Source organism: Spiroplasma floricola 23-6 (assembly GCF_002813555.1).
Classification (GTDB): domain Bacteria; phylum Bacillota_I; class Bacilli_A; order Mycoplasmatales; family Mycoplasmataceae; genus Spiroplasma_A; species Spiroplasma_A floricola.
The window spans coordinates 692,055-749,725 of sequence record NZ_CP025057.1; the positions used below are offsets into that span (position 1 = coordinate 692,055).

A 57,671-nucleotide genomic window follows, 5' to 3' on the forward strand; every position below is an offset into this window, starting at 1 on the left:
AATTCACAAATCAATTTGATTTCTTGACAAATCAGGTTTTTTAAAGTTATTTTCAAATTCCTCATTTGTTGGAATTTTGTCGATATTCATCATAACAAATCTTGAAGCATTTCAAATTTTATTAATAAAATTTCAAGTACTTGTCAATTTCTCTTCACTGTATCTTAAATCCTGTCCTGGAGATGAATTTGTCAATAAGAAGTAACGCAATGAATCAGCTCCATATTTTTCAATTACATCCATTGGATCAACACCATTGCCAAGAGATTTTGACATTTTTGCTCCTTCTGAATCACGAACAAGTCCATGAATTAAAACATCTTTAAATGGTTTTGATTTTGTAAATTCCAAGCTTTGGAAAACCATTCTAGCTACTCAAAAGAAAATAATGTCATAACCTGTCACCATTGTTGAAACAGGAAAATATCTTTTCATCATTTCTGACTCTTTTTTTTCATTTCAATCCATTGTTGCAAATGGTCAAAAAGCACTTGAAAATCAAGTATCTAAAACATCTGAATCTCTTGTTCAATTGCTTTCATCTTTTGGTGGATTAACTCCTACATAAACTTCTTTTGTTTGATTGTGATATCAAGCAGGTATTTGATGTCCTCATCATAATTGACGTGAAATTGTTCAATCATAAGTATTTTGCATTCATTTATTTAATGTTTCATTAAATCTATTAGGATAAAAGTTAATTGCTTCTTTTGAATTTTGTAATTCTAATACTTGATTTGCTAAATAATCCATTTTAACAAACCATTGATCTGAGATAAAAGGTTCAACAATAACATTACTTCTTTCAGAATAGCCAACTTGATGAGTTATTTCTTCTTTTTTGATGAATGTACCTTCTTTTGTTAATTTTTCAACAATTTTTTCTCTTGCAACAAATCTATCTAAACCATTAAATTCTAATGCTTTTTCATTCATTGTTGCATCATCGTTCATAACAACAATTTGTTCTAAATTATGTTTTAAACCAAGTTCAAAATCATTGATATCATGAGCTGGAGTGCATTTCATAATTCCTGTTCCAAAGTCAATTTCTACATATTCATCCCCTATAACAGGTATTAGAGCTTGATTTGAGGGGTTTATAACAGTTTTTCCAATATACTTGCTATATCTTTCATCTTTTGGATTAACAACCAAACAAACGTCTCCAAACATAGTTTCTGGACGTGTTGTTGCAACTTGTAAAAATTGTGATTTATTATCATTTAAAATATATTTAAAATGATACATTGCCCCTTTTGTTTCTTTATAAATAACTTCAATATTTGAAATAGCTGTTTTTTGCTTTGGATCTCAATTTATAATTCTTTTACCTTTATAAATTAATCCCTTTTCATACATGTTAACAAAAACATAATTAACAATTTCATTTAATTGATCTGAGTATGTAAATTTTTCTTTTGAATAATCTAAACTAAGTCCTAGTTTTGCTCATTGACTTCTAATAGTTTTGGCATACTCTTCTTTTCATTCTCAAACTTTTTCAATAAACTTTTCTCTACCTAAATCATGTCTTGAAATACCTTGTTCTCTTAAACGTTGCTCAACTTTAACTTGAGTTGCAATTCCAGCATGATCCATTCCTGGAATTCAAACAGTATCAAAACCATTTAATTTCTTAAATCTAATTAATATATCTTGTAAAGCTCCATCTCAAGCATGTCCTAAATGTAATTTACCTGTAACATTTGGAGGAGGAATTACTATTGAATATGGTTGCTTTTTTTTGTCAAATTCAGCTTTAAATAATTCTTGATCTAATCAAAATTCATATTTGTCTTTTTCAACTTCTAAATGATTATATTTTTTTTCTAATTCTTTCATTTTTTTGCTCCCTTTTAAATAAAAAAATTCCTATTTTTTAATGAATTAAAAAATAGGAACGAATTGTTTAACAATACGCGGTACCATCCTAATTGACTTTAAAATAAAGTCCACTCAGTATCTTAAATTTTTTACTTATACAACCTTCAACAGTGATAAATTCTAGTTCACACCAAACACTAGATCTCTGAAAAATATCTGCTGTTTACTCCTTATAAGCTATTTACTAAATTATTATATCAAATCAAACAAAAAAAATAGCATTTTTATGCTATTTTAATCTTAAAGGTTCCGACATCCTTAAGATATATTATTTTCTATTTTTTGCAAGTTTTTTAAAGTATCTACACTTGTTTTTAACTAAGTAAATTATTATATTCCCAAGTTAAAGTTTGGAGGTGTAGTTGACTTCTTAACTTCATTTAAGAAATCTGAGTACTTTTTATTTAAAACTGTATATAAAATCGAGTCTCTTTCATTTTGCATTGTTTTTGTTTTATTTTCTTTTTCTTGAACCATTTGAATAAAGTTTTCTTCCATTATATCTTTATTTTCCATATTTAAACTAGTTGAAAGTCTATTGAATTGTTTATTAATTTTTTTAAAATAATTATTCATTGATATTTTATAAATAGCATAAATAATAACCATTAAAAATGATGAGAAAATCATTCCAATTATAAATAATGAAAATACAAATGATATTTTTCGATTATTATTTAATAATTTTTCAAAAAATAAAGTTATAAAAGATTTTGATACTTCTTCAGCAAATTCAGTTATACCAGGATAAATTGCTGCTCCATCATAATAATAAATATTATCATTATATTCAACTGAAATTTTATTATTTAAATTTAAACCTTGAAAAATTGCTAGTAATAAAAATGGTGTTATAGATAAAGTTGTTTTTCAAAAAGCTTTTAAATTCTTTCTTCTTAAAGCTCATTTTAAAGAAACAACGTTATTTTTATTGATATCTATAGTTGTTATAAACTCTGTATATCCCTTGATATACTTTGTCAAAATTACTACAACTCCTATCATACCAATTAATAATTTAATTGTAATTAAAATAACTGAATTGTAAAATTTTGAATTTATAAAATTAATTGATGGAAGTATGAAAAAAATTGCAAATAATAGAAAAATTGCACTATAAATTATTCAATTTGTTCAATCTTTTTTCATAACCCTTAGTTTCATTTTTTTATCCTCGTTATCTATATTATAAAACAATAAAAATATTTTGCAAACTTTTTATATTATTGTTCCAAATTAATTAGAGACTTTTTTGCAAAATTCTTATTATTTATGCTTTTTAATGATATTTCCTTTTTTTTTTTTTTTTTCAAAAAAAAAAAAAAAAGACAATAATTAATATCAATTATTGTCCCTTTAAACTTGTTGATTTAGTGCAAAATTGCACTTATTTTTATTATTTAAGAATTTTTTATATAAATTATTAAAAATAGTCTTTTTAAAATCTATATAAATTTTTTTATGGATTCTTTACTACATTTAAGTAGTTATTTATGAAATAATTACATGATAAAATACTTTTTAAAGAGTATTTTATATTTATTTGCTATTCACTGATATAGTTTAATTTCTATAAAATTAGACAGTATTTATTGTTCTACAATAATATTAATTGTAAAAACTTAAGTGTTTATTTTATTTTCCACTAATTTTTAAAGTATATTTTTTAACTTTTGAAATTAAAGAATATACTATAATTATTATTTTCTTACTTTAAATTGTTGCTGTTAACTTCATCTGCAACTTGATCTTTAATAGTAGAAATTTATTAGATCATTTGATGAGTAACATTGGTTCCTCCATTTAAATTAGGAGTAATTTCAACTTATTTATTGTTCAAAATTATATCAGCTTTTTTAAGCTGTTTTTGCTTTAACATTAACTGTAAATGCTTTATCATTTATATTTGTTCCTTTAATTGTTAAATTGTAATTTTGAACAGTGGCATCTTGAGATACTGTAACTGTAATTTTTTTATTACTAATTGTTGTTGTTACTTTATTTGCTACTTGACCTTCAATAGTCATACCTGTTAAATCATTTGTTGAAGTAATATTAACTTCACCTGTTTGACCTTGAGTAATTTCAACTGTGTTTTTATCTAAAGTTACATCAGTTTTTCCAACTGTCTTTTCTTTAACTTTAACTGTAAATTCTTTTTCATTTATATTAGTTCCACTAATTATTAAAGTATAGTCTTTAATTTCAGCAGTTTCAGATACTGTAATTGTTATTTTTTTAGTCTCGATTTTTGCTGTTACTTTATCTGCAACTTGACCCTTAATAATCACATATGTTAGATCATTTGTTGAAGTAATATTAACTTCACCTGTTTGACCTTGAATAATTTCAACTGAATCTTTATCTAAAGTTACATCTTTTTGTACAGATCCTTTTTCTTTAACTTTAACTGTAAATGCTTTATCATGTATTTTAGTTCCAGTAATTTCTAAAATATAATCTTTAACTTCTGCAGTTTCAGAAACTTTAATTGTTATTTTTTTACCTTCAATTTCTGTTGTTACTTTGTTTTCAACTTGACCTGTAATTTTAATACCTGTCAAATCGCTATCTGATGTAATTAATATTTCACCAGTTGAACCTTGTTCAATATCTATTGAACTTTTATTCAAAGATATATTTGAACGATTTTCTTGTCCACATGCAACAACTGTTGCACTTGTAGTTGCAACTAATCCTGTAGCTGCTAGTAAACTCAATAATTTCTTCATTTTTCTCCTTTTAAGTATTCTTTAAAAGCGCAAATAAGTGAACTCTTTTTGTTGAAAAACTCATTATTATTTTAAGTATATTTTCCATAAAACTTTTATTTTTATAAATAAAAAAACTAGTTTTATAACTAGTTATATAAATAATATTTAATTTTAATTTTATTTTTAAAAACAATTTATAAAATATATTTTTAAATATTGAAAAAATCTAAGAATATATGATCATATATTCTTTCAATTCAAAATAAATTTCTAACTTTACCTTTTGAGAATTCTAACATTGAACTTTCCTCTAATAAATCATAATAGTTTTCTCAATTTTTTTTATATACTTCCAATATTTTTTCATTTACTTTTTTAATTTGTGATATTTCTGAATCACTTAAATCTTTTTTATTTGTGAATATAAACAATCCATTTTTAGAAGTTAAATCGTTTTTTGAAAAACTTACATTTAAATAGTGATCTGAAAATTTTGCATCTTCAAATAAAGATTGATTTGAAAAATATTGTGTTTTAATTAAATTTTTATAATTTGATTCTATTTCTACATTAGATTGTGCTAATTTTTGAAAAGAATTTAAAAATGAAGGTATTAATAAAACATTTAACATTGAAGTAACTAAGGCATTCATTACTGGTGTATTAGATAAAGAACTATTTAATTCATAGTTAATAAAAATAACTGTAGTAAAATTTACACAAATTATATAAATTCAAAATCAAATTGGTATAAATTCAATAGCTCTTTTTGCTCTAAATTTATGATTTTGTAATTTTATTGTGTAATCAAAAACATCAATACATCTAAAAAATTTATTTTTTGCAAACCAGTTTGTATAAGTAAATTTTAAGAGTAAATAAATACTTCCCCCAATAATTATATATGATATAGAATTTATTTGATTTTTTAATACTAGATTTAAGATAAATAATATAAAAGTTGCACCAAAAATAATTTGATCAATTAAGAACATAGTTAAAACAAAATAATTAGTCTTAAAAAAAGTACTTATTATTTTATTGTGTTTTTTAAGTAAACTACCACTATTTTGTTTGTTCTGATTTTTTTTCTTCATTTTTTCTTTCTCCTTTATTTCTCATATTATTTGTTTTTTGTCCAATAAATAAATAAAGACTTCCTAAACCTATAATAATTCCAATTATTGTTATTATTGCAATAAAGAATCATGCTAAACCATTATTTATAAAACTTTCATTTCTTAAACCTAGAACGTTTTTATTATGTATTTCTAAGAAAAAATACGGATAGGCTTTATGTTTTCCAGCTAATGCTGCATTTGATCCATAACTTCTATAAATTAATTCTCCACGAATTAAAATATAAACTAAATAAGCAAATGGATAAATTGCTATTCTTCAAAAATCTTTTTTAATAAATTTTTTAAAGTTAAATTCTATATCTTGTTTCATAAAAAATAAAAAGTAGATAATTGCAGCAATTGGTCCTAATGTGTGAACTATTATTTGCTCTACTCATAAAATTGCTTTAAAATTATTATTTGATGATGCTAATACTTTTGGCAATAGCATAAAGTTAAAAATCATAGCAGTAACTGTTATATAAGTTATGACACTTAAAGAAAATGTTTTTTGCAAGATTTTTATTTGCCCCTCTTTATTATGATTAAAAAAACCAACTAATAGTCATACAACAATTAATATATTTGATTGAATAGTAAAGTAACTAAAACGGTTGATTACATAACCAAAATAATCATAGCCAATTACATTTCCATCTTTTGATCATATAGTTCAAATACTTGGTTGATTTTTAGAAGTTTGACTACTTATATTAAGTAAACCTCTTATAAGCATTTCAACTATAAAAGTCAAAATTAATAATGCAACTACTAACTTATATCAAAGTTTTCAATCTTTTAAATTTTGCTTTGTAATAAACATTATTTTTTCCCCTTTTTCTATAAAAAAATTATAGACCTTTTTAGTCTATAATTCATTATTTTCTATTTGCTTTTTATGTTCAATATCAGAAAGTTTATCAATTTTAGATGAAAATACAAAATAAAATAATCCTCAATCAAGAGCTGATTTCTTTTGTACCTTTTGCAATTCTTTTCAATTCTTGTTAGCTTTTAAAAAGATAAAACCTCCAATCATAGAAAAAAGTGCAAAGATTGCAATAACACCTGTTACAACAGCAAGGCCTAATCATAATCATGACATTTGTATTTTTAAAGTATGTATTACAAGTAAAGTTACAAAAATGCTAGTTAAAACTAATGAGATAATAAATAAAATCATTGAAGAAACAGCTACTTTAAATATGCCCTGTTTTAACTTTTCAGTTTTTTTGTTCATATTTTTCTCCTATTTTTATTAATAGTATTATTATAAACTAATTATTTTAATTAAAGAAAATAATTTATACTAGGTTTTTTGAAAAAAATGAAATTTTTTTCAAAAAAGAGCAAATTATTATTTTTTAATAAATATAGTAGTTTATTAAAAAATAATAAAAAGTACTGTAATATAATATTAATTATATTTTTTATTAACTTTTATAAAATATCTTTTTTGTTTATAATCTATGATTTTTGGGACTATAAAAAACATAAGTAATCCAAATAGTGTTGAAAACTCAACATCAGTTCACCAATGTGTCATTGCAATAACTAAAGAAAATTTCATATTAAATAAAATTAATGAAAATCAAATTCAGATAATTGAAATTTTTTTATTTGTTAATTTTCTATTTTTTTTATTATTTATAAATAAAAACATAATTGAAATAACACAAAATGATGATATTGTATGTCCAGATGGAAAATCTTGATTAATTCACCCATTTGTTTGATTTAAATGTGCTGTACTACTAAATCAATATTTTAAATTTTTTCAAAAATCATTTATTTCTCATCAATTTTTATATTGAACATTTTCAGTTCCATCAATTCCAGCACCTCAAAAATATTTGCTACTATCATAATTTCAATTTTCTGGAAGATAACTATTTAAAATATCATTAAAAATAACTGAATAATAATAAGGTCTTCCAAACAATGGTTTAAAAATTAAAATCATAAAGTAACATAAAAAAATAAAAAGAATACCTTTAATAGAATCAATTCAATACTCTTGAATAAAAATGTCTTTTCTTTTAGAAAATTTAAATCTTATATAATATGCAGATAATAAAATAATTAAAGTAGTAAAAAAAATTACAATAATTGAAATATTAATTCTGTATTTCATTGGTAAAAGTAGTAACGCATCATTATTTATCCCAAAACCTTCGTCTTTTTTATATAAATTATTTACAAAAGTAAAACAAAAATAAGATCATAATATTAAAAACAAAAAATAAAAAAGGAATAGAATTAAATAATATTCTTTTTTTCTTTTTATTTTTATAAAAAGAAAAAAAGTTTCTATTAATATTGCTAAAAAAATAAATAGTACTGGAAAAAATTGAAAATTCCCAAATACATCAAAAAAAATTATTCAAATTTTTATACTAAAAAAATGAAATCCTTTAGAAAGAAATTCTTCAATTTCAAAATCATAAATGCTACCTAAAATAAAACTAATAAAACTCAAAACAAAAAACACTGTTCCAGGAATAAAAATAAATTTAAATTCTTTAGTTTTCATAATTAATTTCCTTTCATTTATCTAAAAAATACCTTTTAAGGTGAAAAATTCGGTTTAATAAAGGCTTTAATTTTTTTTGAAATCTTTTTATAACTTCTGTTAAATTATTTGCTAATGTAATGCTAATTTCACTAAGTTTTCCTTGAAAACTTCAATTAATTACTTATTCAAAGTTACATTTATCTTTTTTGTTTCCTATCTGCATAAAATAAATGCTGCACTTGTAGTTACAATAAATTTATTTTTTATTCATTGTACTTTCTTAAGTAATTTTTAAAAAAATTAAAAATGAACAATTTTTTTAAAAATTTATAGTCATTATATATAAAAAAAAAAAAAAAAAGTCAAGAGTTTTTTTATTATTTTTTGTGAATAGTTCTAAAGAAATTTTTATAAAATTGTTACCTATATAAATAAAATAAAAAAACTACGTAAGAGTCTAGTTATATAAAGATAAAATTCAATTTTAAATATAATTTATAATATACTTCTATTAAATATTAAAAAAATCTAAGAATATATGATCATATATTCTTTCAATTCAAAATAAATTTCTAATACTTCCTTTTGAAAATTCTAGCACTGAACTTGAATCTAATAAGTCATAGTAGTTTTCTCAATTTTTTTTATATATTTGTAATATTTTTTCATTTACCTTTTTAATTTCCAATATTTCAGATTCATTTAAATCTTTTTTATTTGTAAATATAAACAATCCATTTTTAGAAGTTAGATCATTTTTTGAGAATTTTACATTTAAATAGTAATCTGAGAATTTTGCATCTTCAAATAAAGATTGATTTGAAAAATATTGTGTTTTAATTAAATTTTTATAGTTTGATTCTATTTCTACATTAGATTGTGCTAATTTCTGAAAAGAATTTAAAAATGAAGGGATTAAAAGAACATTTAACATTGAAGTAACTATAGCTTTCATTATAGGCGTATTAGATAAAACATTATTTAATTCATAGTTAATAAAAATAACAGTAGTAAAATTTACACAAATTATATAAATTCAGAATCAAATTGGTATAAATTCAATAGCTCTTTTAGCTCTAAAATTATTATTTTCTAATTTTATTGTGTAATCAAAGACATCAATACATTTAAAAAACTTATTCTTTGCAAATCAGTTTGTATAGGTAAATTTTAAAAGCAAATAAATGCTGCCCCCAACAATTGAGTATGAAATTCAATTTATTTGACTTTTTAATACTAAGTTTAAAATGAATAAAACAAGAGTTGTTCCAAAAATAGTTTGATCAATTAAAAATGTGATTAAACCAAAATAGTTAGTCCTAAAAAACTTACTTATTATTTTATTGTGTTTTTTAAGAAGATTGCCACTATTTTGCTTGTTATGATTTTTTTTCATTGTTTTTATTTTTTCAACTTTCTCTTATATTACTTGTTTTTGAACCAATAAATAAGTAAAGACTTCCTAAGCCTATAATAATTCCAACAATTGTTATTATGGCAATAAACAATCATGTTAAACCATTATTCATAAAACTTTCATTTCCTAAACCTAGAGCATTTTTATTATGTATTTCTAAGAAAAAATATGGATAAGCTTGATGCTTATGTGCTAAACTTGCATCTGATCCATAACTTCTATAAATTAGCTCTCCACGACTTAAAGTATAAACTAAATAAGCAACTGGATAGATTGCTATTATTCAAAAATCTTTTTTAATAAATTTTTTAAAGTTAAATTCTAAATTTTGTTTCATAAAAAATAAGAAATAAACAACTGCAGCAATTGGGCCAAATGTATGAACTATCATTTGTTCTACTCATCAAAGTGCTCCAAAATTATTGTCTCCTGATGCCAATACTTGTGGCAATAACATAAAGTTAAAAATCATTGCAGTAATTGTTATATAAGTTATAACACTTAGAGAAAATGATTTTTGCAATATTTTTATTTCTCCCTCTTTATTGTGATTGAAAAAACCAACCAATAATCATACAACTATTAATATATTCGATTGAATAGTAAAGAAACTAAAAAAATTAATTACATAACCATAATAATCATATCCAATAATCTTTCCAGCTTCATCTTTTGATCATATAGTTCAAATACTTGGTTGATTTTTAGAAGAATCATTACCTATATTAACTAGACCTTTTATAAGCATTTCAAATATAAAAGTTAAAATTAATAAAGCTACTATTAACTTATATCATAATCTTCAATCTTTTAAGTTGTTCTTTGTAATAAACATTTTTATCTCCCTTTTTCTATAAAAAAATTATAAACTAAAAAAGTCTATAATTTTTTATTTTAATTTGATTTTCATGTTCAATATCAGAAAGTTTATTAATTTTGCTGCAAATACAAAATAAAATAATTTTCAATCAAGAGCTGATTTTTTTCTAACTTTTTGCATTTCTTTTCAATTCTTGTTAGCTTTTAAAAAGATAAAACCCTGAATCATAGAAAAAAGTACAAAGACTGCAATAACACCTGTTACAACAGCAAGACCTAACCATAATCATGACATTTGTATTTTTAAAGTATGTATTATAAGTAATCTTACAAAAATACTAGTTAAAACTAATGAAATAATAAATAAAATCATTGAAGAAACAGTTACTTTAAATATGCCTGTTTTAACTTTTCAGTTTTATTGTTCTTATTTTTTGTCCCATTTTAATTAAAACTAATATTTTATACAAAGTTTTTTAAAAAATATTAAAATTTTTGTTTAAATATAATTTACTTTATACAATTAAATAAGCATTTTTATTATTAAAAACAAAACTTATATTGTTTTATTTTGATATAGTTTTCAACTAATTATTTGTTTATTTTTCCAGCTTCATATAAATTTTTAAAATGTCCTGGTTTTTTAATTAATTCATTAAATGTTCCCTCTTGAACAATCCCTCCACCATTTGCACCAAGTACAATAATATGATCAACGTTTTTAATGGTTGAAAGTTTATGAGCAATAGTAACACTTGTTCTACCTTTCATTAATTGATTCAATTTTGATTGAATTTCTTTTTCAACAATATTGTCCAAAGCACTTGTTGCTTCATCAAGAATTAACAATTCTGGATCTTTTAAAAACATTCTTGCTATAATTAAACGTTGTTTTTGCCCTCCAGATAGCATAAATCCACGTTCTCCTAAAATTGTTTTATAACCTTCAGGTCAACTCATTACTAATGCATGCAATTCTGCTTTTTTACATGCCTCAATTGCATCATCATCAGTTGCATCAAAACACCCATATTTAATATTATCTAAAACAGTTCCAAATAAAATTTGAGGCTCTTGTTCAACATATCCAACATGATTTAAATATGTAGATAAATTAAGCTCTTTTAAATCTTCTTTATTATTAATCAAAATTTGTCCTTCTGTTGGATCATAGAAACGAAGTAAAAGTTTAGCAATTGTTGATTTTCCACTTCCAGTTTCTCCAACAAAAGCATATGATTTACCATATTGTAGTGTAAAGTTAAAGTTTGGTAAAATTAAATTTTCTGGTTTTTCAGGGTATCTAAAATTAATATTTTTAAAAACAATATCACCTTTTAAATCCTTAATTTCAATTCCTTCATGATAGTGGAAATCTAAAATAGATTCTGCATTTAAAGTTCTCAAAATCCTAGCTGATGAAACTCCTGCCATAGCAGCTCCTCCTGAAATTACAAATAATGTAATAATAGGTCCTGTTAACATTCCTTGTGCCATTACAAATGAAGGAAACAATTGAAAGAAAGCTTCCATTTTACTAGTGTCTGCACTTCCTCCAAAAAAGACTGCAGCAAACATTGGAGCTGTAAATAATAATAAGAAATCTCCTGCAAAAACAATCATTGAAAAAATACTTAATCATTTTCCAATTGGCTTAGCTTGTTTATAATAATCTATATGTTTTTCTTTAAAATGCTCTGTTTCATAATCTTCTGTTCCAGTTGATTTAATCAATCTAATAGAAATAACTCTATCAATTACATTACCATTAGTTTTTTCCATTGTTAATCTTACTTTTTCATATTTTGCCACTAAAACTGCATAACTTACAAAGAATGAAATTAAAATAAACATAAAAATAACAAAACCAACTAAAGCAATTCTTCATTCAAGTATAAAAGTTAATGATAAACCAATTATAGCTTGAGAAAATGCACTTGCAACGTTCATTGGAATATCAACAGCTTGATTTCCAACAATTTGTGAATCAGAAATTACATTAGTTAATAGTTCTCCTATTTTTTTATCTGAATAATATGAAATATCTTGTCTTACTAGTTTTTCAAGAATTTCATTTCTCAATTTAGTTTCAATTTGTTTTGCAAATGTATTTGATCATCAATTAAATAAAAACGAGTTAATTAAATTCAAAAATAAAAGTACGACTGAAATAATTATTAATTGAATTGTTGAAAGTCCTCAATAATCAAGTAATCAAAAACCATGATTTACAGTTTGATGTGTTAAAGATAAATTAATTTGATTAGTTAATAAAGGAGCTAAAAATAACATGAAAGCTCAAAATAGAAAATTAGGAATTATTCATCAATTTTTTTTGAAATCTTGTTTGTAGTATTTAAAAAATAAAAACAAAAAAGCTCTATTATTTGATATTTCTTTTTTCTTTTTCATAAATTTCTTCTCCTTACTAATTGTTTTGTTCTAATAGTCCAGCTTCATATAAGTTTTTAAAATGACCTTCAACTTTGATTAAGTCAGCAAAAGTTCCTTGTTGTACTATTCCTTGTGCATTTCCCCCAAGCACAATAATGTGATCAACATTTTTAATTGTTGAAAGTCTATGAGCAATAGTAAAACTTGTTCTACCTCTCATTAATTCATTTAATTTACTTTGGATTTCTTTTTCAACAATATTGTCCAAAGCACTTGTTGCTTCATCTAAAATTAAAACCTCAGGGTTTTTTAAAAACATTCTTGCAATAACAAGTCTTTGTTTTTGTCCCCCACTTAGCATAAATCCACGTTCTCCCAAAATAGTTTTATAACCTTCTGGTCATGATGAAATTAAATTGTGAATCTCTGCTTTTTTACATGCTTCAATAACTTCTTCATTTGTTGCTTCAAATCTTCCGTATTTGACATTTTCAAATACATCACCAAACAGAATTTGAGGTTCTTGTTCAACATAACCAATATGTTTTAAATAACTTGCTAGATTCAAATCTTTTAAATCTTGATTTTTATTAATTATAATTTGTCCATTACTTGGATCATAGAATCGCAATAATAAACGTGCGATTGTTGATTTTCCACTACCAGTTTCTCCAACAAATGCATATGATTTACCTTCTTCAAAAGTAAAATTAAATTTAGGCAATATTAATTTTTCTGGTTTTTCAGGGTATCTAAATTCAATATCTTTAAATACAATATTTCCTCTAATATTGTCAACTACAATTCCACTATTGTAATGTGGATCTAACCTTGTTTCTGCATTTAAAAGTTCAGAAACATGAGTACTGGCAACTCCAGACATAGCTAAAGAGAATGTAATTCCCATTAAACTATTAAATGTTGATATTAAACTTGCTTGATTAATCATATAAGCAGGAAATGTAATTGCAAAAAATAATGTAGCTGCTTGAGGATCACCTTTAATTGAATAAATAATACCTGCAATAATTGGAATAGCAAATTGCAAAATCATTGATCCAGCATAAACTGTTGTTATTAAAAAAGATAAATTTAAGATAGCAGGTTTATGAGCTTTATAGTTTATTTGTTGTTGTTCTTCAAAATAAGCTTTCTCATAATCTTCTGTTCCTGATGATTTAATTAATCTAATAGTTGCAACTCTATCAGTTACATTACCATTTACTTCTTCGTAAATATCTCTAACTACTTCATATTTTTTAACTGTTTTTGAATAAAATACAAAATATAAAATTAATAGTGCAAAATAAATAATTGATCCAAAGATAGCAATTTGTCAAGATAAAATAAATGTCATTGTAAATGCAACAACAAATTGAGAGATTGCAATTCCCATGTTTGTTGGAATTCTAACAGCACCCTCACCTAAATTTTGTGTATCTGCAACAACACTTGTTAAAATTTCTCCTATTTTTTTATCTGAATAATATGAAATATCTTGTCTTACTAGTTTTTCAAGAATCTTATTTCTTAAATCAACTTCAATTTTTCTACCTAAAATTCAAGAAAAATAGTTAAATACATATGTTCCAATTGCATCAATTAAAATCATACAAACACCAATTATTATATTTGCTTTTGAACTTCACCCTCATCAAATAGCTTGTTCATTTTCACTAATTATATTATTTTCACTTTTAATAGATAATGTTATTTGTTGTGTCAACAGAGGAATTGAAGCTCTTGTTAAACAAAATGACAAAATTGTTATAGTCAAAATTAAAGTAATTCATCAATATTTTACATAATATCTTGAAATTATCTTAAAAAATTCCATACTTTTAGATTTGGTTTTTTTAGTTTTCATAAGTCCTCCTTAAGTGCAATATATTTATAATATCATTTTGTTTTAATAAGTATTAAGAATTATTTTATTATATTTTCCAAGTTATTTTTTTAGTTAAAAAAATAAAATAAAACTTTCTACTTTTGAAAAATTTAGAAAGTTTATTTTATATTTATAATTATACGATTTTTTTTAGTATTTTTTTATTTTTTTTAAATTTATCTTAAAAATAAAAAACAAAAGATATGTGTTTTATAACATATCTTTTTAAAAAAAATATATACTAATTAAGATATTTATTTTCTGTTTAATAATAGAGATATATTTTTTAGTATTTTTATTTTTATTTGTGAAATTTTGTGAAGTATTACTCACTAATTCAAAATTATTAATTTAATACTTTTTTATTAATTGGCAGAAATTGTTTTTCCTGATAAAAGAAATAGAGGATTCATTTCTAATAGAAAAACAACTATAAGAGTTTAAGGCCAATTACATAATTAATAATCATTGAATTAGTTTTATTATTTTTACATTAAATTTATAAGAATTTTTTTTACTAGTTGCACATTGAATTAAAATATACACTTACTATATTTTGACTGTTTATTATTATTTTTTAATCCTAAATCATCTTTAAAATTTTATTAGCATAATTAGCAATATTATTTAATGATACTAGAGATATTGATAATGGAGTTTAACCTAGTAAATTTATTCCAAGTAGTTTTAGTAAAAAGTTTATTATTTTTACCCTTTCTTTCAACAATCCCACCCTACCGACCAAAAATTAAATATTCATTTACTTACAAATTTATCTTATTTAAATCTCTAAAAAATTAGCATAAAAAAATAAAGAAAAGTCTTTATTTTTTGAAAGTTTTCTTTATTTTTATCATTTTTGTAGTCTTTTATATAATTTGTTAATTTTAAATTTTTAAATTAAGTTAATTTCTGAAATAAGTAATTTTGTATTGTTCTTGTTATAAGTTAACTTAATATTAAATACATATTCAACATTTCCATCTGTTACATTATATTGGAAATCATTTATTGAATTTTTCTTTGTTGTTACTTTTAAAGTTTTTAATAAATCACTAGCTTCTTTTTCAAATTGTTTTTCTAATTGATCACTGTTTTTTATTCAAGATTTAATTACTGAATTTGCTCCTCCAATAATTTCTTTAATATCTCCTAAAATTTTAAATAATTGTTCCAATACTGATCCTTGTTTTATAGTTCCATTACTGTTATATCCAAGAATTTCAAACATTTTATCTAAGTTATTTAAAGCTTTTTCAAGAGTGTTGTCTTTACTTAATCTTGCAACTAATTCTCCAAAATCACTGAAGTTAATTTTAGCATTTGTAGTTATATCAAAAGCAGTGTTAAATTCATTTACAATATCTTTAATTGATTTTTTATTTAAATAATCTAATAAACCTGCTCTTGATTGATTGAATTTATTATTTGATTTTGAAGATGCTCCTCCAAATAAACTTGAAAGATTAATTTCATTGATAGGTGTTGACATTAAATTTTTAATTGAGAAATTTAAAAGTTTATTTGAGTTATTTCATAAATATCCCATTCAATCTGCAGAAAATTTGTCACTATCATTATTTTTTACAATTTTTTCCATAAATTCTTTTATTGGACTTGGTAACATATCTGTCATTTGAGTTGCAGCCATTAAAAATATTGTAAATAAATCTCCACCATACTCTTCTGCTAAACCTCCATTAATAATTGATCTAATTAAAGCATTTATATATATTTTCATTTTTCCTATAAAAGGAGCATCAACTTCTATAAATTCTTTTCCCATTGCTTTTTGAGCAACTTTAGAAACTAATCCCATTAGTCCATCATTTTTATTATTTTCAAAATCTTTGTCTAAACTAAAACTATTTGAATTTGTAGCAAATAAAACTCCTATAAAGTTTTTAAATGAAACTCCTGTTTCATCTTTGTTAACCATAAAACTTAATTTTTTAAATAATTGTTTTAAGTCAATTGTGTTTGATTGAACTTTGGCAGTTCTTTTTGCTTCAATTTGTTCTAAAGTTAATACGTTTGAAGTCATTTCATCATAACTAAATTGTTCTATATAAATTAACAGTGTTCTTACAAATCTAATAATTTCAGCTATTGAATCAATATTTTCTATATAGTCAATATTTAATGATTTTTCTCCTAAAATTAATGATTTAATATTTGTTCCTAATTTTTCTTTTGCTGCTTCTTTATTAGAATCAACTTCACTTTGATTAGAATATTTTAATTTTTGAACGTTTTTTCCATTTAAAATTTTATCTAAAGCATTTGAAAGACCAATTACACTTGAATCAAGTGATGTTTGATAACTCATATCTTTGTAAATATCATTGCTAAATGCATTTTCAAGATATTTTAAATTTTCTTGGTTTATTACTTTTCCTAAAGTTTTTAGAATTTCAGGAGTAATTATTCCTGAAATAGCTCCTGGATCGTTTGCAACTAATCCTAACATATCTTTAAGTCCTTCTGGATTTGATAAAAAATCCAAAATTGTTGGTAACATACTTTTAATTTTTCCTAGGATACCTTCAGTGCTTTTACTTGGATCAACTACATAACCTTGATAAACGTTATCAGATAATTTTAAATTATCTGATAAAAGATTTGTATCAAAATATTTTTTAGCAACTGTATCATATTTAGTGTTACTTTCAACTTCTTCTGATTTATCAAAATCAGTTAAACCTAAAGTAGATAAATATTCATATTTAACTTTATTTTCCATTGTATATTGTGAACTAAAATGTGATTTACCATCAGATAAAGTTTTTTGATTTATATAAAGTGTTTTTGAATATTGAGACAATAACTTAGATATTGTATCTTGTTTGACATCATTTTCAGTTCCTTTATTTGTTGAATTCTTACCACATGCAACAACAACACTTGCAGTTGAAGTAGTCATTGTAAGAGCTCCCATTATGCTTAATAATTTTTTCATTTTATATTTCCTCTTTTCTTATTTTTTAATTCATTTTTTTTCAATTTCTTTAAAGATAAAATCTTTTGCGAATTCATGACCAACTTTTGTTGGATGAACAAAATCTATAAAAAAGAAATCATCTTCTTTACCTTTATTACCAGATTTAACTGTTGCTTTAACTTCTAAGTTATCAAATTCCACATCAGATAAATTTGGCATTGTTGAATCACACAATTCATCACTAATATTTTTTGATGAGTTTAAAGATTTAAACTCATTTAGCATTTCTTCAAATCTGCCATATAAATCAAAATGAAGAATTGAGTTATTATAATTTTTATTTGCATTAATAATCATTTTTGTAATCTCATAATTAAAATCATCTCCGATAAATTTAATTATGTCTTTATCTGATTGTGATTTTTTATTGTATTTTGGAATAAGTGTCATGTCTGGAGGTGAAAGAAAAATTATATTTCTAGCACCATTGTTTAATAATGTATATAATGCATTTTTAATATTTTCCAACGCACCTTGCATTATCTCTTCTCTTTTTTTAGAATCATTTACATTATCTAAAATAGCAAACATGTCATTTCCCCCTATCTCTACTAGAAATAAATCATCTGAATGAATTATTTGTTGTTCGATAAGTGCTTGAGCTTGTTTATAAATTCCAGTATTACCCATTAATAATGAAGCAAGTCCACCTTGTTCATAAGCAGTTGCTCCCCCAATTGAGTAATTTTTACCTCAAACTTTTTGATTATTGTGATCAATATCTGCTTTATGAATTAAGTTTGATGAGCCAAATTCTTTAGTTGAGAAATTTAGTTTATTGTTTATCAATGCTGCGGTAGTTGGCCCATTGCTAAAGCCACCTTTATATTCACCTGACATTTTAACATTCACATTTAACTCATCTTTAGCAATTGTAACTAGTCCACCTTGATCACTTAATGAGTCACCAAGTGTAAAAAAGTTTGAAAAACCCATGTGTTTATTTTTATCATCGCTTGTATCTTTTGCATTTCTTTTGTCAAATTGAGTTCCTATGTTTTTATCAAAATTAAAATTGATCTCATCAGATTGAGGAATACACGAGACAACAGCAGATGCAGTTGTTGTTATAAAACTGAGTGAAGCAATTATAGATAATAATTTTTTCATTATTTATTAGCTCCTTTCTTTCAATTTATAATTCATAAAGTTAAAAAAGTTAAAAATGTTGGAAGTATAACTATTAGAAAAATAAAGAATAATATTACACCTGCTCTAAAAACTTCTAAAGTATTTGTTAAGAAAGGATAAGATAATTCTTCTTTGGTTACATTTTTCTTAGTCATATTTGATTCATTTAAATCTTTATTTTTAAATATGCTGTGTCCTAAAATATTAAAACCAAATTTAATATTTTCGATTTGTTTATTTAAAAATCAAGTTTTATTATTAATAATCATTGTTCCTAATGATTTGTCTATACTTATTCCTTCTAAGCCTGGACCTTTAGATTTCATTCATGAATCATAAACATCTTGATCAATAATTGTTTGATCTCTTTTAACTTGTTTATAGAAACTTGAAGAAAATGCTTCTTTAAGTCCTCCACTTTGAAACATTCATTGAATTCCACTATGTACATAAGCATAGCTTAAAAATTCAGTTGCCACTGCTTTGTCAAAATTTATTAAGTCCAAACCTAAATCATAAAGATCTACATCTTTTTTGTTCTTAATATCTTCACTTCACCTTTTTTCAAATCATTTTTCTGCAAATTGACTATACTTTTCTTTTTTCTCAACTAAATCTTTATCTTCATAACTATTTAATGTTGAAAGCGCATCAGTTGTATAGGCACTTTTGATAGCAGAGTTCATAACTTCTTCAAAAACAATATCTTGACCATCTATTACATACATACCCTTGGGCATAATCTGCTTAATTTGCTTTTCAATACTATTTATAAATTTTTGTGATTCTAAACCAATTCCTGGAGTTATCATTAAAAAACTTAATAGAAATAGAAATGAAGTACTTATTGAAGCTATAATTATTTTCATTTTTAATTTCTGTTCAAAGAAATTTTTAAATTTCAATTTCATATTTTCATCCTTTTGTTAAATATTTATTACAATTTTATTTAGAATCTAACACTTAAAGTATTAAACTCGATAAAGGAAAGTTACATTTTTTGTAACTACTTCTCACTTAATGATTTTTAAAAATATTTTTAAAAATATTTTTAAAATAATATTAAGCTTATATAGAATATATTCCTTTCTTTTTTTCATATCAATAAATTAAATAATATGTAAAAACTTGACTTTTTCTTTTTTTCTTTACTTAAAAAATAATAATTTTTGATTATAACTAAAAAACACCTATTTTACTGTCTTTTTTAAAGAGTTTATTAATAAGTAAATTGTAAAAAAAAAAAAAAAAACTATAAAGAATAGTAAAAATATAAAAAATAATATATTTTAGATTAAAAAAACACTATTAATGGGGTTTTTTAATGAGAATTTATTAAAATATAAAATATTTTTAAAATATAAAATGTTTTTACAATTTCATATCTTAACAAGATATATCTGAATTATTTTTTTCAAGTAAACTAAAACTATAAAAAATATTTATTTGAAATGTATTAATATTATTTTTATTATTAATTATTGAGTTTTAATTTTTTCTTTTATTTAATGTTTAAAAAATAAAAACATCTAAAATAAAATTAATAATATTTTTTACTATTAGTTTTATTTTAGATGTTCAATTATAAAAATAATAATATTTTTTATAGAGTTTATATTTTAAAATTAACTATAAAAAATTTGAAAATATTTTAATTGGATAATTAATAAGTCATGAGTCATGTATTTCTTTAATTATTTAAAAGATACTGAATAGTTTTTATTTTTTTTAAATATTTTGAGAAAGTAAAATAAAATTAAAAATATATTGACATAATGAAAAAAGAAAGTTAATTTTTTTGACTTTCTTAGTTAAATATAAATATTTTAATTTTTTAAAGCTTTTTGGATAGATTCAATATTAATAGGTAATCTTACAATATTTTTTAATGGTAGTTTATTTTTTACTAAATATAAAAATAAGAAATTAATCTGCTGATAAGTATCAAAAGCAACAATAATTGAGTTTTCAAATTCATCATACTTAAATATTTTTATATTTTTTTCTTTTAAAAATACTTTAAAAGTTTCTAGATCAAAAGTATTTTTAATATAAACTTTATATTTTTCATAAATATTTAAACTAGATTTTTTACCATTAAAAACACATTCACCATTATCTATTATTATTAAATCATCAACAATATCAACAATTTCATCAATATTGTGAACTGTAATTATGACAGTTTTCTTATTTTTTTTGCATTCCATTAAAAGTGTTTTAATTTTATTTCTTCATAAAGAATCAAGATTAGCTCCAGGTTCATCTAAAATTAAAATGTCAGGATCTTTTATGAAACACAAAATTAAATTAACTCTATTTTTCATTCCTCATGAAAAAGATTTAATTTTTTTATCTTTTGATTCTCAAAGTTCAAAATATTTTAATCAGTGCTCAATTCTTTGAATTGAATCTTTTTTGCTTATTCCCATAGTAATGCAAATATCAAATAAAAATTTATAGCAACTTATTTCATATAATGAAAAATCCATTTGTGTATAGTATCCTATTTTTCTGTTAATAGTATAATAATTTCCCTTTTTACGACTAATATTATCAATTGAAATATCACCACTAAATCTTTTTATAATTCCTAAAATAGAATTTAAAATAACAGATTTTCCACTACCCGATGGTCCTAAAATAGCTGTAATTTTTGATCGCTCTATGGAACAGTTTACAGGTCCTATTTTTTTGGCTTTAAATTTTTTAACAAAGTTTTTAAATATAATTAAATCATTCATATTCTCACCTCTAACCATTTAGATCCATTCTTTTAAATTTTAAACAAGCAACCAAATTATTTATTAAACCTAAAATAATTTGTGCTATTGCATAATAATATGGAGGAACAAAATTATTATATGTATCTCCAACAATTTTATTATTTGTATCTAATTTAAATTTATAGCCTGGCTTTGTAATAAATAAATTATCTTGTTTATTAAAAAATATTTTATTTCTTGATTCAGGTTCAAATCAAATATCATCATAACTTTCTCCACCAAAGTATCTATAGTTTTGTAAAACGTTTGCTGTAAAGTTTACATTTAATAAAAGATTATAAAGATTTCTTGATTTTTCATACTCTTCTCATGTTTCATCACCTGTTGCAATTGTTGAATCTTCAAGTACTGTTAGATTATCTGTATAATTTAAAAAATAATTTTCTAATAAGTGCATTGATAACATAGTTTTAAAAAATAGACTATTTTCTATTAAATCTTTTGAGTTATCTATATCTAAACCAAGTTTATGATCTGCAGGTGAATAATGATATTGATAAATGTCTGCAAGATATTTTGCTTGAAATAAAACTTTTTGGTTTGTGCTTTTATTTTCAATTCAATTTATATCCTTATTATCTTTATCATCAAAGAAAATAAAATGCTCAAATAAATTACTTGTAAATGATTTAAAGTCAGTTTTATATTTAAAAATATAGTTTGTATATTCTACAAATTGAGTTAACACTTTTTTAGTTTTTACATCTTCTGTTCTATTTATTTTTTCTTGTATTTCTTCGATTGATAAAAATTTATATTTCAAATTAAATTTAAAAGTCACATTATTATTTTTTCAATCTGATATTTCTTCAAAATTTTTATTCATTGAAACTATTCTTGTTGGTTGATCTAATGAAAAAGAAGATGACTTTTCTTCAATTACACCAATTGTTTTTCAAAAATTAATTCTTTTTTCAATACTTTTTGAAGTTTCAAAACTTGTTGAAGATCTTGTATCAGTTAAATATTTATTCTCAATAAAGTTATTAAAGATTTCTAAACTTAAATCTGGGAATCTTATTTGTCCATTTAAAACATGCTTTTTTAAATCATATGAGTCATAAATCATATTTACTTTTTTTGATAACGTTACTGGAAATCCTTCATTTTGATAATTTAACTTTAACAATTTATGATCTTCTCCTTGCTTTAAAAATAAATAAGGTAGATTACTGATAAAAGTAATAGACATAATTAAAGTAGCCATAATTGTTGAAACTTGTATATTTGAAAACAATGTTATCATTGAGAAAAAACCAATAAAACACAAGCAACTTGCAAATGAATAAGCAAAAAAAGTTAAACTTATTTTAAAAATAAATCAAGAGAATTTTAAAGAAGATAAATAATTAATAGAATTCAAAAGTATAAATGGAATTAAACAAATAATAAAAGTTAATAAAATAAATGTAAAATAGTTATATAAAAATAATTTTCTTCTAGAAATTTGTTGAACAACTTGAATGTTTAAAGTTTTGTCATTTACTTTTGAAATATAAAAAAACTGAACAAGTCTTAAACAAATAAGAAATAAATTTACAAATACACCAATTAATAAATAGTAGTCATAAAATTTTAAAAAGAAAGCATTATTTTTTTCAATAGCTGAAAAAATACTAATAAATAATGTAAAAATTAAGAAAATTAGATTTAAAACTATAAAAGATTTTTCTTTAAATATCATTCTCAAATTAAATTTGATAATTCATGTTAAAGGTATTCTTTTCTTTAATTCTTTCATAATAACACAAACCTTCTATTTTTTAAGTTTAGAAACACTAAAATATTTTACTAAATTATGAAATTTAATAAAATATTTTAAAGGAAACATAAAATTATTTTTATAAAATAAAATTATTTTTATAACTTTTGAAAAAAAAGTCATAAAGTGACTTTTCATTATTATAGATTACATTACTTATTTAAGCTTTATTTTTTCTAGAATTATAAAGAAAAGGAGCTTCTTTATATCTTGATTTAAAAAAATAAATATTAATATATTTTCCTCTAAATTATTTTTTCATGTATTTTTATAATTTTACTATTGCTTTTTTACATTAGAATTTTACTTATTTAAAAATATTTCTCAACCCACCCACCCACTTTAATATATTTATATTTTATTTATAAATATAAATAAAATATTTTTCATTTGTGAGTGTAAAACATTTTAACTAAAAATAAAAAAAAGAAAAAATGTTTTCTTTATTTTTTCTTAGTTTTTCTTTTTTGTTTTTCCTTTTGAATATCTAATTCAACTAATTCTTGAGCTAGAATTCTGTTTCTTCTTCATGGATCTGGTTTATAGTGATAGACTGTAAATACAATTCCATCTAAAGTTAACATACATAATACAGGTATCATTGAAATTGCCAACGCTCCTGGAATTAAGTATCAGTTTGTTGAATTATAACTGCTTAAATTATTTAAGTTTAATATTTTTTCATTAAGTCCAGGAATACAAATTGAAATTAAATTTAAAGCTATTGCTAGCATACTTGCAATTCAAAGTGGTTTATTAGTAACTATATTTAATTTTTTTTGAACTTTTCAATTTGATAATTTTATAAAGTTTGCATACAAACATGGAGCACAAGTTATTACAATAAACATTGCAGTTCTACCATAATCTCCTATTTCAATTTTATTTGCAACTGAAATATCTTTATTTCTTAAAGCTTGATATCAATTTGTATAACCGTGATTTTCTCCTAGAATTCTGTTTAATTCATTTTGATTTACAAACATCATTCCAAAGCAATAAGCTCCAATTGAAGCTAATGTTGTAAATAAAATTATTTTAAATAGAGTATATCCCAATCCTTTAAATAATGAATTTTTACCTTTAACTGGTTTTATTTTCATTAGAGTTGAATCGTTTGAACCCATTCCCATTGCAAGAGCAATTATTGACTCAACAATTAAATTCATTCATAAAATATTTGTAGCTTCTAATGGAGAAACTGAGTTTATAGTTGATAGAATAAAAATTGATAAAACGTTTGCTAAATTCACACCAATAACAAAAGCAATTGCTCTTTTAATTTTTTGATAAACGTTTCTTCCTTCATTAACACCTTTTATAATTGTTTCGAAGTTATCATCAGTTAAAATAATATCACTAGCTTGTTTTGCAACATCAGTTCCTGTTATACCCATTGCAACACCAATATCTGCTTTACTTAAACTTGGAGCATCATTTACTCCATCCCCTGTCATTGAAGTAATGTTACCCTTCTGTTTTAAAGCATCAACAATTCGCACCTTATGTTCTGGATTAACTCTTGCAAATACTTTAATTTGTTCAATAACTCTTAACAGTTGCTTGTCATCTAAACTATTTAAAGTTTCACTACTCATAACTTCATATTCTGAGTGCGCTAAGTCTAAATCTTTTGCAATCGCAAGAGCAGTTACAGCATGATCTCCTGTAATCATAACAACTTCGATTCCAGCATCATGTGCTAATTGAACAGCATTAACTGCAGTTTCTCTAACTGGGTCAATCATACCTACTGCACCTAAAAATACTAAATCATGTTCTAAGTCATCTTTATCTTCTAAACTATCATAGTTTAAGTGATATGCAAATGCCAAAACTCTTAAAGCATCTTTTGAAAGTTCATCTGACATTTCAAGCAGTAACTTTTTGTCTTCATCTGTAATGTCTCTTAAGACATTATCTACCATTATTTTTGTACATCTTTGAAGTAATTGATCTATTGCACCTTTTGTGAAAGTAGTATTAACTTTGTTAATTTCATTAACAGTTGTCATCATTTTTCTTTCACTGTCGAAAGGCATTTCATCAATTCTTTTTCAAATATCTCTTGAATCTTGTTCATCATAGCCAATTATTTCAGCATAATCAACAAGAGCCAATTCTGTAGGATCTCCAATTCTTTCAGTTCCTTCAGTAACAGAGTCATTACATAAAACTAATGCTTTTAAAAATAAATCCATATGATTGTCATTTTTTTCTTGTGCATATTCAGTTGAAGTAATAATTTTATTGTCCATTATCATTTTTTTAACAGTCATTTTATTTTGAGTTAATGTTCCAGTTTTATCTGTACAAATAAAATTAACATTTCCTAAAGTTTCAACTGCTTGAAGTTTTTTAATAATAACGTGTTGCTTTACCATTTTTTTGGTACTAATACTTAATGTTATTGATACAACTGCAGCTAAACATTCAGGAATAACACCAATTGCTAAAGTAATTGCAACCATTAAGTAGTTTGCTCAAGCTTTTTGATCTCCACTAAAGAATAATGTAGTAAAGATTAAAATTGCTAAAATAAAGCTCAATCCACTTATTCAGTAAGTAAATGAGTTTAATTTTTTTTCTAATGGAGTTGATTCTTCTTCACTTTCGTTAATTGATTTTGCAATTTTTCCAATTTCAGTTTCTTGACCTGTTTTAATTACAACTCCAATTGCTCTTCCTGAAGTAATAAAAGTAGACATAAATGCTATATTTTTCATTTCAGCCAATATTGTTGTTGTTTCTTTTAAAGGTAAATGAGTTTTTTCAACAGGCAATGATTCTCCTGTTAAATTTGCCTCATCAATTGTTAAGTCACTTGATTCAACAATTCTTAGCTCTGCAGGAATATATTTTCCAGCTTCTAAAACAACAATATCTCCAGGAACAAGTTCTGAAGCATCAATCTCTTGTTGCATATCATTTCTAATAACAACAGCTCTTGGTTTAGAAAGTGATTTTAAAGCATCCATTGATTTTCGTGCTTTAATAGTTTGTACAGTTTCTAAAATAGCATCAATTAAAACTATTGAAAGAATAACTGCTGCATCTATAAATTCAGATGCTTGAATATGACCACCATTTGAAATAATTGGAGCAACTATCGATACAACTGCAGCTCCCATTAGTACTAATAAAATTGGCTCTACTAGTGTTTTTAGAAATATCAAATATCAAGGAGTTACTTTTCCTTGAGGTAGTTCATTTAATCCATATTTAGCCTTTTTTGATTCAACTTGTTCAGTTGTTAAACCTTCTTTGATATTTGTTTCTAATTTTTGTTCAAGTTCCGTTTCAGAACTTAAGAGATTTTCGTCCATATTTGATTCCATTTCTTTGTTTTTAAATATAATAAAATTATAACAAAAATATTTATTCTGAGTAAAAAAATTATATAAAAAAACACTTTAAAAAGTGTTTTACTTTAGAATTATTCTCATAATTTAATTCCATTAGAATCACTAATTTCTTTAAATCATTTCCCTGAGTTTTTAATTCTTCTTTCCCCAGAACCTGTTCCAAAGTTATCTAAATCTACATATATAAAACCATAATTCTATTAATTTGTGTAAACTTATTCTAATATTTTTATAATTGATATAGATTATTGCTTCATTTTAGTAAGAGAACTAAATGCTTGAATAAAAGAAGTACTTCAGATGGTCATTTTAAAATCTTTATAAAAATGGTAAATTTGTTTTTTTATAATTGAACCCATTTTATATCAAAAAATGATTGGTCCTAAAAAAGGAATAAAAATTATAATTACTAAGTTTCTTTTGTTTATAGCAGTTATAACTTCATTTTCTTTATAAAAACTTATTATTTTATACATTGTTACTCTTTCCAATATTGGATATATTAACCAAATAATCATTGCAATTATAAATGCTATACTTCATGGATTTTGAAATCCTCTCTTTTCAATACTGTTAATTGCAACAGAATAGATTATTGGCATAATAACCAATTTAAAAATACTTAGATAAAAGTTTTTTTAAATACTAATAAAGTACTTAATTTATTGTTAAAACCTATCTCTTGTTTTTCGTTCTCTAAAATCATATTATTACTCCTTTCATACAGGATCATGCAATTTGTTACAACAAAAGCATAAACTATAAAAAACTTTATTTCCTATCTCAATATATACATTTCTAAGTCAACTTAATTATATTACCTTACTAATATGTAGAACACTTTGCTGACTACTAATAAAAGAATTTTTAAAAAAAAATATTTCTTTAGGAAATATTTTTTACATCTTATTTTTTTATTTAAAAGTATATTCCTAGAATTTAATTTTAAATTTTGACTAAAGTTCTTTTGTTTTCATAAAGTTTTTAAATCAATCAAATGATTTTTTCTTAAATCTATCTCCACTGCCTTTGTGATAATCATCATAATCTACAAAGATTAATCCATAACGTTTTGACATTTCATTTGTTGATAAGCTTACAACATCGATTGGAGTTCACATAGTATAGCCAAATACATCAATTCCATCAAGAATTGCTTCATTAATTTGTTCAAAATGTTGTGATAAGTACTCTATTCTATAATCATCTTCAACAGTATTTTTCTCATTTAACTTTTCAACAACACCAATTCCATTTTCTGATATGAATAAAGGTATTTCATATCTATCTCAAAGTTCATTTAAAGTAACTCTCAATCCTATTGGATCAATTTGTCATCCTCATTCAGTTGCTTGTAAGAAAGGATTTTTTCCTCCCATTAACAGATTTCCTCCAGCTGAATCAATTAATTCTTTTGAAATAGTTGAAGTCATATAGTAACTGAAAGTTATATATTCAACTGGATTTTTGGCAATTACTTCTAACTCTTCTGGTGTAGTTTCAAACTTAATATTGTGTTGTTCAAAATATCTTTTTGAATAAGTTGGATATTTTCCTTTAATCATTACATCATAATAGAAGTATCTTTCCATTTGTTGAAATTGTAAATTTTGCATTACATTAACTGGATTACAATCAGCATAGTAAGTTGTAATATTTGCAACCATGCACCCCATTTTAATATCTTTTGAAATAGTTTTTGCAATTTCAATAACTTTAGCTTGAGCATAAAATTGATTGTGCAATCCTTGATATGATGCATTTCTAAATTCTTCTTCACTTTTAAAATCTTCTCTAAAAATTCCTAATCCTGTAACAGGAGATAATGGTGCAACATTAATTTCATTAAATGGCAATCAGTATTTAACTAAATCTTTATATTCGTTCATAATTACTGTTGCAAATTTGATATATAAATCAATTACTTTTTTGTTAACTCATCCTCCATAATTTTTAGCAATTGGATAAGGAACATCATAGTGTTGAATAGTTAACATTACTTCCATTCCTGATTTTTTACATTCTTTAAAAACATCTCTGTAAAATTCTAATCCTTGCTTATTTGGTTGTGCTTCATCTCCATTTGGAAATATTCTACTTCATGCAATTGACATTCTATAAATATTCATTCCTGCTTCTTTGAATAAAGCTATATCTTCTTTATATCTGTGGTATTGATCAATACCATATCTTTTTGGATAATGTAATCCTTCCTTATTTTCAATTGCTTTTTCATAATCTTGTTTAGTATAAGCACTCAATTCAGTTACACTTTTACGATCTAAATTTGGGTTAAAAGGTCTCATTTCTGAAATAGTTAATGATTTACCATTTTCATCATATGCACCTTCTACTTGTGTAGCTGATGTTGCTTCCCCTCACAAGAAATCTTTTTTTACAAATTTCATAATTTGCCTCCTTAGTTAATAGTTAATAAATTTTGTTTTTCTTGTTTTGTAAAGTAAATTTTTTTCTTTTCTTCAAAACCATAGCCTACTTCAACTGCATTAATTGCATTTCAGTATAAATTTTTATATTGTAATAATTCAACTTTATCTGTTTCTTTTGAAATTTCTTCTACAAATTTCTCTGAAAGAGTTTCCAATTCTTTAATTGTTTTTTGATATTTCTTAACAAGTAATTCATTTTCCTTAATTAAGTTATCTTTTTCTAAATTTATAGGATTAATTTTTTCTGATAAATTATATGAATTATATTTTTCAACAATTATATCTATTTTTTCTTGATCAAGTTTTTCATTTTTTTGAGCTTTAATTGCTTTTTTATAAAGTGATGTTTTATGTTTTTCTTCAGCACCATTTAATCTTGCAAGTTTAGCTTCTAATTTTAAAAGTTTTTGAATATACTTTTCATAATCTTTAATAACTTGTTCTTGTTCTTTGATATCTAAGCTTAATTTTTTAGCTCTTTGATCAAATGAAGTCATGTTCTCAAATTTTATTTTTCTCAAAATATTTTTCATTTTATTTGAGATTTTAACTGAGTATTTATATTCATTTTTTCTTTCTTTATAGAATATAAATGTTAACAATATTCCAACTCCAATTGCAATAACAAATGAAAGTAACAAGAAAACTTTATCTAAGGTTTTATCATAACTTAATAACGCCAATATTCCTTGTGGACCAACAGTATTTTGTACAACTCCTGTTGCTCCACACAATAGTGCTCCAGCAAATGATGCTACACAACCAATTAAGAAAGGTTTAATTTTTGGTAAATTAACTCCATAAATTACTGGTTCTGTTATTCCAAATACACCTGCAGGAATACTACTTAATGCAAGTTGCTTTAAGTTTCCATTTTTTGAAAAAATTGCAATACCAATACATGCACCAAGTTGTCCCATAACAGCTATAGGCACTGCAGGTAACATTTCTGATGGAACAGGACTTTGAGATATCATTGGTAACATTAAAGTCATAGCAACAGCAACGTGAACTCCTGTTAAAACTAATGGTTGTCACATTAACGCAAATAGAGCTACTCCAAGTCCTCATGGTAATTTTTGTCCAATTAATGTTACAAATTGAGCCATTAAGAATTCTAACAATGATAAGATTGGTCCTGCAATAAACATAACTGGAATTATAGTAAGAATTATAACTAATGCACTTCTAAAGACAATATCAATTGCAGAAGGCATTCAAGTTTTAATTCATTTATCTGCATAGAAACAAATGAAACCAGATAAAATAAATGGCAAGACACTTCCTTCATATGCTTTTACAACAATTGGATAATTTCCAATTTTAAATAAGAATCATCCTGTAATACCATAGTTAGATTCTGACATTAATTCTCCAAATTTTCATTCATCTGAAGAACTGACTCCAACACTTGCAAACAAGAATCTTGATGTTAGAATCAAACCTATTAATATTGCAACTATTGTACTTCCACCTAAATATTTAACAGTGTTATAAATAAAAAACACACCAATTAAATTTAAAGATACTTTAGATAAAATATACATTAGTACTGAAAAAATATCAGCATTTGCAAAACCAGCTTCAGGATTTACAATTGCATTTGATTGTAACAATATTGCATACAATGCTCCAAATATACCAGCTGCCATCAATACAGGAATAATTGGAACCATTATTCCAGCAATGCCTTCAACAACAATAGTGCCAAGAGATTTTTTAACTTTCTCTTTTACTTCTTGAGTTGATCCTGAATAGTTTTCTTCTTTTTCTATTTCTTCTCTAACTTTGTAACATTCCCCCCCCCCGATAATAATTTGTAATTCATCACCTGTTCAATTAATTCCTTTTACAAGCTCATTAGTTTTAATTTTTGCTTCATCTACTTTAGTTTTATCATTAATATTAAATCTAAGTCTTGTCATGCAATTATAAACTCTTGAGAAATTTTTTCTTCCTCCAACTGCATTTACAAATAATTCACTAGCTATTTGATACTTGGATTTAAACTCTTTTAACTGAGTGTCTTTTTTTTGTGCTACAAGAGGTTTATAACTAATTTTACAAATTAATTCACCCTTTTTATATTTTCCTTCTTTTAAGTTAATAACTTTTATATCTTGTGCACTAGTTGGATCAAAAACTATTGGTGTTTCACTTGTTATGTTATTCTCTTTTAAAATTTCTAAATCTACTTCAAATATTGGATCATTTAACTTTAAGTTTTGCTCAAGCTTAACTTTTTGAGTAAAAGGTTTTCCATTTAGTTTAACAGTATCAATACCACAATGAATTAGTACTTCTATTTCATTGTTAATTTTAAAACCATAAGCGTGTTTAGTATCAAAAGTCATTTTGCACTTGGCTTTATCAAATGGTAATACAAATCTGCCATTATCAGGTACAATAACTATTCCATCACCCAGCATTTTTTGTGAGAAAACTTCATCACTACATTTAGTAATACTTTTAACTTCACAATCAACTGGAGCATATAAATTTATTTCCACTTTTATTCCTCCTTATAGTAATATTTTCCATAATATAATAAAAAAAAGAATAGATTTTTCTATTCCTTCAAGTACTTTACTAATTGCATAGTTTTTAAAGTTTATTAAATATTGTAAAAAAAAGTACATTTAAAGCAATTACTCTAGTGCTTACTTGAGAATTGTCTAAACTATAATCTATTAAAATTTTATTGGTAAAATTAAATTCTAACTTATCAGCTTGTTTTTCAGTTGCTATTAAAAAATTTGTATCTCTTTCATTGTAACTTTTTGAAAAATTATCAATTAAAGTATCATTATCTCTTCCTGTTAAAATAATTAAATTAAAACTTTTTTCATCAGTTTGTCTCGGTTTAAATCTAAATTCATTATTTAAAAGAACTACATTTTTTCCATAATCAATTAATAAGTTTGCAAAATATTTTGAGCAATCATAAGATTGATAAGATGAATAAATATTTATTATATTAAAATTTTTAATTTCTTCACAAATATTATTAATAAAATTTTCATTTCTATTTATTCAAGTTTGAATAGATTCAAATATCTCTCCTGTATCTACTTTTTTTTGTCTATCTCAGTTATATTTTGATCATTCAGTTTTCATAACAAAAATAAATTCTCGATAACTTGAAAAACCTAGTTTTTTTGAGAACTTTGTCAATGTTGAAATTGATACAAAAGTTTGATTTGCTAATTCCTCTTGATTATAAAATTTTCCATTTTTAGTATTCTCTATTATTTTTTTAGCTATTATTTTAAAAGTGGTATCTTCAAAATCTTTGCTCATTATCTCCAACTTTTCAAATACAGATGTCATTATTTTTACCTCTTAACTAATTATAAATTTTTTTTCTTTTAATTAAGAAAAAAAAAAAAAAAACCTTTTTTTATTTCAAAATAAAAAAGATTTTTTATAAATAATTAAAATTCTTTGTTTTTCATAAAATTTTTAAATCAATGATAAGATTTTTTTAAATATCTATTTCCACTACCATTGTGGTAATCATCATAATCTACAAAAATTAATCCATAGCGTTTTGACATTTCACATGTTGAAGCTGAAACTACATCAATTGGTGTTCACATAGTATAGCCAAATACGTCAACTCCATCAAGTATAGCTTCATTTATTTGCTCAATATGATCTTCTAAATACTTAATTCTATAATCATCTTCTACTGTTTGATTTTTATCTAAAGTTTCTACAACACCAATTCCATTTTCTGATATGAATAATGGTACTTGATATCTATCTCATAATTCATTTAAAGTAATTCTTAATCCAACTGGATCAATTTGCCATCCTCACTCAGTTGCTTGTAAGAAAGGATTTACACCAACATTATGAAGATTAGCATTAGCTTTTTTAATTTCATCTTTTGAAATAGTTCCTGTCATATAATAACTAAAAGTTATATACTCAACTGTATTATTTTTTATCACTTCAAGTTCTTCAAAAGTTACATCCAACTTAATATTATTTTCTTCAAAAAATCTTTTTGAGTAAGTTGGATATTCTCCTCTTACCATTACATCATAATAAAATCATCTTGAGAATTGTTGCATTTTTAAATTTTGCATAACATTTGTAGGATTACAATCAATTGAATAGGTAGTTGAATTTGCAACCATACATCCCATTTTAAATTTAGAAGATATTTTTTTAGCCATTTCAATTGTTTTTGCTTGAGCTACAAATTGATTGTGTAAACCTTGATAACTTGCTTGAACAAGTTCTTCTTTTTTTCCTTGATAATCAGAATTAAAAATTCCAAGTCCAGTTTCTGGAGCTCAAATTGCAATATCAATTTCATTAAATGGAAGTCAATAAGTTACATAATCTTTATATTCATTCATAACAGTTTGTGCATATTTTAAATATAAATCAATCACTTTTTTATTAACTCATCCTCCATAGTTTAACATTATAGATAATGGTACATCAAAATGTTGAATAGTTACCATTATTTCCATTTCATTTTTTTTACACTCTTCAAATACTTTTTTATAAAATTCTAAACCCTCTTTATTTGGTTGTGCTTCATCTCCATTTGGAAATATTCTACTTCATGCAATTGACATTCGATAAATGTTCATTCCTGCATCTTTAAATAATTTTATATCTTCTTTATATCTATTATAAAAGTCAATTCCAAATCTTTTTGGATAATGATTATTTTCATTACTCTCAAGAGCTTGTAAATATTGCTCTTTTGTTTTTGAAGAAAAAAGCATTTCTTTTCTATTAATTTCTTTATTGTAAGGTGTTAACTCTAATAAGGTTGGTAATTTCCCCCCTACATTTCATGCTCCTTCAATTTGTCCAGCACTTGTTGCTCCTCCTCACAAGAAATCTTCTTTAATAAATTTCATTGATACACCTCAATTTTCTATATTTAATTACTAATTGTTAATAATTCTTTTACTATTTTCTTATCTTCTTTAGAAAAGGTAAAATCCTTTTCATCTAAAACTCCAAAATTAATTTTTACTGAATTTATACCATTGTATAAATTATTTTCAAACTTCATTATATTTTCAAAGTTTGATATTTTTGCTAACTCTTTTAAAGTATCATTATACATTTGTGTTAGTTTGGCAATTGTTAAATCATATTCTTTTATAACTTTTTCATTTTCAATATTTCATTCATTAATTTTATTATTTAATTCAGCTTTTTGACTACTTAAATTATAATCATTTGATTTTATAATTGCTTCGTTTACTTTTTCTTGATCTGCTTTTTCATTATCAAGAAGTTTTTTTGCTTTTGCAAAAAGAATTCTTTTATTTTTTTCTTCTTTTGCAAGTATCAGATTTAATTTTGCTTCATATTTTGTTTTTAAAATAAAGTACTTATAATAATTTTTAAATATTAATTTTGAATTTTCCAATTCATCAATATATTGTTTTTCTATTAAATTTATTTTTTCTTTTGCCTCTTTTTGTTCAAGTCCATTTGCTATTAATATCTTTGAGATAATTGAATTAATTTTACCAAATTGTTTTTTGCTAAATTTAATTTCATCTCATTTTTCAGAATAAAGTAATATTGTAAACAATGCTCCCCCACCAATTGCAACTAGTCAACACAATATAAATAATAATTGATTAACAAAACCAGTTACAGCTGTAATTGAAAACACTCCTAATCCTGAAACAATTGAAGCTTTAATGTTTAACAAACCAAGCATTAGCCCACCTAGTCCAGCTCCAATACAACCTCCTATGAAAGGTCTAACTTTTGGTAAAGTTGCTCCATATATAATGGGTTCGCTTATTCCTAACATTCCTGCAGTTAAACAACCAATTGTATAATTTTTTAACTGTGAATTTCGTGTCACAACAATAAGTCCTATTGCAGCTCCAACTTGACCAAATGATCCAATTGCTGTTGCTATATCTAATGAAGTTGGTATAACAGGATTTTGGAAAAGTGTTCCTATCATAATACTCATAATAACAGCAACGTGAACTCCTGTTAAAACCATTATTTGTCACAACATTGCAAATAAAGCCACTCCTAAACCTAAAGGAATTTTTTCAAATAAAATACATATTTGACTTAATCCAAACTCAACCATTCCTAAAGCTGGTCCAAATACAAATAATGTAACAACACAAATAATTGTGTAAACCATAAATGGTCTAAAAACAATATCTACTGTTGGATTTATTCATGACTTAATTCATTTATCTAAATATACCATCAATATTGCAGCTGCTATAAATGGCAATACACTTCCTTCATATCCTTTAACAAGTATTGGAAAACTTCCTATCTTAAATAGTAATCATCCAGGTCCTGCTAAATCTGAAGATGTTCAATTTCCAAACTTTGCTTCCTCAATTGGTATAATGTTTCCAGAAAATAACATTCTTGAAGTAATAGTTAAACCAATTAGAGCAGCCATCATTATGTTACCTTTAAAATATTTAGCTGTAGAAATACAAAACAATACTCCCATTAAACTAAATCCAATTTTACTTAAAATATACATTGTTGCTGCAAACAATCCTGCGTCCGCTACATTTTCAAATTGAGATGCATCTACAATTGCATTTGTTGAAACAAGCAAAGCTTGTAATGCTGCCAATAATGCAACAGCCATTAATGTTGGAATTTGAGGAGTCATTATTCCTGTGATAGCTGCCAAAAATCTTTTTGAAAATTTTGGTTTTATAAATATTTTTGTCTCTTGAGTTTCTTGATCATAAACTCCAGCTTGAATATTTGAAATTTCATCTTTAACTTTATAGCACTCTCCCCCAATAATAACTTGTAATTCATTGCCATTTCACACTGTTCCTTTAACAAGTTCATTATTAGAAATTTTTTGTACGTCAACTTTTTCTTTGTCAATTATTTTAAATCGTAATCTAGTCATACAATTATAAACTTCTTCAAAGTTTGAAAAGCCTCCAACATTTTTTATAAATTGTTTTGCAGAAGTTAAATATTTAGATTCAAAACCAATTAACTCTATTTTTTCTTTTTTAACTTGGCTTTCCTTTTTAATTTCATATTCAATTAAAGCAACCAAATCACCTTTTTTAACTTTTCCTGTATTTAATTTTTTTATTTTAAATGTAGATAAATTTGATTCTTCAAAAACTATTGGAGTTTCAGTTACTAAATTTTTTTGAGCTATTTGATTGAAATCAATAGTCATTATTTTAGTATTCAAATCAACTTTATTGTTTTGTTCTACATTTAATTTAAAAGGTTTCCCATTCAATGAAACAGTATCAATACCAACATGAATAAGCATTTTTAGATTATCACTTTCTAAAAAAACTGCATGCTTTGTATCAAAAATCATTGCAACATTTCCCTTATAAAATGGTGAATAAAGTTCATTAGAAGTTGGTACAATTAAAAAACCATCACCCATCATTTTTTGAGCAAACATTGAATCAGAACATTCCTCAATTTTTTTAATTTCTCCATCCATAGGAGAAAATATTTTAATTTCCATATAATAATTTCTTTCTAGAATTATTTTCTATTAAAAAAATTAAAAAAATGTTTTTTAAATAAAGTAGATATTTATTTCCAAAAAGGGAAATTTTGTTATTAAAGATCTTGAAAAATAGTTAAGAACAAAATACTTAATGCAATATTTCTGTATATAGACTTACTATCATCATATTGATAATTAATAACCAATGATTTGTCAAACTTTAATTTAATTATTGATTCTTGAAATTTTGAGACAATTAAAAAATTTTTTTGATTTTTATTAAACTTACTATTAAAGTTTCTTATTAAAGATTTATTATCTTTTCCACACACAACTAAAATATTTACAATTTGTGAGTCACTAAAGTCTTTATTTAAATAATCATAATCATTGTTAATTATTATTGGATTTTTATTTAAAGCTACTAATGAATCATATAAATATCTAACTGAGTTTTGCACTTGATATGAACCATATATTTTTATACATTTAGAGTTTTTAATTTCATTTGTTAATGTTTCAATAAACTCTGAATTCTTTTCAATTCAATTAAAGATTGAAAAAATTATTTCTTTTGATTTAACATTATATTTTACTTCTTGATTTCCATACTTGTCATATTCATTTTTTAAAGTGAATAATAATTCTTTATACCCTGAATAACCAATTGCTTTTGAAAATTTGGTTATTGTAGAGTTTGCAACAAATGAAAGTTCAGCAATTTCTTTTTGATTAATAAATTCACCCTTATCAAATAAATCTATTATATTTTTAGCAATTATTTTAAATGAACTATCTTTACTATTATTAATAAAATCTTCTAATTTATCATAAACAGATCACATATTTTGCCTCCTATATTATTATATTTTTTTAAAATTATAAAAAAAAAAAAAAAAATTATTGTAAAATAATTTTTTTTATAAGTGTTAAATTACTAAAATGTTTTTATAACTTTATTGTTTCACAAACTTTTTTAAATAGTTGAATATAAGTACTTTTATAAAAAACATTTTGTCTTGTTAACAAAGTATATTTAGACTTTTTTAATAAAGTTGTATTTTTATTTTAAATATTACCTTTTTTAACTCTTATTTCAAAACTTATAGAACCTTTATAATTGCCTATTCCCGCAATTGTTTCAATCTCATATTCTTCATTATTTGTATCTTTTTTAGATTCATAGTTTGCTTTAAAATCTTGTTCAGTTAAACCAAAAGTATCTTTAATCATTTTTTTTACTTTTGCTTGATCTCCACTAAAAGAATCTACATAAAATATTTTATTTTCAAATACTTTATTTTTTAAATCAATAACCTCTTCAATATTTTTTTGCTCAATTTTTACATTTTTAGAATCTTTAATTAATTTTGAAGTTTCAATTGCACTAATTTCAATTACATCACCTGCAGCAGTTTTAACAGTATTGCTTAATATTTTTGATTTATTTTCTTTATCTTTAACACTAATTTTATAATCTTTATCTAAAACTACATTTTTATCAATTTTTATTATCTCTTCTTTTATTATATTTTCAATTTCTATTTTTGATTTATTAAAATCTAATTTAGGAGAAATATTTGCTATACTTTTACGTGTTTCTTTATAGTTTAATATAAAAGTAGCTGATCCAATTACTTTTGTTGATGCTTTAACTGATTTAACTTCAATTGAGCCTTTTTCAGTTGAAGTTGGTTCTTTATAATTTTCAAAACTAATATCAGTACTTTCAACAACATCAATACTTAATTTAGATTTAATTTGATCAATAACAGCTTTTTTAGCACTTAATTCACTATTTTCCAAAGGTGAAATTTCTAAACTCTCACCTTTAATTTTTGATAAATCTATTCTATCTTCTTTATAGTTTAATATAAATGTAGCAGATCCAATTACTTTTGTTGATGCTTTAACTGATTTAACTTCAATCGAACCTTTTTCACTTAATGTTGGTTTTTTATAATTTTCAAAACTAATATCAGTACTTTCAACAACATCAATACTTAATTTAGATTTAATTTGATCAATAACAGCTTTTTTAGCACTTAATTCACTATTTTCCAAAGGTGAAATTTCTAAACTCTCACCTTTGATTTTTGATAAATCTATTCTATCTTCTTTATAGTTTAATATAAATGTAGCAGATCCAATTACTTTTGTTGATGCTTTAACTGATTTAACTTCAATTGAACCTTTTTCACTTAATGTTGGTTTTTTATAATTTTCAAAACTAATATCAGTACTTTCAACAACATCAATACTTAATTTAGATTTAATTTGATCAATAACAGCTTTTTTAGCACTTGATTCACTATTTTCCAAAGGTGAAATTTCTAAACTCTCACCTTTGATTTTTGATAAATCTATTTTATTTTTAATATCATTTTTAACAATATAATTAACTTCAACTGAACCTTTTTCAATATATTTTTTTGAATCTGTTTTAACAACAATATCGGCTTTTACATTAGTAATATTTTTAACTTCAACTTCTGATTTTATTAACTCTTTGTTTTTAGCAAATGTAGCATTTAAAATAGTTTCTGAACTCGGTTTACCCGTATTTCCATCTTGATTTAATTCTCCTAAATTTTTATTGATTATTATTTTAGTTAATTCAATTTTTTTTACTTCACTTTTACATGCTACAACTGTTGCACTTGTAGTTGCAACTAAACCTGTAGTTGCTAATAAACTTAATAACTTTTTCATTTTTCCTCCTTTTATAAGAGCTATTAAAATACAAATAAACAATTCAAATTGATATTGCTAATTATATAAAAAAAAAAAAAAAATCAAGTTTATTGACTTGACAGAGGTTAGAATGTTCCCCCCATTTAGGCAACAATTTTTATACAATAATAGAAAAGGATAAAGTATATGGCAAAAAAAGGACAAAAGTTTAGAAAGTGAACTCAAGAAGAAAAAGAAAAAATTATTGAATTAAGTTTGAATGGTTATTCTCTAAAGGAAATAGCATTAAAATTTAACTCAACTACAGGATCAATTGGAACAATAATAAACAAATACAAAAATACAGATATTGGTGATTCAAAAACTCGTTTACCTTATAAAATAGATTACAGTATATCTCAAAAGGCAAATGATCTGTTTGTAGGAATTCTATTTGATTACAATAAGGAATTAATTAAGGAGAATGATATTTTAAAAAAGCAATGAGCCTCCAAGGCCAAAACCAAAAAGAAATAGTTCAACAATTATTGATAAATACCAAGAGCAATAGAACAATGATTTGTAAAATTTTAAATATTAATAGAACATCAACATATAAAAAAAATAAAACTTTAATGAATTTCCTGGATGATACAAGAATTATGAATTTAGTTATTTCAGAAATTGAAAGGAATAATTTCCTTAGTGCTTATAGTGCTAAAAGATGAGCCCTATATTTTAAATTAAATTATATTGACCCTTTCAGAATTAATCATAAAAAATTAGAACGTATATTTAAAAAATTTAATCATATTGCATATTACATTAAGAAACAATCTAAACATGAGATTAAAAGATATAACGAAACTATTAGAAAGAATTATTTAAAAGAAGCAAAAGAAATTGGTTTTGAAAATATTTGAACTAGTGATATAACTGAATTTTCAGTTAAAACAAAAAAAGGTTATATTTGCACAGTTCAAGATAATTTAACTGGAGAAATAATAGGAAAATCTAAAAGAATTGATAATCAAAAAACAGATTTTGTTCTTGAAGCTGTAGAAATGGCATATAAAAATAAAAAATATTTAGGTTCAATATTATTACATTCAGATAATGGAAATCAATATACCTCTCTGGATTACATAAGTTTATGTAATGATTTACAAATTATTAGAAGCTATTCAAAACCAGGAACACCTCATCATAATGGTAAACATGAAAGTTTTCATGGTCGTTTAAAAGATGAAACTATAAGAACATGTCATATTGAAAACATTAATCAATGTATGGAAATAGCATGAGCATGATTGGACTTTTATAATAATGATAGAATTAGAATGAATAAAAAATGATAAAAAAAAAAAAAAAACGTTCCCAATTTGGGGGGAACGTTGTCACTTTATAGAATGAAAAAATAAAGATGTCTTTTATGGAATAATAACTATATAAATAAAAAAGCAGAAACTCTTTTATTAGTTTCTGCTTTTATAGTATTTTTATTTATATTTTCTAAAAATATTATTTATTTTTTAATTTACCAAATGAATCTTCATATCATTTAGCATATGATCATCTTTTTCATTCAACTTTTGCAACTGTTGATCCATACTGATCTGGAATCATTCCCTCAAATCCATCTCATAAAACAGATCATGTCATTAAACCTCTAATATGTATTGAATCTTCTTTCAATAAATTGAATGCTTTATTAATTGCATCTTTTGTTGCAGCTCCTCGACCAGCTGGTTCATTTGTTGCAGCTCCAATAACAAATTTATCAGGAGAAATTTGGAAATAATTATCTACTCCCCCTGGTCTTGAAGTCATATATTTAGTTACTAAATAAAAGAACTCTCCACGTTTTTCTTTATTATCATTTGAAATAATTGTTCCAGCTGATACACCAACTTTAGCTGCATCTTGGGCATCAACTGTTGGTCCATCTCCTCAACCATTATAATATTGTGGATTTATTCAATCATAGTAATCTTTTAACTCATTTAAGAAAGTTCCATAACTTTTACCAGCATAACCAGCTTTACGCAGATAAGGTAATTCTGGTGCCATTGTGATTATAAAGTCTCTATTTTCTTTTTTATACTCATCTTTAATTTCTTTTAATGCATCTGATGTAACTTTTTGTGATTCACTACTTGCTAGTGAATTTCCTTCTCAGTCAAGATCAAGTCCATCAAAACCATATTCTTCAACAGTTTGTTTTATTGCTGCTTTAAGTTCATCTTTTTGATTACTTCTAAATAGCATTTCTCCCCCTGTTGCTCCTCCCATTGAAATTAAAACTCTTCTTCCTTGACTTTGCAATTTTTTAATTGCTTGTTTAATTACACTAGGATTATTTGGTTGATATGTTGGCATTGCATAAGGATGTTGTGAATATAAAAATGAAACATCTATAACATTGTATCTAGAATCAATTTGATCAAGAGCCATTTTATTTTCAAATGCTCCTCCTCACTCATATCAATAACCTACAAGTGTTTTTACTTCAAAAATAACATCAACACTTCCTTTATATTTAGCAGGATTCGTAGAAACAATTGTTGCTTTTTCTTTTGAAATTTGTGTTGCTTTTATTGAACTCTCATCTAATGAAGAGTTTAAATATTTTAAAGTTCTTTTAATTGAAGATTGATAACTATCTGGAATACCTCCAAGATTTGTTTTAGAAATTACTGTTTTTAAATCTATTGCATTAGAATTATCAACACTAAATGTTACTCTTACATTACCTTTATATTTAGCAGGATTTGTAGAAACAATTAAAGCACTATCTGCTAATATATCAATAAATTTGATACTGTTAATGTCAAGTTGTTGATTTTTATTATAAACAGCTGATTTTAGTGCATCTTGATCATTTGAGTTAATTAATCCTAGTGTTCTGTTTGTAACAACATTTGCTAAATCCATAGCATTTGATGTATCTATTGTGAATTTTACACTAACTTGACCTTTATACTTTCTGATATTAGTTGATTTTATAATTGCTTGGTTATCACCAATATTAATAACTTCCACATATTTTGTTTCTAAACTAGAATTTTTTTGTTTTACAACTTGCAATATTGTATTTTGATCATTTGAATTTATCATACCTAAGTTTGTATTTGTAATCACTTGTGAAAGAGGTGTACTTTCTAATGACTCATCTACAGTGAAAGAAACATCCACTCCACTATCTTGAACATCTATATAAACTGATTTATCTAATGAATATACATTTCCTCAACCATTTCCTCCATTTGCACCATTTCATCTTACACCAAGAAAATTAGTGTCAATATTTGGATTTTTTATTTTAAGTCCTTTTAAAATTTCTTCAGGTTCTGATGAAACAATTGTTCCTAAATTAGTTTGTTTTATTGCTTCTTTTAATTGTATTGAATCTGGTTTAACAGCTGAAAGTTGAAATAAAACATTAACTTTTCCTATATAATTGTTAATTCCAACTGCAACAGCTGAATTCATTGAAATAGATTCTAACATAAAATCATCTTCAGTTAAATTTTGATTTTTTTCTATAATAGATTTTTTAATAGTTTTAGAATCCTTGCTATTTAAAACTCCTAAGTTTGTATTTGTAAGAATTGTACTTAATTCAACTCTATTCCTTATTGAAAAACTCACTGTTACATTTCCATTATATTTATTTATTCCACTAACTATAGCAGAACTTTTAGTTATTTGATTAATTGTAAAGTCATTTTCACTTAGACCACTATTTTTTTGAAGAATAACTTTTAAAATTGTAGAGCTTTTATTATCTTCAAGAATTCCTAAATTAGTATTTTTTAAAAGTGTACTCAACTCTATTTTTTCTTGTTTTGCAATAGCAAAAGTAATTTTAACTTCTCCTTCATAATCATTCTGTCCCTGTACAATAGCAGAATTGCTATTAATATTAGTTAAAATAAAATCACTTTCCTTTAATTCAAGATTATTACTAATAATAGCTCTTTTAATAGTTTCTTGACTATTATTATTTATTTCCCCTAAATTTGGATTTTTTAAAACTTCATCTAATTTTCTTATAACTTTAAATGTTACTTTAATATTTCCTGAATATTTACTAATACCCTCAATAATTGCTGAATCATTTTTAATATCTTTAACTATAAAATCATCTTTTGATAAACCGCTATTCTTTTTAATGACAGCTTCAGAGATTGTTACAGATTCATTATTTTTCAATGTTCCAATATCAGTGTTTTTCAATAAATTACTGATATTGTTATTTAATAAGCTACATGATGTTGTATATGTAGCTGGCACCCCAATAAGTCCTAAAACAGATAATAGATATATTTTTTTTCTCATAATTACCTCCTTTAAATATTTTATATTAAAATTGACAAAATATAAAATATCCACTATTTTAATGACAGAATTTTAAAAATAAGTTAAAAAATAAACTTAATTGCTTTTATAAGCCAAAAATTCATTAATAAACATGTAAAAATAATTCTATACTCTATTTTTTAAAAGATGTGGAATTTTTTTAAACTAAGTTTAAAGAAGTAACATTAAAATTTATTTAAAATATTTAAAAGAAAGAAAATAAGCATAGTAAAACTTGATCAAAAATCCCTAAATACAATGAAGAGTTTAAAGCAGATTGTATTACTATATGCAAATGAAAATAGTATAACAATAGCTTATAAAAAATATAAAGTTCCAATTGTTTCTATTGGAACTTCGTAATTATAAGTAAATGCTCAAGATAATTTTTAAACTACATAAATTTAATAAATGCTTTGGTCTCTTGACTTTCAGATAATTTAAACAGTTTCTCATACTTAAAATTAACTGCTAAATAACCTAATTTAAATGTAATAGAATCTGGATTTTTATCCTTTGCTCCACTTTTTGCAGGAATAAAAGATATATCATTTTCATTTAAAACATATTCAATTTTATTATTATAATAACTTCCTTTATTTGATGACTCTAAATCATATAAATTGTTTGAGCTGTTTGAATTAATTAAATATACTAATGATAAATTTTTATTTAACATATTATAAATATTTAAATTATTAATAAATTCCTTAGAATTTTGTGAAGATTTAAAACTATCTCAAAGACTTCAAAATATTCTATTTAAATTTCCTCCACTTTTAGAAGGTTTGGATCTAATATCATCTTCTTTCATTTGAGAAATAATTTCTTTACTTCCAATGTTCATTAAGTAATCTTGATTGGAATTAAACTCAGGGTATTTAAAATTTGAATCTATTTCATAAAAATTATGCATTCCTTTTATTATAACTTTTGAAGTAAACTCACTTAATAATTCAATTTTCTCTTCAGTTTTTGAAGAAGCATTATATGTTACAGATAAATTAAAATCAGATAACTCATGAATATATTTATTATTTCCTGAACCTATTGTAATAGTTGCCCCTTTCAATTTAAGATTTCCTATTGAATCTGCCTTTATATACTCATTGGAGTTTTCAATTAAGTTGCTTTGTTGATCTGTTAACTTTAAATTTTTAAGATAATTACTTTTTAAAGTAGTCAATTCTTTATTTCACTTATTCATATTATCATTTGTAAAATAAAGCTCTTTTAAAGTTTGAGTATTTAATTCACTATTTGGATCATTTCTAAAAATAGTTTTAAAAATTTTCTCAGAACCTTGTTCTGACTTTGTATAATCTTCAAAAGACTTTGAACTTTTAGTTTCAAATACATTTAGTAAGTTAGTTTTAAAAATTGAATCAACATAAATACTGTTTTTATTAAACTCTAAAGTTAAATTTTCAAAGCTTGTGAAATAATTTTTTTTAATAAAGTTAATTAAATTATTCTTATACTCATTATTTGAATTTATATAATTTTTTATCTCATTTGAAAATTCTCCATACCCTTCATAAAAGTTTTTATTATTTTTTATATTCTTTCATTCAAAATTAGAATACTTTTTCATTTCATTTGAAACTAAAAAATCCTTTTCAATATTTTTTGCTAGATTATCTCCTGCTAATTTAAAAGTTTCACTATCTGTTGAAGTATATTTTAAAGTATCTCTAATTTCAAATTTCTCAATATCATTTTTTCCTTTATATTTTATATTTACTTTATATTCATTTATAAAGTTCCCTATATAAACTCCCTGAGATAACTCTCCTGATTTTATTTTAAAATTATCATTGTAAATAACTTCTATTCCTTCAAAAACTGAGTCAACTTCATCTAAAATAACTTTATATTTATTTACTTTTTTTAACTCATTTAATTTTTCTGCCAATAATTTTGATCTTAAAATTAGATTTTCATCATTTTCTATTTGTTTTTTATTCTCTGGTGTTATATCTTTTTCTTTATTTGAAAAAGCTATTATATTATCTTTTTTAATAAACAAATAGTTATTCTCTGTTTCTTGTAGACCTATAAGATTTTGAATAACTTCATTTTTCATATGGGTGTTGTAAATTTTTGTAACTTCATCTTGAAAATCTTTTATAATCTCATTTAAGTCTTCTTTTTGAGATTCTTCTGGCTTAGAGTTATCTTTTGATTTTTCTTTTGTACCACAAGCAACTACACTAACAGTTGAAGATGATACAAATCCAATTGTTGCCAATATACTTAATAATTTTTTCATTTTTCCTCCTTTTTTAAAAGCTGTTGAAATACAAATAAACAATTCAAATTGATATCAATGATTATAAAAAAAAAAAAAAAAGTCAAATTTTTGACTTTTATTCGAAAAAATAGGCAAAAAAATGCTTATTTACTTTATTTTTTAACTATACAAATTTCACAAATGTTTTTGATTCTTGTTTTTCAGATAATTTAAATAATTTCTCATACTTAAAATTAACTGCTAAATAACCAAATTTAAATGTAATTGAATCAGGATTTTTATCCTTGACCCCACTTTTTGCAGGAATAAAAGATATATTATTTTCATTTAAAACATAATCAATTTTATTATTATACATAGTTACGGAATTTGATTTTTGCAAGGTAACTAAGTTTGTTGAATAGTTTGGTAAAATTAAATATACTCAAGATATTTTTTCATTTAACATATTGAAAATATTTAAATTACTAATAAACTCTTTCTTTTTTTGATACTTTATATTATTTCAAAGACTTCAAAAAGGTGGATCTATATCTCCTGAAAATTTTGAAGTAGTAGATTTAATATATTCTTTTATATTTAAAACTATATCTCTACTTTCAATATTCATTAAGTAATCTTGATTAGAATTAAACTCAGGATATTTAAAATTTGAATCTATTCCATAAAAATTATGCATTCCTTTTATTATAACTTTTGAAGTAAACTCACTTAATAATTCAATTTTATCTTCAGTTTTTGAAGAAGCATTATATGTTACAGATAAATTAAAATCAGATAACTCATGAATATATTTATTATTTCCTGAACCTATTGTAATAGTTGCCCCTTTCAATTTAAGATTTCCTATTGAGTCTGCCCTAATATATTCATTAGATTTTTCAATTAAATTAGTTTGCTGATCTGTTAACTTTAAATTTTTAAGATAATTACTTTTTAATGTAATCAATTCTTTATTTCACTTATCCATATTATCATTTGTAAAATAAAGCTCTTTTAAAGTTTGAGTATTTAATTCACTATTTGGATCATTTCTAAAAATAGTTTTAAAAATTTTTTCAGAATTTTGATTTGATTTTGTATAATCTTCAAATGACTTTGAACTTTTAGTTTCAAATACATTTAGTAAGTTAGTTTTAAAACTTGAATCTATATAAATATTGTTTTTATTGAACTCTAAAATTAAATTTTGAAAACTTGTAAAATAATTTTGCTTAATAAAATTAATTAAATTATTCTTATACTCATCACTTGAATTTATATAACTTTTTATCTCATTTGAAAATTCTCCATACCCTTCATAAGAGTTTTTATTATTTCTTATGTTCTTTCATTCAAAATTAGAGTATTTTTTCATTTCATTTGAAACTAAAAAGTCCTTTTCAATATTTTTTGCTAGATTATCTCCTGCTAATTTAAATGTTTCACTATCTGTTGAAGTATATTTTAAAGTATTTCTAATTTCAAATTTTTCAATATCATTTTTTCCTTTGTATTTTATATTTACTTTATATTCATTTATAAAGTTCCCTATATAAACTCCCTGAGATAACTCTCCTGATTTTATTTTAAAATTATCATTATAAATAACTTCTACTCCATCAAATATTGAGTCAACTTCATCTAAAATAACTTTATATTTATTTACTTTTTTTAACTCATTTAATTTTTCTGCCAATAATTTTGATCTTAAAATTAGATTCTCATCATTTTCTATTTGTTTTTTATTTTCAGCTGTTATATCTTTTTCCTTATTTGAAAAAGCTATTATATTATCTTTTTTAATAAACAAATAGTTTTTCTCTGTTTCTTGTAAACCTATAAGATTTCCAATCACTTCACTTTTCATATGGCTATTGTAAATTTTTGTAACTTCATCTTGAAAATCTTTTATAATCTCATTTAAGTCTTCTTTTTGAGGTTCTTCTGGTTTAAAGTTATCTGTTGATTTTTCTTTTGTACCACAAGCAACTACACTAACAGTTGATGTTGATACAAGTCCAATTGTTGCCAATACACTTAATAATTTTTTCATTTTATTCTCCTTTTTTAAAGAACTGTTAAAATACAAATAAACAATTCAAATTGATATCAATGATTATAAAAAAAAAAAAAAAAGTCAAATTTTTGACTTTTCTTCAAAACGTTCCCCCATATTGGGAACCTTGTTCAGTTTGTGCTGATTAATTTTGGTAAGTACTTTAGATTAAGAATGTTGGATAATAAAAATAACTTTAAAAAACTTGTTGAGAATATTATTTTCCAGTTTTCTTTTTAATCGTTTTTGTGTTTTTTGTGTTTTTCTTTTTCTTTTTCTTTTTCTTTTTCTTTTTCTTTTTCTTTAATTTACATTTATTATCTTTTTTTCTATCTTCTTTCTTTAAATAAAATTTACTTCTTATAATTGTGCCTGTAATTAATAAAAGAATAACTATTAAAACTGAATGAACTGATAATAAAATTATTAATCAATTTGGCAATGAATTGGGTCTTTTAAGATTATAAAGTTTAATTTCTATTGTTACATAATTATAACTATCTTTATTGTTTGTCTCTAAGGATTTTAGAGTAGAGTTTACTTTAAAAGCTCTATCAAAAATTCTAACTTTTATTTTTGTAGAATCAGGTTTAAAAGTAAAATAATTATTATCTTTTATATTTATTAAAGCAATTCCCAATGATGGATCTAATTTTGAATTTTTATTTAAAAAGTTTTGAATTTGTACTCTATTTTCATAAGTATTTTGAGTTGTTAAATTATTGGCTTTAAATACTATTTTAGAGATATCTTTAATTTTTGAATTTAAATCCAATTTATTTTTTTGACTCAGAGCAACTCTATTTTCTAATGTCGTACTTCTTAAATTTACTATTGCAATTAAAGGTGGCAATTTTACATACTCATTACTTTCAGATTCAAAAGAATTGCTTACATAAAATAAATTATTATCTTTATCATTAACAGGTTTGATTTTTATCCCATCAAGAGTTATTTTAGTTTTTCCATTTTCCAACTTTTCATATTTTGAATTTGTACCAAATAAACCCCATCCACTATTAAATCTCTTATTAGTATTTCCTTTCTTTCAATCATTAATTTCTCAATATGAATTATCTAATTCTTTTCACATTACTTTATTTTCAAAACCCTTAATTTTTTCCAAACTGTTTTGAATTTGATTATAAACTCAACCTATAACACTATTAAAATCATTGTATTTATCTAAAATATAATTCTCATTTCAAACCTTATATTCAGATTTTTGATCTGCTATTTGAGCTAAATTAAACTTATTATTATATTTTGCAATAACTAATTGTCTTTTAGAGCCTCTAAATCTTGAAGTTATTTCATCTTGACTTTCAATAATTGCATATCCTGAAGTTTCGTTTTCTCCATATTTATCTTTTGCCAATATTTTATTTTTTTGTTCACCTTCAATTTTAATTAAGTAGTCTTCAGTTTTCAACTGACTAAATATTTTTTTAAGTTTTAAACTATTAGATATTAAATTTCCAGTTTTCAAATTACTTTTAATTTCTTTTAAAATTTCTTGTTCATAGTTATCACTGTCATTTAACATTTTTTTAGGTTTAAAAATAAAGGATTGTGTATTTAAATTCTCTAAGTTAAATTTTTCAAAAACTGAACTACTAAAATAGCTATGTTTTTCTTTTACTAAACTATAATTTAATTGTTCATTTAAATATAAAAAAGTATTTTTTACAATTGAAAATATTGGTTTTGAAGTCTTTAAATCACTGTCTAGAAATAAAATTTTTCTCACTAAAGCATTTTTTGAAATACTTTGTGCATTCAAATAAGAATAGTTATAAATAGAGTTTGGTGTTGAAACTACTAAATTATAGTTTTGATTTATTTCATCAAAATAAGAATAAAAATTAATAACTCTATTAGATTCACTAACGAATTTATTATTGTATTTTTGAGTAAAACTTTGAGCTTGTAAATCAAATAAGGGTATTAAAGTATCTTCATTTTCTCCTCCAATATAATAAATTGTTGATTTATTAATAAATTTTTTATCATGTGCTGCTATTAAAGTATAGTTTCTCTCATCTAAATTATGAAAAGAATTTATAATATAGTCTATTGCTAAACTCTTATCTTTTTTGATTTCTTTAAAGTTAGGATTTATTTGTGTTCCTTGTTTATTGCCATTTAAATTTAATAAATAAGATTTTAAGTTTTTTGAGTTAGATAAATTTAGTTGAACCAAATTGTCTTTTGATAAAGAAAATTCAGCATATTCAAAGTATTGTGCTGTTGAAATATTGAAAATCAAATTAGATTTTATTTCATATGCTTTTTGATTCAATTTAAATTTTCCATGATTGTTTGAATCAACAATATTTGTTAAATCATAGTGAGCTACTTTTAACGTTGTAATAGAATCATTTGTCTCATAAAAAACATAAATACTATTATTCATTTCTTCTAAAGTTTTTATAGGTGAATATATTTTTTTAACTTCTTTATAATCATCTGGTAATTTTAAACTTACATTGTTAACTTTTATTGAAGTTTCCAAATCAAAAAAATTAACTTTTGCTTTATTGCCAATCGATGAATTAACATAAGCCATATAGTTTACTTTCAAAGTTAAAACTCCAGTTAATTGATCATTGTAAGAACTTAGAAAACTTGATGTAAAGCAATTATAATTTGTAATTCCATTATAAATATCGCCAAGAACTATTTCTGTTAATTTACCCTCTTTATTTTTTAAGATTCTGTTAGTTCCTAATCCATCTGCAGTTATATTATAAATAATTTCATTGTTCAAATTATCTTCATCACTGTATTTATAGCTTGCAACTGTTTGATTAAGATTTAAGTTATTAAATTGATTGTTAAAATCAATTGACGTAGCATAAGAAATACCAAAACTTTGATTGCTCCTAGCTTTTAAACTCTCTTGATTATTTTCAAATAAATTAAATGTTTTAGTTTCATCAACACCTTCTACATTTAAATTATTATTGCTATTAAATACTTTAGTAAATTCACTTTGTTCAATTAATAAATTTACAGGTGGGACTGCAATTAAAATCCCACTAAATAAAGTTAATAATGTTTTCACTTTAATTTACTCCTTTTTTTCTTTTAATATTTAATAAAGTTGTAAAGCACTATTACTTGCGCAATACAAATAATTATAAAAAAAAAAAAAAAAAGATGTTTTCACATCTAAAGAAAATAATATTTAAATTTTATTGAGTAAGATTTTTTGTTTTCTTTTCTATTTTAACTTTCTTTGTTTCATAATAATCTATACTTGTTTTTGCAAAAATTAAACCAAGTGTAGAGCCTATTAATAAAACAATACTGTGTAATCCTACAGTTGCTAATAATAGCCCAAATATTAATTCAATTAAAGATGGATCTATTTTAATAGAGTTTTTAGCCATTAATGGTAAAAATGCTATAATAAATAAACAAAGTCCAATTGCTACACCAAAAGCAAAACCAATTCTTTGTATAAATCCTCTTCTTGAATTAATTAAAATTAAATTAATAATTAAAATAATATAAAATACTAAACAAATTGTTGATACAGTTCAACCAAATCCTTTAATAGTATCTAAACTAGCTTCACTTACTTGTTGTAATCATGTACCTAGTTTTCATAATAGTTCATATCCTTTGAACATTAATGATTTCAATGCAATCATAAAAATTCCTATTATCATTATTGGTATTAGAGTTATTAATAATAAATATATACTTACATTTGATGATGTTTTTGAAACTCTAAGCATAATATCTCCTTAATTATTTAAATACCTATAACAACCATTAAAAGTATAACATTTTAAAATTAAAACTAGACAAAAAAAGCCCAGAGCTAACTCTGGACTAAAACTATTTAAGGGTAAAATAATTTTAAATTTAACAACTTGAATTGTTCTAGGTACTTATTTGCTTTTTTCAAAGCTCTTTTACAAGTAGCATTAACTTGTAGTTTCCTGATCCCACCCTTACACCCTTTACTTTTATAAGTAACTGGAAACTTGGAGATTTTATATTTAATATTGAGTTAATAAAATCAATACCTTCGATTAACTATTTTTTTATTCCCTGTTTTCTATAATTAGAAATTTACTATCTTCGTAAGTTGATTCGTAACCTCTTACGTTTATTATTATCAATTATTAATAAAAATAATCAATAATAATAAGTTAACATAAAATTATTTTTACTTTTTTATATTTCTTTTATATTTTAAAATTATTATATTTTTAATAATTTTTTTGATATAAAAAATATTTAAATTAATTTTTAATTTCTGCATTTTTGTATAAAAAAATAATTCTTTTATAAAAGTAATTTTTGTATACAAAAAGTTATGTTTATTCAACTTTTCAGATAATTTTAAATTTTAAATAATCTATTTATATTTATAAAAATTTAATTAAAACTTTGACTATGAGTTTTTAATATAAAACTTTAATTTATATCTTATTTACAAAAAATAAGCTTCTTTTTCTGAAACTCTCTATAGTTTTTAAATTAAACTAACTATTTTGTTTATTCCCGAACTACATCAAATGATTACACTTTTTTTATATGTAATACTTTTGACTTCTTTATTTTAATACTTTAAATTTAAAATGCAAGTCTTTTTTAAAAATATTTTTAAAATATTAAAATATTTTTAATTATAAATAAAAATAGTTATTTAATAAATAACTATTTTTCAAAATTATATGGAAAATTTAGCTTTAAAAAGGCCTTTCACCCTGGATTTGGTGAGTGATTTGGATATATTTTTCAATATTCTTTTTGAGCTTGTTCATAATTATCTGCTTTTATTATATTATTTCTAACTAAATACATAAATACTATACTTGCACTTCTATTAACTCCTCAAATGCAATGAACATAAATTTTTTTATCTTTAATATTGGTTTCAATTTCTTTAATTGCATCAAGTATTAAATTTTTATCCATATCTTCTAAATATGGATAATCTTCAAAGTTATAAAGTATTCTCTTTTTTTCATGTTGTATAAGTTTATTTAACCCTTTATGGGGATTTTGATCTTGAAAGATTTCTTGAGCACAGCTAAGAATTAAGTCAGAATCTTTTGGAACTGAGTGCATATCTCCTAAATATAAATTATCCACTATTTTTTTGCTCATATCATATCTCCTATCTTAAATTCAATTTTCTAAAAATGCATTAAAAAATTCTTCTTCATTATCTATGAACAAACAATCATAGTCTGTAATACTTTGATTTTCCAAATTTTTGTATTTCAAAATATTTACAAATATATGATTACTTTCATCAATTACTTGTTCTAAAAAAACAATTGGTCAGTGTTGTAAACTTGTTTTTAATTGTAATAGTCCTATTTTACTTGATTTATCTAGATATAAATTAATTAATTCATCTTTCTCATAATTTTCTTTACCTGTTAGGTCACAATAATATGATATGTTATTTTGATTACTTGCTTTTATTAATCAATCATTTTCATCGAATTTTATATATAAATTAACAATTTTATCTTTTGTATTTAAAAAATGTACTTTATAGACATTTTTCAATTCATAAGATTGTCCCTCATCATTTAACTGCACATCTTTTGAATCAAAAAATTCAATATGATTACATTCTCTTTCTATTAATATTGTATTTAGTTTCTTTAAAAAGTTAACATTATTCATATAATTACCCCCTTTTAATTATAATAAAAAACTCGCTAATAGCGAGTTTAAATATTATATAATTTAATCTTAAATCAGTTGGCTAATACTATTTTAAGATATCTAAGTAAAAATGTAATCTGTATGTGTTAAGCATTAAGCTATCTATATTTAAAAATTAATACCATATTATTTTATAAAACAAAGAAAACAAAATAATATAATATTTTAATCTAATACTTCAAAAAATATTGGTTATTTTTATTTTTTCAAATCCCAAGTACCAAAACTAATTCTTATTCTAAATGCAAAATTATTTATTCCCACCTTTGATTAAAAGGCTCTTTTATTTTATCAATATCAAAGAAAAAGTATGTAGTTTTATGTAAAATAGAAATTATTTTAAGAAATAAAAATATATTTTATTTATTTTTATAAACAATTTTAGTAAAAATAAATAGAAATTTAATTTATAATTGTTTAGAATAATTTAAAAGGAATGATATTAATGAATTACAAAAAAAGTCTAAAAAAGTTAAAGAGATATCACTATAACTGATTTAATTTAACTTTAATGATACTTTTATTTCCGTTGGTTTTACTTTTATCAGCACTTTGTGCAATTATCTTCGTACCCTATTTATTTAAATATCCTAGAAAAGGTTCTTATAAAGGTGTTGTTGAATTCAATACCTATGAACATTTACTCTATGATCTAGAAATTAAAAAAATGAGCAATTTTAATATAAAAAAAGAACAAATAAGAGATTTCAATATTGGAGCACTTAAAGAACAAATAAGTGCTTTAATGGTTAGAAATAAAAATAGTAAAAAATGAGTTGTAGGTCTTCATGGTTTTAAACGAAATAAATACATGGGTTTAAGGGGAATTTATCACTTCTATGATCAAGGTTATAATTTAATTACTTTTGATGCTTTTGCTCACGGTTCAACCTATGGTAAATACTCTGATTTTGGTTTAACTAACGCAAAAGTTTTAAATGAAGTTATTAGTTGAGTTAAAAATACCTTTGATGTTGAAGAAATTGGGGTCTTTGGAACAAGTATGGGAGCTACTAGCTCACTTTATTTTGCAAAAAAATATTATCAATCAAATAAAATAGATTGATTAATTGCAGATTGTCCTTTTGCGCAAGCAGTTCCTCAAATTAGATTCTTCTTAAAAAAATATATGAAGTTGCCTTGATGACTAATGTCTTTAGGGATTAACTATAATTTTAGAAGATATGCAAAGAAAAGTATTAAAGAAGTTAACTTACTATTAGGTTTTGAAAATATTGGTGAATTAAAAATCTTATTTATTCATGGTAAAAAAGATGATTTTATAATGTATCAAAACTCAGTTGTTATGTATCATTTGAAAATAATGACAGAAGAAAATAAATTAAGTGAACTAAAATTATATGAAAATGCTAAACATTCAAGTAGTATGCACAAAAACATGGTCAATTACATAAATACTACTACTAGCTTTGCTCAAAATTTACAATCTTTATAAAAACGAAATAAAAACACAGGTTAGACTATAAACCTGTGTTTTTATTTAGCTATTTAATTTATATTAAACAATTGATTTTGCTCCACTATTTATTTCATGAGTTGTACCTTGTGGCAACATGAAATGTGCATTTCAATTTTTTGTTTTATTATAGAAAGTTAAAGTACATTTATTTCAAACGATAATAATTTGATCATTTTCATCTGCTGGACCACCTTGAGTATTTCACTTTTTAAGTTTTGTGTTAACTTGGTTATCTCAAACTATTTTTTTATTTTTTAAACTAAAAATGAATTTTTTGTTATCAAAGTTTAAAACATATCCATTTTTAAGATCATTTCCTTTTAAGTAATAAACTGCTGTACCATTATCAGAAAAACCTGCAATTTTATCATAAGGTGAAAATTCAAAGTTTGAATGATCTTCATTTCATTCAATTTTTTCACTACCAAACAGTCCACCTTTTCAAGACCATATATCAGTATCATATGCTCAATTAGAGGCCATAGAACGAGCTATTAATAAGTTTTTAGACTTTATTTCTGCACTGTCAAACTTTTTACCACTGTTAAGCAATTCTTGAACTTGTGTTTGATAAGGATTTACAACTCTTTGTGCATATCCTTCTGTTCCATATTCATTTGGAGTTCAAGGATTAATAAGGTGCTTTTGACTACTATTTTCTCAATCTAAAACTTTATTCTTTGGTTGTTCTTTTTGAACTATTTTTTCTGCTTCAATATTTTGTAATTTATCAAGATCCATTCTTTGATATTTTCCGTTTTCATCTTTTTTAACAGGTATAAAACCTTGTTTTTCATCTCACTCACATAATGCTCATCATGCTGATTGAAATGGTCCACCAAAAGGATTATCTTGAACTGAAGCTGATACATATCAAAGATTTTCATCAATTCTTACTACATTGGGAACTTCAACACCAATATTTCTTACATAAAGTTCACTCACTTTAGTAATTTTAGGCTCATCTTCTATTTTTTCTTTATCTGAAAAATAATTTATTTTTCAAAACTCTAATCTATTGTGAGCAGATATTGCAAAATAAAGTTCATCTTCTACTTGAAAAAGAGCAGTATCTCTTCAATCCATTGTTCCATCATCATTTAAACATTCTTTAGATAAAACCCCAGATGTATAAAAATCTTTTCCTAAACCGTGTGAAACAAAATAGGCAATTCCACTTTCATCTGTTGTCTCATATCCTGATGAATAATTACTTCCATGAGATACTGATTTTTGTGAATCTAATGAGTTTTTTTTACCAATTTCTTGTGATTCATCTTGATTCAAAATTGTTGAAGGTTGCATTGATAAAACAAATACAACATCACCTTTTTCAAAGTATCTTCCTTGAGTATCAACTCATACAGATCCACCCAATGCTGAAGTTGATCCTTTACCATTTATAGTTGAAAATTCTCTACCTTGTTTTATTCTATATTTACCTTGTGTTCATTTATTTAAATCAGGTGATGTCATTTCAATTCACCCTGCTGGAAAGCCTTTTCCATCTCTAAATAGCATTCAACTATAAAATAATTGTTGCTCTTCATCTCATAAAATTGAACATGAATCATTTGCAAAAGCATTAGCATTTCCTTCTTTAGAGTTAAAAGGACTATATCAGTTCATAGGTCTATCAAAATAATTGTCATTACTATAATTAACATTAGTTGAACAAGACATTACACTCAATGGTGCAACAGTCATTAAAGTGGCTGCATTAATTCCTAAAACAGTTTTAAATCAAGTCTTTGTTTTGTTAACTTTTTTAATCATATTTCCTCCCTTATTTTTATTACTAAAATGTAAATTTTTAAAATCACTAATAAAATTATACCACTTAGCAAAAAAAATAATAAATTTTCCTTATTTTTTAGATTTGAGAAAATAAAAAAGTAAGTATAAAAGAGATATTTATCTTTTTTTGACTTACTTTTATAAATTTTTTAATTTCTCAAATTCTAAAACACTTATTTAAAATGGTTATTTAAAATAAACTATCTTTAATAATCTTTTAAATTTAATAAAAAATTACAATAAGTTTAATTAAAATATTGGATTTGCATAATTATTCCAATTTTGTTCACTTCAAAAAGCATTTTTAGATATATTGTAGTAATTCAAATATAGAGGAAATTGGCATAAATAATTAATATCGTTTAATTCAAGATTATAAAAATTAAACAACATTATTTGTTAATTTAAGTGATCAACTGTTTGTTGTGCTTGAAAATATGTGCTATATATAGCAATAATATTCATATTTACAACAAAATAACTACTGTTTTTAATTAAAATATAATACATACTTTTTGAATTACTTTCTTTTGATAAAAAATAAATATTTTAAACTACTTTACGTCTAACTGTCTAGATTCTAATGCTTTATGAATAGCTTCCATATTTATAGGTAAACTATTAACATTTGATAATG

The 57,671-nt window shown here is 23.4% G+C and carries 38 protein-coding genes and 1 pseudogene (2 of these 39 cut by a window edge); 3 read left to right on the forward strand and 36 right to left on the reverse strand.

All coding sequences use genetic code 4. The features are described from left to right. The 27 genes and pseudogenes from SFLOR_RS03170 to SFLOR_RS03295 all read right to left on the reverse strand — a co-directional run. A protein-coding gene (locus SFLOR_RS03170; protein ID WP_100916646.1) for a valine--tRNA ligase crosses the window boundary here: on the reverse strand, positions 1-1,845 show its 5' portion. It extends 807 nt beyond the left edge of the window; 1,845 of the gene's 2,652 nt are visible here — the first part of the coding sequence; it begins with the start codon at positions 1,843-1,845; the stop codon falls past the left edge of the window. A gap of 372 nt (positions 1,846-2,217) precedes the next feature. Beyond that, on the reverse strand, positions 2,218-3,051 hold the full coding sequence (locus SFLOR_RS03175) for a hypothetical protein (RefSeq protein ID WP_100916647.1): 834 nt from the start codon (positions 3,049-3,051) through the stop codon (positions 2,218-2,220). Positions 3,052-3,743: 692 nt separating this feature from the next. After that, entirely contained in the window at positions 3,744-4,619 is an 876-nt protein-coding gene (locus SFLOR_RS03180) for a lipoprotein (RefSeq protein ID WP_100916648.1), read from the reverse strand. 191 nt (positions 4,620-4,810) lie between these two features. Next, positions 4,811-5,698 carry a hypothetical protein gene (locus tag SFLOR_RS03185; RefSeq protein ID WP_100916649.1) on the reverse strand — a complete coding sequence of 296 codons (888 nt, stop codon included), beginning with the start codon at positions 5,696-5,698 and terminating at the stop codon, positions 4,811-4,813. Then, positions 5,667-6,545, reverse strand: coding sequence for a Pr6Pr family membrane protein (locus SFLOR_RS03190; RefSeq protein WP_100916650.1), 879 nt, complete (start codon positions 6,543-6,545; stop codon positions 5,667-5,669). The genes SFLOR_RS03185 and SFLOR_RS03190 overlap by 32 nt, the downstream gene beginning before the upstream one ends. 45 nt (positions 6,546-6,590) lie before the next feature. Further along, a complete protein-coding gene (locus SFLOR_RS03195) occupies positions 6,591-6,962 on the reverse strand; it encodes a hypothetical protein (RefSeq protein WP_100916651.1) in 372 nt (123 codons plus the stop codon). 177 nt (positions 6,963-7,139) lie between these two features. After that, positions 7,140-7,856, reverse strand: a complete 717-nt coding sequence (locus SFLOR_RS05865) for a phosphatase PAP2 family protein (RefSeq protein WP_157806941.1) — start codon at positions 7,854-7,856, stop codon at positions 7,140-7,142. A gap of 892 nt (positions 7,857-8,748) precedes the next feature. Continuing rightward, positions 8,749-9,633 carry a hypothetical protein gene (locus SFLOR_RS03205; RefSeq protein WP_100916653.1) on the reverse strand — a complete coding sequence of 295 codons (885 nt, stop codon included), beginning with the start codon at positions 9,631-9,633 and terminating at the stop codon, positions 8,749-8,751. Then, on the reverse strand, positions 9,617-10,489 hold the full coding sequence (locus SFLOR_RS03210; protein ID WP_100916654.1) for a Pr6Pr family membrane protein: 873 nt from the start codon (positions 10,487-10,489) through the stop codon (positions 9,617-9,619). Before SFLOR_RS03210 ends, SFLOR_RS03205 begins: the two co-directional genes overlap by 17 nt. 54 nt (positions 10,490-10,543) lie before the next feature. Then, positions 10,544-10,846 carry a hypothetical protein gene (locus tag SFLOR_RS03215; protein ID WP_100916655.1) on the reverse strand — a complete coding sequence of 101 codons (303 nt, stop codon included), beginning with the start codon at positions 10,844-10,846 and terminating at the stop codon, positions 10,544-10,546. A 218-nt stretch (positions 10,847-11,064) separates the two neighbouring features. After that, complete coding sequence (locus SFLOR_RS03220) at positions 11,065-12,885, reverse strand: ABC transporter ATP-binding protein (protein WP_100916656.1); 1,821 nt, start codon at positions 12,883-12,885, stop codon at positions 11,065-11,067. A 16-nt stretch (positions 12,886-12,901) separates the two neighbouring features. Continuing rightward, positions 12,902-14,734, reverse strand: a complete 1,833-nt coding sequence (locus SFLOR_RS03225) for an ABC transporter ATP-binding protein (RefSeq protein ID WP_100916657.1) — start codon at positions 14,732-14,734, stop codon at positions 12,902-12,904. 916 nt (positions 14,735-15,650) lie between these two features. Beyond that, complete coding sequence (locus SFLOR_RS03230; RefSeq protein ID WP_100916658.1) at positions 15,651-17,714, reverse strand: MOLPALP family lipoprotein; 2,064 nt, start codon at positions 17,712-17,714, stop codon at positions 15,651-15,653. An 18-nt stretch (positions 17,715-17,732) separates the two neighbouring features. Continuing rightward, a complete protein-coding gene (locus SFLOR_RS03235) occupies positions 17,733-18,866 on the reverse strand; it encodes an SGNH/GDSL hydrolase family protein (protein ID WP_100916659.1) in 1,134 nt (377 codons plus the stop codon). Continuing rightward, a complete protein-coding gene (locus SFLOR_RS03240; protein ID WP_100916660.1) occupies positions 18,866-19,798 on the reverse strand; it encodes a hypothetical protein in 933 nt (310 codons plus the stop codon). Before SFLOR_RS03240 ends, SFLOR_RS03235 begins: the two co-directional genes overlap by 1 nt. A gap of 915 nt (positions 19,799-20,713) precedes the next feature. After that, positions 20,714-21,631 carry an ATP-binding cassette domain-containing protein gene (locus tag SFLOR_RS03245; protein ID WP_157806942.1) on the reverse strand — a complete coding sequence of 306 codons (918 nt, stop codon included), beginning with the start codon at positions 21,629-21,631 and terminating at the stop codon, positions 20,714-20,716. Positions 21,632-21,641: 10 nt separating this feature from the next. After that, positions 21,642-23,414 carry an ABC transporter permease gene (locus SFLOR_RS03250; protein WP_100916662.1) on the reverse strand — a complete coding sequence of 591 codons (1,773 nt, stop codon included), beginning with the start codon at positions 23,412-23,414 and terminating at the stop codon, positions 21,642-21,644. A gap of 464 nt (positions 23,415-23,878) precedes the next feature. Next, positions 23,879-26,761: a cation-translocating P-type ATPase gene (locus SFLOR_RS03255; RefSeq protein WP_100916663.1), complete on the reverse strand. Its 2,883-nt coding sequence runs from the start codon at positions 26,759-26,761 to the stop codon at positions 23,879-23,881. Positions 26,762-26,871: 110 nt separating this feature from the next. Next, positions 26,872-26,994: pseudogene (locus SFLOR_RS06125) on the reverse strand (family 1 glycosylhydrolase); the annotation flags it as partial. Positions 26,995-27,045: 51 nt separating this feature from the next. Beyond that, entirely contained in the window at positions 27,046-27,402 is a 357-nt protein-coding gene (locus tag SFLOR_RS03260) for a hypothetical protein (protein ID WP_100916664.1), read from the reverse strand. Positions 27,403-27,756: 354 nt separating this feature from the next. Continuing rightward, complete coding sequence (locus SFLOR_RS03265; protein WP_100916665.1) at positions 27,757-29,208, reverse strand: glycoside hydrolase family 1 protein; 1,452 nt, start codon at positions 29,206-29,208, stop codon at positions 27,757-27,759. A gap of 11 nt (positions 29,209-29,219) precedes the next feature. Next, on the reverse strand, positions 29,220-31,760 hold the full coding sequence (locus SFLOR_RS03270) for a glucose PTS transporter subunit IIA (protein ID WP_100916666.1): 2,541 nt from the start codon (positions 31,758-31,760) through the stop codon (positions 29,220-29,222). A gap of 94 nt (positions 31,761-31,854) precedes the next feature. After that, a complete protein-coding gene (locus SFLOR_RS03275) occupies positions 31,855-32,580 on the reverse strand; it encodes a MurR/RpiR family transcriptional regulator (RefSeq protein WP_100916667.1) in 726 nt (241 codons plus the stop codon). Between the two features lie 104 nt (positions 32,581-32,684). After that, a complete protein-coding gene (locus tag SFLOR_RS03280; protein ID WP_100916668.1) occupies positions 32,685-34,136 on the reverse strand; it encodes a glycoside hydrolase family 1 protein in 1,452 nt (483 codons plus the stop codon). A gap of 23 nt (positions 34,137-34,159) precedes the next feature. Beyond that, positions 34,160-36,742: a PTS sugar transporter subunit IIABC gene (locus SFLOR_RS03285; RefSeq protein ID WP_100916669.1), complete on the reverse strand. Its 2,583-nt coding sequence runs from the start codon at positions 36,740-36,742 to the stop codon at positions 34,160-34,162. 98 nt (positions 36,743-36,840) lie between these two features. Then, the gene (locus SFLOR_RS03290) at positions 36,841-37,572 is read right to left on the reverse strand and encodes a MurR/RpiR family transcriptional regulator (RefSeq protein ID WP_100916670.1); all 732 of its coding nucleotides are present in this window, start codon (positions 37,570-37,572) and stop codon (positions 36,841-36,843) included. Positions 37,573-37,795: 223 nt separating this feature from the next. Further along, positions 37,796-39,439 (reverse strand): lipoprotein, encoded by a 1,644-nt coding sequence (locus tag SFLOR_RS03295; RefSeq protein WP_100916671.1) that lies wholly within the window; start codon positions 39,437-39,439, stop codon positions 37,796-37,798. A gap of 168 nt (positions 39,440-39,607) precedes the next feature. Here SFLOR_RS03295 and SFLOR_RS03300 point away from each other — a divergent pair, with 168 nt between their 5' ends. Beyond that, a complete protein-coding gene (locus SFLOR_RS03300) occupies positions 39,608-39,937 on the forward strand; it encodes a hypothetical protein (RefSeq protein ID WP_100916301.1) in 330 nt (109 codons plus the stop codon). After that, on the forward strand, positions 39,904-40,758 hold the full coding sequence (locus SFLOR_RS03305) for a DDE-type integrase/transposase/recombinase (RefSeq protein ID WP_100916333.1): 855 nt from the start codon (positions 39,904-39,906) through the stop codon (positions 40,756-40,758). The genes SFLOR_RS03300 and SFLOR_RS03305 overlap by 34 nt, the downstream gene beginning before the upstream one ends. 163 nt (positions 40,759-40,921) lie before the next feature. On the opposite strand, the gene SFLOR_RS03310 is transcribed toward SFLOR_RS03305, so the two are convergent. The 7 genes from SFLOR_RS03310 to SFLOR_RS03340 all read right to left on the reverse strand — a co-directional run bounded on the left by SFLOR_RS03310 (position 40,922) and on the right by SFLOR_RS03340 (position 53,715). Further along, positions 40,922-43,741, reverse strand: a complete 2,820-nt coding sequence (locus SFLOR_RS03310; protein ID WP_100916672.1) for a glycosyl hydrolase family 18 protein — start codon at positions 43,739-43,741, stop codon at positions 40,922-40,924. Positions 43,742-44,156: 415 nt separating this feature from the next. Next, positions 44,157-46,034, reverse strand: a complete 1,878-nt coding sequence (locus SFLOR_RS03315) for a lipoprotein (protein ID WP_100916673.1) — start codon at positions 46,032-46,034, stop codon at positions 44,157-44,159. Between the two features lie 145 nt (positions 46,035-46,179). After that, positions 46,180-48,051: a lipoprotein gene (locus tag SFLOR_RS03320; RefSeq protein ID WP_100916674.1), complete on the reverse strand. Its 1,872-nt coding sequence runs from the start codon at positions 48,049-48,051 to the stop codon at positions 46,180-46,182. A 220-nt stretch (positions 48,052-48,271) separates the two neighbouring features. Next, entirely contained in the window at positions 48,272-51,121 is a 2,850-nt protein-coding gene (locus SFLOR_RS05995; RefSeq protein ID WP_100916675.1) for a hypothetical protein, read from the reverse strand. Between the two features lie 130 nt (positions 51,122-51,251). Further along, positions 51,252-51,800 carry a hypothetical protein gene (locus tag SFLOR_RS03330; protein WP_100916676.1) on the reverse strand — a complete coding sequence of 183 codons (549 nt, stop codon included), beginning with the start codon at positions 51,798-51,800 and terminating at the stop codon, positions 51,252-51,254. A gap of 931 nt (positions 51,801-52,731) precedes the next feature. After that, positions 52,732-53,184, reverse strand: coding sequence for a dual specificity protein phosphatase family protein (locus SFLOR_RS03335; protein ID WP_100916677.1), 453 nt, complete (start codon positions 53,182-53,184; stop codon positions 52,732-52,734). Positions 53,185-53,199: 15 nt separating this feature from the next. Then, positions 53,200-53,715, reverse strand: a complete 516-nt coding sequence (locus SFLOR_RS03340; protein ID WP_100916678.1) for a hypothetical protein — start codon at positions 53,713-53,715, stop codon at positions 53,200-53,202. Positions 53,716-54,202: 487 nt separating this feature from the next. Between SFLOR_RS03340 and SFLOR_RS03345 the strand changes: the two genes are divergently transcribed. Next, complete coding sequence (locus SFLOR_RS03345; RefSeq protein ID WP_211282843.1) at positions 54,203-55,213, forward strand: alpha/beta hydrolase; 1,011 nt, start codon at positions 54,203-54,205, stop codon at positions 55,211-55,213. A 63-nt stretch (positions 55,214-55,276) separates the two neighbouring features. Here SFLOR_RS03345 and SFLOR_RS03350 read toward each other — a convergent pair whose 3' ends face one another. Both SFLOR_RS03350 and SFLOR_RS03355 read right to left on the reverse strand, forming a co-directional pair. Next, positions 55,277-57,013, reverse strand: a complete 1,737-nt coding sequence (locus tag SFLOR_RS03350) for a hypothetical protein (protein WP_100916679.1) — start codon at positions 57,011-57,013, stop codon at positions 55,277-55,279. A gap of 575 nt (positions 57,014-57,588) precedes the next feature. Then, on the reverse strand, positions 57,589-57,671 hold the end of the coding sequence (locus tag SFLOR_RS03355) for an ATP-binding cassette domain-containing protein (RefSeq protein ID WP_100916680.1). It continues 847 nt past the right edge of the window; only the last 83 of its 930 coding nucleotides appear in the window; the start codon falls outside the window, past its right edge; the stop codon is at positions 57,589-57,591.